54 protein-coding genes, 1 rRNA gene and 1 riboswitch (1 of these 56 cut by a window edge) are annotated in these 56,407 nt (G+C 64.5%); of the genes, 44 read left to right on the top strand and 11 right to left on the bottom strand.

Annotated features, from left to right (window positions below; all coding sequences use genetic code 11):
• The first annotated feature begins 165 nt into the window (after positions 1-165).
• The 13 genes from rrf (at position 166) to moaC (ending at position 15,001) form a co-directional block, all read left to right on the top strand.
• Positions 166-280, top strand: a 5S ribosomal RNA gene (rrf, locus tag NE591_RS09650).
• Positions 281-349: 69 nt separating this feature from the next.
• Positions 350-1,246 (top strand): acetamidase/formamidase family protein, encoded by an 897-nt coding sequence (locus NE591_RS09655; RefSeq protein WP_227070696.1) that lies wholly within the window; start codon positions 350-352, stop codon positions 1,244-1,246.
• 275 nt (positions 1,247-1,521) lie between these two features.
• A complete protein-coding gene (gene modA / locus NE591_RS09660; RefSeq protein WP_227070695.1) occupies positions 1,522-2,445 on the top strand; it encodes a molybdate ABC transporter substrate-binding protein in 924 nt (307 codons plus the stop codon).
• Positions 2,446-2,656: 211 nt separating this feature from the next.
• On the top strand, positions 2,657-4,192 hold the full coding sequence (gene modB, locus NE591_RS09665; protein WP_256156644.1) for a molybdate ABC transporter permease subunit: 1,536 nt from the start codon (positions 2,657-2,659) through the stop codon (positions 4,190-4,192).
• Positions 4,193-5,299, top strand: a complete 1,107-nt coding sequence (locus NE591_RS09670; RefSeq protein WP_157012975.1) for a sulfate/molybdate ABC transporter ATP-binding protein — start codon at positions 4,193-4,195, stop codon at positions 5,297-5,299.
• A 259-nt stretch (positions 5,300-5,558) separates the two neighbouring features.
• The gene (locus tag NE591_RS09675) at positions 5,559-6,329 is read left to right on the top strand and encodes a hypothetical protein (RefSeq protein WP_227070693.1); all 771 of its coding nucleotides are present in this window, start codon (positions 5,559-5,561) and stop codon (positions 6,327-6,329) included.
• Between the two features lie 31 nt (positions 6,330-6,360).
• On the top strand, positions 6,361-9,249 hold the full coding sequence (locus NE591_RS09680) for a molybdopterin-dependent oxidoreductase (RefSeq protein WP_157012974.1): 2,889 nt from the start codon (positions 6,361-6,363) through the stop codon (positions 9,247-9,249).
• Positions 9,249-9,860 carry a 4Fe-4S dicluster domain-containing protein gene (locus NE591_RS09685; protein ID WP_157012973.1) on the top strand — a complete coding sequence of 204 codons (612 nt, stop codon included), beginning with the start codon at positions 9,249-9,251 and terminating at the stop codon, positions 9,858-9,860. Before NE591_RS09680 ends, NE591_RS09685 begins: the two co-directional genes overlap by 1 nt.
• 259 nt (positions 9,861-10,119) lie before the next feature.
• Complete coding sequence (locus NE591_RS09690) at positions 10,120-10,857, top strand: molecular chaperone (RefSeq protein ID WP_256156645.1); 738 nt, start codon at positions 10,120-10,122, stop codon at positions 10,855-10,857.
• Between the two features lies 1 nt (position 10,858).
• Entirely contained in the window at positions 10,859-11,596 is a 738-nt protein-coding gene (locus NE591_RS09695; RefSeq protein ID WP_157012972.1) for a ferric reductase-like transmembrane domain-containing protein, read from the top strand.
• 67 nt (positions 11,597-11,663) lie between these two features.
• Entirely contained in the window at positions 11,664-13,229 is a 1,566-nt protein-coding gene (locus NE591_RS09700) for a LuxR family transcriptional regulator (RefSeq protein WP_256156646.1), read from the top strand.
• An 87-nt stretch (positions 13,230-13,316) separates the two neighbouring features.
• Positions 13,317-14,318: a GTP 3',8-cyclase MoaA gene (moaA, locus tag NE591_RS09705; RefSeq protein WP_157012971.1), complete on the top strand. Its 1,002-nt coding sequence runs from the start codon at positions 13,317-13,319 to the stop codon at positions 14,316-14,318.
• 182 nt (positions 14,319-14,500) lie between these two features.
• A complete protein-coding gene (gene moaC, locus NE591_RS09710; protein ID WP_157012970.1) occupies positions 14,501-15,001 on the top strand; it encodes a cyclic pyranopterin monophosphate synthase MoaC in 501 nt (166 codons plus the stop codon).
• Positions 15,002-15,166: 165 nt separating this feature from the next.
• On the opposite strand, the gene NE591_RS09715 is transcribed toward moaC, so the two are convergent.
• A complete protein-coding gene (locus tag NE591_RS09715) occupies positions 15,167-16,960 on the bottom strand; it encodes an FAD-binding protein (protein WP_231699601.1) in 1,794 nt (597 codons plus the stop codon).
• A 337-nt stretch (positions 16,961-17,297) separates the two neighbouring features.
• Here NE591_RS09715 and NE591_RS09720 point away from each other — a divergent pair, with 337 nt between their 5' ends.
• Complete coding sequence (locus NE591_RS09720) at positions 17,298-18,794, top strand: response regulator transcription factor (protein ID WP_256156647.1); 1,497 nt, start codon at positions 17,298-17,300, stop codon at positions 18,792-18,794.
• An 8-nt stretch (positions 18,795-18,802) separates the two neighbouring features.
• Here NE591_RS09720 and NE591_RS09725 read toward each other — a convergent pair whose 3' ends face one another.
• Genes NE591_RS09725 through ribD form a run of 5 tightly spaced genes read right to left on the bottom strand, consistent with a single transcriptional unit; the run spans position 18,803 to position 23,063 of the window.
• The gene (locus tag NE591_RS09725) at positions 18,803-19,480 is read right to left on the bottom strand and encodes an HAD family hydrolase (protein ID WP_157012968.1); all 678 of its coding nucleotides are present in this window, start codon (positions 19,478-19,480) and stop codon (positions 18,803-18,805) included.
• Positions 19,481-19,486: 6 nt separating this feature from the next.
• Entirely contained in the window at positions 19,487-19,960 is a 474-nt protein-coding gene (gene ribE, locus NE591_RS09730; protein ID WP_371130581.1) for a 6,7-dimethyl-8-ribityllumazine synthase, read from the bottom strand.
• Positions 19,961-20,002: 42 nt separating this feature from the next.
• Positions 20,003-21,238 carry a bifunctional 3,4-dihydroxy-2-butanone-4-phosphate synthase/GTP cyclohydrolase II gene (locus NE591_RS09735; protein WP_114540387.1) on the bottom strand — a complete coding sequence of 412 codons (1,236 nt, stop codon included), beginning with the start codon at positions 21,236-21,238 and terminating at the stop codon, positions 20,003-20,005.
• A 14-nt stretch (positions 21,239-21,252) separates the two neighbouring features.
• Positions 21,253-21,912 (bottom strand): riboflavin synthase, encoded by a 660-nt coding sequence (gene ribE, locus NE591_RS09740; RefSeq protein WP_256156648.1) that lies wholly within the window; start codon positions 21,910-21,912, stop codon positions 21,253-21,255.
• Positions 21,894-23,063 (bottom strand): bifunctional diaminohydroxyphosphoribosylaminopyrimidine deaminase/5-amino-6-(5-phosphoribosylamino)uracil reductase RibD, encoded by a 1,170-nt coding sequence (ribD, locus tag NE591_RS09745; protein ID WP_197745996.1) that lies wholly within the window; start codon positions 23,061-23,063, stop codon positions 21,894-21,896. The genes ribE (NE591_RS09740) and ribD overlap by 19 nt, the downstream gene beginning before the upstream one ends.
• Positions 23,064-23,197: 134 nt before the next feature.
• A riboswitch (FMN riboswitch) is annotated at positions 23,198-23,325 on the bottom strand.
• A 284-nt stretch (positions 23,326-23,609) separates the two neighbouring features.
• On the opposite strand from ribD, the gene NE591_RS09750 reads away from it, so the two are divergent.
• From NE591_RS09750 to NE591_RS09780, 7 genes are all read left to right on the top strand, one after another.
• On the top strand, positions 23,610-24,410 hold the full coding sequence (locus tag NE591_RS09750) for a YebC/PmpR family DNA-binding transcriptional regulator (RefSeq protein ID WP_022740246.1): 801 nt from the start codon (positions 23,610-23,612) through the stop codon (positions 24,408-24,410).
• A gap of 209 nt (positions 24,411-24,619) precedes the next feature.
• Complete coding sequence (locus tag NE591_RS09755; RefSeq protein WP_256156649.1) at positions 24,620-25,420, top strand: SDR family NAD(P)-dependent oxidoreductase; 801 nt, start codon at positions 24,620-24,622, stop codon at positions 25,418-25,420.
• A 70-nt stretch (positions 25,421-25,490) separates the two neighbouring features.
• Positions 25,491-25,988: a crossover junction endodeoxyribonuclease RuvC gene (gene ruvC / locus NE591_RS09760; protein ID WP_114540382.1), complete on the top strand. Its 498-nt coding sequence runs from the start codon at positions 25,491-25,493 to the stop codon at positions 25,986-25,988.
• Complete coding sequence (ruvA, locus tag NE591_RS09765; protein ID WP_114540381.1) at positions 25,985-26,578, top strand: Holliday junction branch migration protein RuvA; 594 nt, start codon at positions 25,985-25,987, stop codon at positions 26,576-26,578. The genes ruvC and ruvA overlap by 4 nt, the downstream gene beginning before the upstream one ends.
• 6 nt (positions 26,579-26,584) lie before the next feature.
• Entirely contained in the window at positions 26,585-27,673 is a 1,089-nt protein-coding gene (ruvB, locus tag NE591_RS09770) for a Holliday junction branch migration DNA helicase RuvB (protein WP_114540380.1), read from the top strand.
• A gap of 9 nt (positions 27,674-27,682) precedes the next feature.
• Positions 27,683-28,096, top strand: a complete 414-nt coding sequence (locus tag NE591_RS09775; RefSeq protein ID WP_157012963.1) for a hypothetical protein — start codon at positions 27,683-27,685, stop codon at positions 28,094-28,096.
• Between the two features lie 124 nt (positions 28,097-28,220).
• On the top strand, positions 28,221-28,424 hold the full coding sequence (locus NE591_RS09780) for a cold-shock protein (RefSeq protein ID WP_016309120.1): 204 nt from the start codon (positions 28,221-28,223) through the stop codon (positions 28,422-28,424).
• Between the two features lie 66 nt (positions 28,425-28,490).
• Here the strand turns inward: NE591_RS09780 and NE591_RS09785 are convergent, their stop codons facing one another.
• Positions 28,491-29,387 (bottom strand): class I SAM-dependent methyltransferase, encoded by an 897-nt coding sequence (locus NE591_RS09785; protein WP_157012978.1) that lies wholly within the window; start codon positions 29,385-29,387, stop codon positions 28,491-28,493.
• 111 nt (positions 29,388-29,498) lie between these two features.
• On the opposite strand from NE591_RS09785, the gene thyX reads away from it, so the two are divergent.
• The 7 genes from thyX (at position 29,499) to NE591_RS09820 (ending at position 36,043) form a co-directional block, all read left to right on the top strand.
• Positions 29,499-30,185: an FAD-dependent thymidylate synthase gene (gene thyX, locus NE591_RS09790; RefSeq protein WP_157012962.1), complete on the top strand. Its 687-nt coding sequence runs from the start codon at positions 29,499-29,501 to the stop codon at positions 30,183-30,185.
• 15 nt (positions 30,186-30,200) lie between these two features.
• Complete coding sequence (locus tag NE591_RS09795; protein ID WP_157012961.1) at positions 30,201-31,295, top strand: DUF1385 domain-containing protein; 1,095 nt, start codon at positions 30,201-30,203, stop codon at positions 31,293-31,295.
• Positions 31,296-31,501: 206 nt separating this feature from the next.
• Positions 31,502-32,233, top strand: a complete 732-nt coding sequence (locus tag NE591_RS09800; protein WP_157012960.1) for an amino acid ABC transporter ATP-binding protein — start codon at positions 31,502-31,504, stop codon at positions 32,231-32,233.
• 11 nt (positions 32,234-32,244) lie between these two features.
• Complete coding sequence (locus tag NE591_RS09805; protein WP_232325791.1) at positions 32,245-33,186, top strand: transporter substrate-binding domain-containing protein; 942 nt, start codon at positions 32,245-32,247, stop codon at positions 33,184-33,186.
• Positions 33,183-34,193 (top strand): amino acid ABC transporter permease, encoded by a 1,011-nt coding sequence (locus tag NE591_RS09810; protein WP_157012959.1) that lies wholly within the window; start codon positions 33,183-33,185, stop codon positions 34,191-34,193. The genes NE591_RS09805 and NE591_RS09810 overlap by 4 nt, the downstream gene beginning before the upstream one ends.
• Complete coding sequence (locus tag NE591_RS09815) at positions 34,190-34,846, top strand: amino acid ABC transporter permease (RefSeq protein ID WP_157012958.1); 657 nt, start codon at positions 34,190-34,192, stop codon at positions 34,844-34,846. Before NE591_RS09810 ends, NE591_RS09815 begins: the two co-directional genes overlap by 4 nt.
• Before the next feature lie 87 nt (positions 34,847-34,933).
• Entirely contained in the window at positions 34,934-36,043 is a 1,110-nt protein-coding gene (locus tag NE591_RS09820; RefSeq protein WP_157012957.1) for a MerR family transcriptional regulator, read from the top strand.
• On the opposite strand, the gene NE591_RS09825 is transcribed toward NE591_RS09820, so the two are convergent.
• Positions 36,040-36,255 (bottom strand): helix-turn-helix domain-containing protein, encoded by a 216-nt coding sequence (locus tag NE591_RS09825; protein WP_022740231.1) that lies wholly within the window; start codon positions 36,253-36,255, stop codon positions 36,040-36,042. The two genes, NE591_RS09820 and NE591_RS09825, sit on opposite strands and share 4 nt — an antisense overlap.
• Before the next feature lie 90 nt (positions 36,256-36,345).
• Here NE591_RS09825 and NE591_RS09830 point away from each other — a divergent pair, with 90 nt between their 5' ends.
• The 6 genes from NE591_RS09830 (at position 36,346) to NE591_RS09855 (ending at position 40,936) form a co-directional block, all read left to right on the top strand.
• Positions 36,346-37,479: an SPFH domain-containing protein gene (locus NE591_RS09830; protein ID WP_114540371.1), complete on the top strand. Its 1,134-nt coding sequence runs from the start codon at positions 36,346-36,348 to the stop codon at positions 37,477-37,479.
• Positions 37,469-37,876 carry a hypothetical protein gene (locus NE591_RS09835; protein ID WP_114540370.1) on the top strand — a complete coding sequence of 136 codons (408 nt, stop codon included), beginning with the start codon at positions 37,469-37,471 and terminating at the stop codon, positions 37,874-37,876. Before NE591_RS09830 ends, NE591_RS09835 begins: the two co-directional genes overlap by 11 nt.
• Before the next feature lie 29 nt (positions 37,877-37,905).
• Positions 37,906-38,469, top strand: coding sequence for a hypothetical protein (locus NE591_RS09840; RefSeq protein WP_114540369.1), 564 nt, complete (start codon positions 37,906-37,908; stop codon positions 38,467-38,469).
• 22 nt (positions 38,470-38,491) lie between these two features.
• Positions 38,492-39,331: a DUF6591 domain-containing protein gene (locus tag NE591_RS09845; RefSeq protein ID WP_114540368.1), complete on the top strand. Its 840-nt coding sequence runs from the start codon at positions 38,492-38,494 to the stop codon at positions 39,329-39,331.
• Between the two features lie 266 nt (positions 39,332-39,597).
• A complete protein-coding gene (locus NE591_RS09850) occupies positions 39,598-40,368 on the top strand; it encodes a DUF4230 domain-containing protein (RefSeq protein WP_256156650.1) in 771 nt (256 codons plus the stop codon).
• On the top strand, positions 40,355-40,936 hold the full coding sequence (locus NE591_RS09855; RefSeq protein ID WP_114540366.1) for a DUF4230 domain-containing protein: 582 nt from the start codon (positions 40,355-40,357) through the stop codon (positions 40,934-40,936). Before NE591_RS09850 ends, NE591_RS09855 begins: the two co-directional genes overlap by 14 nt.
• Before the next feature lie 449 nt (positions 40,937-41,385).
• Here the strand turns inward: NE591_RS09855 and NE591_RS09860 are convergent, their stop codons facing one another.
• Entirely contained in the window at positions 41,386-41,880 is a 495-nt protein-coding gene (locus NE591_RS09860; protein ID WP_256156651.1) for a hypothetical protein, read from the bottom strand.
• A gap of 458 nt (positions 41,881-42,338) precedes the next feature.
• Between NE591_RS09860 and NE591_RS09865 the strand changes: the two genes are divergently transcribed.
• Positions 42,339-44,858, top strand: a complete 2,520-nt coding sequence (locus NE591_RS09865; protein WP_256156652.1) for a DNA topoisomerase I — start codon at positions 42,339-42,341, stop codon at positions 44,856-44,858.
• A gap of 254 nt (positions 44,859-45,112) precedes the next feature.
• Here NE591_RS09865 and NE591_RS09870 read toward each other — a convergent pair whose 3' ends face one another.
• Positions 45,113-45,664, bottom strand: a complete 552-nt coding sequence (locus NE591_RS09870) for a FumA C-terminus/TtdB family hydratase beta subunit (RefSeq protein ID WP_256156653.1) — start codon at positions 45,662-45,664, stop codon at positions 45,113-45,115.
• Between the two features lie 24 nt (positions 45,665-45,688).
• Entirely contained in the window at positions 45,689-46,543 is an 855-nt protein-coding gene (locus NE591_RS09875) for a fumarate hydratase (protein WP_231699604.1), read from the bottom strand.
• A 531-nt stretch (positions 46,544-47,074) separates the two neighbouring features.
• On the opposite strand from NE591_RS09875, the gene NE591_RS09880 reads away from it, so the two are divergent.
• From NE591_RS09880 to NE591_RS09920, 9 genes are all read left to right on the top strand, one after another.
• Positions 47,075-48,244 (top strand): NADP-dependent malic enzyme, encoded by a 1,170-nt coding sequence (locus tag NE591_RS09880; RefSeq protein ID WP_114540597.1) that lies wholly within the window; start codon positions 47,075-47,077, stop codon positions 48,242-48,244.
• Positions 48,245-48,249: 5 nt separating this feature from the next.
• Entirely contained in the window at positions 48,250-48,996 is a 747-nt protein-coding gene (gene tmk / locus NE591_RS09885) for a dTMP kinase (RefSeq protein ID WP_173112542.1), read from the top strand.
• The gene (locus tag NE591_RS09890; RefSeq protein ID WP_173112545.1) at positions 48,989-50,146 is read left to right on the top strand and encodes a DNA polymerase III subunit delta'; all 1,158 of its coding nucleotides are present in this window, start codon (positions 48,989-48,991) and stop codon (positions 50,144-50,146) included. Before tmk ends, NE591_RS09890 begins: the two co-directional genes overlap by 8 nt.
• Positions 50,124-51,698 (top strand): regulatory iron-sulfur-containing complex subunit RicT, encoded by a 1,575-nt coding sequence (locus tag NE591_RS09895; RefSeq protein WP_173112548.1) that lies wholly within the window; start codon positions 50,124-50,126, stop codon positions 51,696-51,698. The genes NE591_RS09890 and NE591_RS09895 overlap by 23 nt, the downstream gene beginning before the upstream one ends.
• A gap of 15 nt (positions 51,699-51,713) precedes the next feature.
• On the top strand, positions 51,714-53,168 hold the full coding sequence (locus NE591_RS09900; RefSeq protein WP_256156654.1) for a nicotinate phosphoribosyltransferase: 1,455 nt from the start codon (positions 51,714-51,716) through the stop codon (positions 53,166-53,168).
• A gap of 12 nt (positions 53,169-53,180) precedes the next feature.
• On the top strand, positions 53,181-54,113 hold the full coding sequence (locus tag NE591_RS09905; RefSeq protein ID WP_256156655.1) for a DegV family protein: 933 nt from the start codon (positions 53,181-53,183) through the stop codon (positions 54,111-54,113).
• Positions 54,113-55,117, top strand: a complete 1,005-nt coding sequence (locus tag NE591_RS09910) for an NAD(P)-binding domain-containing protein (RefSeq protein WP_173112558.1) — start codon at positions 54,113-54,115, stop codon at positions 55,115-55,117. Before NE591_RS09905 ends, NE591_RS09910 begins: the two co-directional genes overlap by 1 nt.
• Positions 55,118-55,259: 142 nt before the next feature.
• On the top strand, positions 55,260-56,192 hold the full coding sequence (locus NE591_RS09915; RefSeq protein WP_227070670.1) for a 4Fe-4S cluster-binding domain-containing protein: 933 nt from the start codon (positions 55,260-55,262) through the stop codon (positions 56,190-56,192).
• Between the two features lie 194 nt (positions 56,193-56,386).
• On the top strand, positions 56,387-56,407 hold the start of the coding sequence (locus tag NE591_RS09920; protein ID WP_114540604.1) for a DegV family protein. 882 nt of this gene lie beyond the right edge of the window; only the first 21 of its 903 coding nucleotides appear in the window; the start codon lies at positions 56,387-56,389; its stop codon lies beyond the right edge, outside the window.

The following is a 56,407-nucleotide window of genomic DNA, read 5'->3' on the forward strand; positions in this document are numbered from 1 at the left end:
ACCTGCTCAGGCGAGCGCTACTAATAGCCCGAGCTCTTCTTCATTGCCAAGACTACGATCGAGATCGAGAGATGGACGTGTCGCGCGCATGCAACCGCCAGGGTGGCGCGGGGGATCCCCGGGCCCCTCGGACGGCAAGACGATTGCCGCGGGAGCGCCTCCCGCGAGCGGAACCATGGAGTGGGGGATCACCCGATCCCATTCCGAACTCGGCAGTTAAGCCCCACCTCGCCGAAAGTACTGCGGCGCCAGGCCGCGGGAGGACAGGTCGTTCCGCTCGCAGGGGGCGCTTTTTCTACTATAATGATTGACACCTGGAAGGGTGTCTTTTTTGTTTTAGGAGGAGTGCATGGTTGAGCTGGGTGACGAGAAGGTTCTGTATGCGTTCGATAAGACGCTGGAGCCGGCGTTAGTGGTGCCTTCGGGGACGACGGTGCGCGTACGCACGAAGGACTGCTTCGGGAATCAGGTGCAGCGGCCCGATGACGAACTCGATGAGATCGATTGGGATCACATCAATCCCGCCACGGGTCCGATCTTTGTGGAGGGCGCGGTGCCCGGCGGGGCGCTGAAAGTCACCATCGAGGCCATCGAGTTCGACGGGCAGACGGCTTCCTGCACCGGCGAGGGCGAGGGGGTGTGCGGCGATCGCTTCGACGCCTGGAGCACGCATCTCTGCAAGATCGACGGAGACGAGCTGGTGTGGGACGAGGGGCTGCGCATTCCGCTGAGGCCCATGATCGGCGTTATCGGCGTGGCGCCGGCTGGCGAGCCTGTTAACTGCGGCACGCCGGGCTCCCATGGCGGCAATATGGACAATACGGCCATCACGGCGGGCGCGACGCTGTACTTCCCCGTATATACCGACGGCGCGCTTTTCGGCTGCGGCGACATGCACGCGGCCATGGGCGATGGCGAGATCAGCGTGTCCGGCGCCGAGGCGGCCGGGTGGGCCACGGTGACCTTGGAAGCCCTGCCGAAGCTGGCGCTGACCGATCCCCTCATCGAGAACGCGACGCATCTCGGCGTCATTGCCTCGGCCGAGTCTTTGGATGCCGCTGCCGACCGCGCGGTTCACGAGATGGTCGATCTCATCTGCGACCGCACGGGAAAGCCGGCCGACGAGATGGTCATGCTGCTGTCCCTTGTGGCCGACGTACAGGTGTGCCAGATGGTGGATCCGGAGAAGACGGTTCGCTTCATGGTGCCCAAATACGTGCTGGATGCCCTTGGGTTCAAGCTGTAGAAGCGAGTTCGTAGAGAAGCCTCGGAAGAGGTCTAGGAAGAATCTCCGTAGGGGGCGACCTCGGTCGCCCCTTTTTTTGTCGTGCGAAGGTATCCCTCTCGCGAGGGCTGACCAAGGTCAGCCCCTGCGGACGTTTCCCATGGAGGAGCGCGAGGGGTTCGGAACCATATTCGGAGATGAGAATGATAGGACTTGCGATTATATGAGAATAAGGATAATATATCCAAAACGCTTTATTCGCGAAGACGTATAACCTATCAGGGAGGAAGACCCCAATGCGCAAAAGTTGGAAACTCGGTGCCGTGTCGGTGGCTCTTATGGCCGCCCTGGGCCTCTTCGGCTGCTCAGGCGGCGACACTACGGAGCAGAAGGCCGATGAGCCCGCTGCCCCCCAGACGGAAACTCAGGCCCCCGAGGCGACCGAGCCTGAGGGCGAGACGGTTGAGCTGCAGATTTTCGCCGCCAATTCCCTGACCAAGGCCATGGCCGAGGCCGAGGAGCTCTACACTCAGCAGAACCCCAACGTCACCTTCGGCGACACTCAGTACGAGGCTTCCGGCACGCTGAACGAGATGCTCGGTGCCGGTCAGTACGCCGACATCCTCATTACGGCCTCGAAGGGCACCATGGACGATGCGGTTGAGGCGGGCTATGTCAAGGAGGACACCCGCCAGACCATGTTCAACAACGACCTGGTCATCGTCACCAAGGAGGGCGGTGACCTGGCAGGTCAGGACATCAGCCTTGAGGACATCGCCGCCGGCAAGTACACGCTGGCCGTGGGTGACGAGAACGTGCCGGCCGGCAACTACGCCTGCCAGTCCCTGACGACGGTCGGCGGCTACATCGAGCCCGACGGGGCCACCGGCGCCGATGCCACGGGCAAGGGCGGCGAGTTCTCCGCGACCTTGCAGCCGAAGGTGACCCTCGGCGGCAAGGTGGGCGACGTGTGCAAGTATGCCGAGTCCGGCGAGGTTGACATCGCCATGGTCTACACCTCGGACGTGTACCGCATGGGCGGTGTCGCCATCTGCTCGGTGGTTCCCAACGACACCCACAAGGCCATTACCTATCCGGGCGCGGTATGCACCGACAGCAAGAGCGCCGAGGCGGCACAGGCCTTCCTCGAGTGGTGCATGACCGACGAGGACGCCAACCAGATTTGGGAGAAGTGGGGCTTCGAGCTCGCCCAGAACTAAAGTGTTCGCGGTAGAATAGTGCGAGTTGCAAAAGGCATCTCGTCAGGCGGGCGGGGCGCATAGCTCCGCCCGCCTGGTGCATCGGCTCTTCGACGCAAAAGCGGTGATGCGTGTGGCCGTGCAGCGGGGTCGCTGGGAGGTTGTCGGAGGAAGGTTCGATGCACGGGGGTCGGCGCGGTCGTGGAAGTGTGAATCGGGAAGAGCGGTGACTATGGAATCAAGGGAAGTGCGCGGAGCGAGACGATCTGCGATTGACCTGAGGGCGTTGACGCTCAGGTTGGCCGCAGCTGTGATCTTGGTCTGGGCCTCGATGGCCGCATGCCCCCCTGCGGCTTGGGCCGACGATGCGGAGCAGGCTGTCCAAGATGCCGAGATAGACATCTCCGCTGACGGCGATGCGGCCCGCATGGAAGGCTGCGACTTCGCTGTGGAGGGTTTCGAATGTTCGCGCACGGGATCCGCGCGCGACATCGACGGCCTCAGCTACGGCTACACCTACCGGCTTTCAGGCACCGACCGCGTGGCTGTCGTCAACACGGCCGACTACGCCGTGCTCTTCATTCCCCGGACGGTGGCCGACGAGTTCGGCATCGAGGACGAGGGCAGCTCTCAGGTGCAGGAAATAAAGACCTACTTGGCGGCCCTGGATGAGAACTTCTCCACGGGGGTGAACCCGCTGGCGAGCCAAGAGGAATGGAAGGTGCTCATTGCCGATGCGGAAGGCACTGAGGGAGCATCGCTCGCCGTGGGCGACGTGGTATTCACCTTCGGACGCGAGATCTCGGAGGGCCGCTTCTACGTGACCATCGAGGGTCCCGACGACACCTTCGACGTGAAGAGCGAGGTGCGACCGTCCCAGATGGACAGCGGGCTCCTCGTGCCGGCGGAGGGCGCCGTCATCGCCCAGAAGGGCGGCCCGCTTGAGCAGGTGGGGGAGTTTCTCTCGTCCATGGACTACTCGCCTTTATGGGTGACGCTCAAGACCTGCGGCGTGGCCATTGTGTTCGTGTTCTTCCTGGGGCTGGCCGCCGCATATTTCACGCTGCGCATCTCGAAGCGCGCCCAGGATATCTTCGATACCATCTTCACCATTCCCATGGTGCTGCCGCCGACGGTCTGCGGCTTCCTTCTGTTGTCGGCGCTCGGGCGCAACACGGCCTTCGGGCGCTTCTTCCAGGAGATCGGATTCCCGCTCGTGTTCAGCTGGCAGGCCACGGTCCTCGCTGCGGTGGTGGTGGCCTTCCCGCTCATGTATCGCAGCGCCCGGGGCGCCTTCGAGAGCTTGGATCCGAACATGCTCGACGCGGCCCGTACCTTGGGCTGGTCCAACGGGCGCATCTTCCTGCGCCTCATGCTGCCCTTGGCCTGGCCGTCCATCGCCTCGGGCACGGTGCTCGCCTTCGCCCGGGCCTTGGGCGAGTTCGGGTGCACGCTGTTTCTGGCGGGCAACCAACTGGGCAGCACCCGCACCATCCCCATTGCCATTTACTTCGAGTGGATGAACGGCAACACCGAGGCCACCTGGTTTTGGACGATCGTGCTTTTGGTGTTCAGCTTCCTCGTGATTTTGTTCATCAACCTATGGAGCCGGCATACCACGCGCTATCGCCAGAAGAGCAGCCACGAGGGGCGCTCGCCCAAGCCGCGGAGAAACGGCACGCGGGGCGGCGGCCGAAGGAGGAGCGCGAAGGGCCTTCGGGAGGACAGTGCCGGAAGTGCCGACGTTCTGGGAGAGGGGGTGGCCTAGATGAGCCTGGACGTGCGCATCAAGAAGAGCTTCGGCGACTACACCCTGGACGTGGCTTTTGCGGGCGGCGATGAGACTTTGGGCTTTCTGGGGGCCTCCGGGTGCGGCAAGAGCCTCACGCTGCGCTGCATCGCGGGCATCGAGACGCCGGATGAGGGCCGGATCGTTGTGAATGGCAAGGTGTTCTTCGATTCCGAGCAGAAGATCAACCTGACGCCGCAGCAACGTAAAACGGCCCTTCTGTTCCAGAACTACATGCTGTTTCCTAACCTGACGGTGGCGGATAACATCGGCGCGGGCATCGGGCGCGAGGTGCCGAGGGCGGAGCGCGAGCGCATCGTATCCGAGGAGCTGGAGCGTTTCGGCCTGCGCGGTTTCGGGCAGCGCTATCCGGCCCAGCTCTCCGGTGGCCAGCAGCAACGCGTGGCTCTGGCCCGTATGCTGGCGGCGCGGCCGGGCATCCTCATGCTGGACGAGCCCTTCAGCGCCCTGGACTCTCACTTGAAAGGGGTTCTCGAGCAGAACCTCGTGAGCCTGTTCGAAGCTTTTGAGGGAACGATCTTATATGTGAGCCACGATATCGACGAGTCGCTGCGGTTCTGCGACCGCATCGCGGTGGTGGATGCCGGGCGCATCGTGGAGATGGATCGGGGGCGGGAGCTGGTGAACCGTCCGCAGTCGGTGGCGGGGCTGAAGCTGTCGGGCTGCAAGAACGCTCCGGCGGCGGAGTACGCCGGGCCGCACGCGGTGCACGTCCCCCCGTGGGGCATTGACGTGCATACGGCCCAGGAAGTGCCGCGAGATGTGAAGTGCCTGGGCCTTCGCGCCTTCTATGTGGAGAGGGCGGAGGGCCCCGGCGAGAACTGCTACCGCGTTCGCGTCGATCGGGTGAGCGATGCCCGCTTCGAGCGCATGGCGCTTCTGGGCTTTCTCGATCGCGACGATGCGGATGGCGCCGCTGTCGCCTTCGAGACGAACGAGATGAGCTACCTGCACCAGCATATGTTCTGGCGCGTGAGCATGCGCGAAGGCGTTGCGTTGCCGGAGGTGGGGGAGAGGCTGTGGGTGCGCATCCCTCCGGACAAGGTGTATCTGGTGAGTCGATAATTCCACTCATCAAAAAGTGCGAGCAAAAGCGCAGGTAAAACGGGTCACTCACCCAGCCTGCGTGAGATTTTTGCGCCCATTTTCTCAATTTCAGGCAGTCTGCGGGTAGTCGTTTTCAATCCCAATCGCCTATAGTTCCGACCCGTGGAACCGCTTCGAAAACCTCCGAGACATAGTTGGTGCGAGGAGGCGAAGCGGCAAGGAGGAGAACCAAATAGGTAAGAGGGGAGGGTCGCATCCGCTGCGATGCGAAGCATGCATGGCTGATTTTGAAACCCGCGAAATGCCGCGAGACGATTCCCAGGAGCGCGAGGAGGCAGCCGCCGAGGCGGCGATGGATGTTGCCGCGCTCGCTGCTGACGATTTGCCCGACGCCGCCGAACTCACCTTCGAGGAGAAGCTCGCGGAGCTGAACCGCACGGTGATGCGTCATCCCTTGAACCGCGAGATCCTGTACAAGACCCTCGCCTTCTGCGCCGAGGAGCGCCCGCTTCGCGAGGCGGAGGACTTCATCGCGGCGCTCCCCCAGTTCGAGCGCGCCACCCAGAACCAGTTCTATATGCTGATGTCCCTTGTTCGCTCCTACGGCCTCGACATGATCGAGCGCGACGAGGACGGCAACCGCGTTTTGCCCGAGCAGAAGGAGGGGCTCTCCGAAGACGAGGTCGACGATCTCGTGGCCGAGATCTCGTTCAAGAGCACGGATGTGGGCGACTGGTTCGTCGATTACAACAAGCCGTCCGCGCGCCTCGTGGATCTGCTTCATCTTGTGCCCGAACGCACCGATACCTACATCGAACTTTTGGAATTCGTCGAGGCGGCCCCGCGCCCCTACGGGCAGATCGAGGAGCTGCTCTTGGGCAGGCCCGCTCTTCAGACGGTGATCGACGGTCGCGTCGAGACCATGCAGCCGTCGGTATTTGTGGACAAGCTCGAGCGCGCTGGCGCTCTGGTTTGGAAAGAAGGTTGGACGTTGACCGAGGAGGGAAGGGAGTTTCTGGAAGATCTGAAGGTGAACGGACAAGCGTAATCACGTGTAAGCAAGAGGAGAGGAAGACAATATGTCAAAAACGAATTTGACACGTCGCAGCTTCGTCAAAGTGTCCGCTCTCGCGGGCGCGGCCGCTGCGGTGGGCGCCTCCATGGCCGGCTGCATGCAGGAAGCTGCGCCGGAAGAGGAGCTCGCCGGTACCGGCGAGGCGGGCGTCTCGAGCACCGAGGGCCTGACGAAGATGCGCACGAGCTGCCATGGCTGCATTCAGATGTGCCCGGCCATCGCCTACCTGAAGGACGGCGTGGTCGTGCGGCTCGAGGGCGATCCGGAGGCCCCGGTGTCCCGCGGCAGCCTCTGCATCAAGGGCCTCAACCAGCTGCACACCATGTACAGCCCGCGCCGCATCCTGCACCCCCTGCGCCGGGCCGGCGAGCGCGGCGAGAACAAGTGGGAGGTCATCTCCTGGGACGAGGCCATCACCGAGGCGGCCACCCATATCAAGGACGCTATCGACCAGTACGGCAACTACGCGTTCTTCGCCAGCGTGGGCGGCGGCGGCTCCTACTCGTTCATGGAGGCCATGACGCTTCCCATGGCCTTCGGTAGCCCGACCGTCTTCGAACCCGGCTGCGCCCAGTGCTACCTGCCCCGTTGGGCCCTCTCGAAGCTCTTCTACGGCGGCGACGACCAGTCCATCGCCGACAACGCCGTCCAGGAGATCTTCAAGGTGAACGACAACAAGACCGAGGTCGTGGTCATCTGGGGCGCCCAGCCCTCCGTGTCCGAGACCGCCGAGTCCGGCCGCGGCATGGCGGAGCTCCGCGCCGCCGGCGTGAAGACCGTGGTCGTCGACCCGAACTTCTCGCCCGACGCCGTGAAGGCCGACGTGTGGCTGCCCGTACGTCCCGGCACCGACACGAAGCTTCTGCTCTCGTGGTTCCGCTACATCTTCGAGAACAAGCTCTACGACGAGGAGTTCACGAAGTACTGGACGAACCTGCCCTTCCTGATTGACCCGGACACGAAGCTGCCCGTGAAGGCGCAGGAACTGTTCCCCGACTTCAAGCAGACGACGCCCGAGAACACCCCGGCCTACGTGTGCTTCGATCTGAAGACGAACGCCGTAGCGCCCTTCGAGTACTCCGCTCCCGCCGATTCGGCCGTGGATCCCGAGATCTTCTGGGCCGGCGAGTTCAACGGCAAGCAGTACAAGACCGCCGGTCAGATCTACAAGGAGGAGGCCGATCCCTGGACGCTCGAGAAGACGGCCGAGGAGTGCTGGCTGCAAGCGGATAAGATCGAAGAGGCCATCAAGCTCTATGTTGAGAACAACGGCGGCATCGCCAACGGCGTGGCCTCCGACATGACTGAGTCCGCCTCCCAGGTGCCGCTCGGCTGCATGGGCCTCGACTCCATCATGGGCCGCATCAACAAGCCCGGCGTCACCATGACCCAGAAGGGCGGCGGCTACTTCGCCACCATGACCGACACCGGTGAGACCAAGCTGGTGCGCCCGGTCACCTACAACAACGGCTTCGGCGGCATGTTCTCCGACATGTACGGCGTCGGCGCGGTCATCGGCATGTCCGATGCCGAGAACGAGGCGCGCATCAAGCAGCTCGGCGAGGCCATGCCCGACTCCCAGCGCATCCTGAACAAGCTTCTGCAGGATCGTCTGGGCATGAAGGATCACAAGGGCCTCTACGCCTGGTGCCACTCCCACATCCCCACGGTGCGCAACGCCATCGCCACCGGCGAGCCCTTCAAGCCGCGCGTGTGGTTCGACATGTCCGGCAACAAGCTGGCCATGCTCGGCAACGCGAAGTCCTGGTACGACGTGTTCCCCGAGGTGGACTACATCATCGGCCAGTACCCGATGCTCACCTCCTTCCACATCGAGGCGTGCGATCTGGTCTTCCCGCTGCGCGAGTGGCTGGAAGAGCCCATGGTGAACATGACCCAGCTGGACACCCAGTGGCTGCAGAACGAGTGCGTGCACATCGGCGAGACCGTGTCGCACTCCATCCCGGCGGCCCAGGTGGTGGCCAAGTGCCGCGAGATGTGGGGCGGCCACATCCCGAACGGCCTGGAATTGGGCGATGGCACGGCTTATCTGGGCAGCGCCACCGAGGCCGAGGTCAAGCAGGGCGTTGCCGACACGCTCGGCGCTCCCGACTGGGAGACCCTGCAGGCGAACACCGACGAGTACGTGCCGTTCGTGACGCCGGACTACTGGAATTACAACCAGCACGAGCAGATCGCCGACGACGGCCTGCCCTCCGGCTTTGCCACCGAGTCCCGCAAGGTGGAGACCTACTGCCAGATGCTCATCCGCATGGCTCGCAACGGGTACCCGTACTGCTATCCGGAGCCCCAGGAGGCCTGCGAGGACTACAGCCCCATCTGCGTGCCCATCGAGCCGGTCGAGTCCCCCTACGAGGGCATGCCGGGCTACGATCCCGAGTACCCGTTCGTGCTCACGAGCGGACGTGTGCCCTACTTCCACCACGGCACCATGCGCCATGCTCCCTTCAGCCGCGAGCTGTTCCCCTGCGCCGAGATCCGCATCAACCCGGCCAGCGCCAAGGAGCTCGGCATCGAGCACATGGACTGGGTCAAGGTCACCAGCCGCCGCGGCGAGGTGCATGCCCGCGCCTACCTGACCGAGGGCGTCCACCCCAAGACCGTGTGGATGGAGCGCTTCTGGAACCCCGAGTGCTTCGACGCCTCCCAGGCCAACCCCACCGGCGGCTGGCGCGAGTGCAACGTCAACGTGCTCACCAAGAACGACGCCCCCTTCAACGAGGTCTACGGCTCCTACACCAACCGCGGCTTCACGGTGAAGATCGAGAAGTCCGAGCGTCCTGCCAACATTTGGGTGGAGGCTGAGGAGTTCGAGCCCTTCATGCCCACTCAGGAAATGCTCGCTGAAGCCCAGACGAAGGATGTGTTCTAATGAAAAATACGCTTGTCATCGACCTGGACCGCTGCTCGGGCTGCGACTCCTGCGTGGCCGCCTGCAAGATGGAGAACCAGATGAACCTGGGCGTGGTGCGCAACCACGTGTCCGCCATCGGCCCCACCGGCACCTTCCCGGACATCGAGATGTACTGGCTGCCCATGCAGTGCCAGCAGTGCGAGAATCCCGGCTGCATCGAAGTGTGCCCCACCGGCGCCTCCTACCGCGACGAGGAGACCGGCATCGTGCTCGTGAACGCCGAGGATTGCATCGGCTGCGAGAGCTGTCTGACGGGCTGCCCCTACGGCGTGCGCCAGCTGAACCCGAAGACCAACACCATCGAGAAGTGCACGCTGTGCTTCCAGCGCAAAAACGACGAGAACTGGGTGCCGGCCTGCGTGCACAACTGCTGCTGCGGCGCTCGCACCTTCGGAGACTTGGACGATCCGAACTCCGAGGCCGCGAAGGTCGTGGCTGCCGCCGGCGAGAACGCGCACTACCTGTTCGATCCGGCCGACCTGCATCCCACGACGGTCTACATCCTCTCGGAGAAGACCGCCAAGTGGCAGGAGGAGCCCGTCGAGGTCACCCGCTACGAGAAGAAGTAGCCATTTTGCGTGAGGGGTGCGCTTGCACCAGCCCGTAGGTGCGCCCCTCGGTTTTCGGTTGCCCCGACCGTCGCTCCCTCCCTTTTGGCGGTCGGGCGCTCTTGCGGGTTCGCAGTTTGAACCCGCAGGACGGGGGCTGCTGCTTTGGTGCGCCGGTGCGCCGCTTTTTCGAGGTCGCAGTTCCTGTCCTGCGGAGCGCTCTGGCGCTACGCGGTTTGTGCCCAACGAGGACGGGCGAGTCTGAGAGGAGAGGGGATACATGGTAGATGAGATGAGCGTCGCTGCGGCCGATGAGGCTGTGGTGACGGAGGACATGATCGCGGCCCTCAAGGGTCGCGCGGCGTTCTACGACCTTTTGGCGGCCATCTACTTCCGGCCGTTGACGGCTGAGCAAATCGATAACATCGCCGAGATGGATTGGTCGAAATATGCCGATGTGAACGAGCTGTTCGCCGACGGGGTGAACGATATCACGCGCTATTTGCGCAAGCGGAACTCCGGCACGCGCCAGGCGCTGGCCGTGGACTTCACTTCCGCCTTCGCCGGAACCTCCTCGTGGAAGGGCCGCTACGCGGTGCCCTACGAGAGCGTGCACACGAGCGAAGAGGGGCTCATGTTCCAGGACGCTTACCACGAGGTTTTCCAGCTGTACAAGGCCAACCACGTGGCCAAGGCCGAGGGCTACGACTTCCCCCACGATCACCTGTCGTTCATGTGCGAGTTCCTCGTGGTGCTCTCAGATCGCATCATTGCCGCCCTTGAGGCCGGCGACGACGCGGAGGCCCTGCGTCAGGTTCGCACGTCCCGCGCGTTCCTCGCCGACCATATCCTCTCGTGGTTCGACACGTTCCAGGATCTGGCGCTTCTGCTTTTGGAGACGCGCTTCTATCGGGGCGTCTTGAAGATTTCCAAGGGTTTCTTCCTCGAGGACGCCGAGCTTTTGGATGCTATCGCCGTCGAGCTCGAGCAGCGCCTCGAGGTGCGAGAGGAGAGGTAACATGGACTTCGCGATCATCCTTGCAGTCACCATCGTCGGCTGCTTCGCCCTGCGCAACCCCTTGAAGGCGCTTCCGGTCGCGTTCTACGCCGCCGCCATCGCCATCGACGTCGTCTACGTGTACGGCGTGTTCTTCGGGCTGCCGCGCGCCATTTGGAGCCCGCTGTTCGTCCTCATCCAGAAGTGCGAGCTGTCGCTGGCCCTGTTCGTGGTCGTCATGTTCATCGGATGCCTGAACCGGGACGGCCGCGCCTATCACTGGCTGAAGCCCGTGCGCAGCGAGCTGTCCATCGTGGCGTGGTTCCTCTCGCTCGGGCACATGGCCGTGTACCTGGAGAGCTACCTGCCGCGCCTTCTCGGCGGCGGCGAGATCGGGGGCAACGTCATGGGCGCCTTCGTTTTGGCGGTCGTGCTGCTCGTGCTGCTCGTCGTGCTCGGCGTGACGTCCTTCGCCTTCGTGAAGCGGCAGATGTCCACGGCCTCGTGGAAGAAGGTGCAGAAGCTGGCCTACCCGTTCTTCGGGCTGGTGTACGTGCACCTGCTGCTGATGCTTTTGCCCTCGGCCCTGCACGGCGGCCTCGCCGCCCAGGCCTCGGTGGTCGTGTACTCGGTGGTGTTCGTCGGCTATGCCCTCTGCCGCGTGGGCCGGGCGTTGGTCGACCGGAGCGCCGAGGATGCCGTGTCCGCGTCCAACGACCCGACTCCCGCCATCTCCGACGAACCGGAAATGGTATCGTAGGCCAATCGGATCACATCGAGGAGCGCTCGGCTGTCGCCGGGCGCTCCTTGCGCTAGGGAGGGCAGTGATGGCCGAGACGAAAAACTTCATGGCGAAGCTCGTGCGCGCGTGGCCGGCATTGCCGTACATGGCCTTGGGGGCCCTGCTAGCTTCGGTCTATATAGCGAGCTCGGGAACGGCGTGGCTGTCTGATAGCGAGATCAACGGCGGAAACCTTTCGGTGCTGACGGTGACCATGAGCCTGTCGGCCGGCGGCCTCATGCTGTTGTCCACGTTCGCAGTGCCCCGGGTGCGCTCGTGGCTCGAGCGCCCGACGGCGTGCCTTTGGGCGGGGGCGGTCTCCTCGCTCGGCGCCCTCATCGTCATACTTATCGGGCCCTATTATTTGACGCCGATGCTGCCTTATCCCGTTATCCGATCGCTTTTCTTCATCGGCGGCATACTATTCGGCGTGGGGCTCGGGGCGATCGCCCTGCGTTGCGGGCAGCTCTACGGCGCGCTGCCGCCGCGCCAGGTCATCCTGTACGTGGCCTACTCCCAGTTCGTCGTGGGAGCCTCCTTCTTCATTGTGCTGGGATCGCCCGCCTGGGCGCCGGTTCCCGGCGGTCCCAGCTTGGCGGGCATGGCTTCGTTCGTGCTGCTGCCTTTGGCGGCCGGCATCTTGGCATCGTTCTCCCGCCATATCGAGCAGCCGACGCCCACTCTTGTGCGCGACCATTCGCGCCGGTCGCTGCCGAAGTCGTTCTGGAAGCTTCTGGCCGTGGTCTTCGTGTTCTCCTGCATCGTGTCCTCGGTGTACGCATCCACGGTGGCGGTCTCCTCCATCGAGACGACGCTGTCCGGGTCGCGTCTCGTCATGCTCGCGCGCATGCTTCTGGCGTTGGTTTTGGCGGTGGTGGCCGTGGGCATCGAGGGGGATCGACTCAACTTCGGGAAGCTGTACTCGGTGGTGATGGTGGCCTCCGTGGCGCTTGTCGCCTGCCTGCCCTTGGTAACGGTGCTGCATACCGTGCTCGCCCAGGTGGTGTCGCTGTCCAGCGTCGTGTTCGAGCTGTTCCTGTGGTGCATTCTCGCCTTCATCGTCTTCCAGCGGCGCACCTCCGCGGTCATCGTGTTCGGCTACGGCTACGGCGCCTACCAGCTTGGCAACGGCATCGGCTGGCTCTTCGGGGCGCAGCTTTTAGGGACGCTGTTCGGTGCCGTCGGCGAGGCCTTCGCCTATATGATCATGGCGCTCATCGTGCTCGCTTGCGCCTTTCTCATCTTCTCCGAGCGCGAGTTCGACCGATTGTTCGCGCCGGGGGAGGAGGGCGCCCCCTCGCTTGACGAGCTGCTGATGAGGGATCTTGCCGCCGAGAGCGAGGGGCCGGCCCGCGAGGACGAGCCGGTGCGCAAGGGACGCTTCGGTCTGGCGATCGAGGCTTTGGCCGCAGACTACCAGCTCTCTCCCCGGGAGACCGACGTGCTGCGCTGTCTGGCCATGGGCTACAACTCGTCCACCACGGCGAGCAAGCTCAGCATCTCCTGGAACACGGTGCGCACCCATACGCGCAACGTCTACGGCAAGCTGGGCGTTCATTCCCAGCAGGAGCTGATTGCCATGGTGGATGACGTCACGGCGGCCGAGGGGTAGGATATCTCGCGGCGCTCCTCGATGCGGATTGCGGTTTATTTCGAGTTCGATATAATAAGCAGTCAAAACACGTTGCGAGGGGTGACTTTGAAAGACTCACACGGTCGTACTATCGATTATCTGCGCATATCGCTGACGGATCGCTGCAATTTCCGCTGCGTCTACTGCATGCCCGAGGAGGGCGTGTGCGCGATGTCCCATGACGAGATCCTGCGCATCGAGGAGATCGAGCGGCTGGTGGCCGTGGCCGCCGGGCTCGGCATCCGCTCGGTTCGCCTCACGGGCGGCGAGCCGTTGGTGCGCAAGGGCGTGGTTGAGCTGGTGGACGCCATCACCGGCATCGAGGGCATCGAGAACGTCTCCATGACCACCAACGGGGTTCTTCTGCCCCGCATGATCGGCGATTTGAAGGCAGCGGGGCTTTCGCGGGTCAACATCTCGCTTGACACCCTGGATCCGGTGCAGTTCCACGAGATCACGCGCACGGGCCGTTTGGAGGACACCCTCGCCGGCATCGACGCGGCGCTCGCCGCAGGGCTCAATCCCGTGAAGGTGAACGCCGTGGCCGTGCGCAGCCTTGACCAGGACTTTTTGGAGTTCGCGAAGCTCTCCATCGATCGGCCGCTGCACGTGCGCTTCATCGAGTACATGCCCGTGGGCGATACAAGCGTCGACGCCGGCACCGGCTGGGGCAAGGAGGATGTCATCCCCTCCGAGGAGTTGTTCGACATCATCAACGAGCGCGCCCGTGCGGCGGGGCTGCCCGAGCTGCGCCCGGCCGGGGCGACGAAGCCTCTGGGCTGGGGTCCGGCGCGCTACTTCGAGTTCCCCGACGCGCTGGGCACCGTGGGCTTCATCAGCCCGCTGTCGCGCCACTTCTGCAGCGAGTGCAACCGCCTGCGCGTGACCGCCGACGGCAAGGTGCGCCCGTGTTTGTTCTCTGATACCGAGTACGATGTGCGCACGGCCCTGCGCGAGGGCGATGACGCCGCAGTGCGCGACGTGCTGCTGACGGCTCTCGGCGCCAAGCCCGACGACCACCATGACAAAGTGGGCACCGACCGCAAGATGAGCCAGATCGGCGGCTAGCTTTCTTCCGGGTTGTCCGGGTTCGCGCTCGGGGCAAGGGCGCCGTGCTCAGACAGTCCTCGCTTGGTGGAACAGCCCACTGGGCTGTTCCAGTCGCTGCGGAACTCCGCGCGGACCCTCGCCCCGAGCGCGAACCCTCCTCTTCCAAGAATGCCTTCCGAACCTGCTAGAAAGGAATTGCAATGACCGAGCAGCTGACCCATATCGACGAGAACGGCGACGTGCGGATGGTGGACGTATCGCAGAAGGCCGACACCGAGCGCGTGGCCGTGGCCGAGGGCTTCATCTCCATGAAGCCGGAGACGTTGGCCCTCATCGTGGAGGGCAAGGCGGCCAAGGGCGATGTGCTCGCCTGCGCCCGGGTGGCCGGAGTGATGGCCGCGAAGAAAACGAGCGAGCTTATCCCCATGTGCCACCCGCTGAACATCACCAAGGCCAAGGTGGAGTGCGCGCCCGTGCGCGAGGGCGAGCGGGAAGACGGGCGCGTGGGTATTCACGTGACTACGATGTGCGGTGTCACGGGCAAGACCGGCATCGAGATGGAGGCGCTCACGGCGGCTTCCGTGACGTGCCTGACCGTGTACGATATGTGCAAGGCCGTGGACCGCGGCATGGAAATTTCCGATGTGCGCCTGCTGAAGAAGGACGGCGGCAAGACGGGCCTCTGGCTGCGGGAGGAGTAGATTTCCGCAGTTTGGAGAGGTTGCGACAGGAAAGCCCCCGGCCGGGGAGGGACGGCCGGGGGCTTTGTCGATGATCTGCGGGAGCCGGGAGGGCGGGCCCCGCAGCGGGAAAGGCATTTCGGGTGAGACGGGCGCGGCCAGCGGCGGCACCCGTCTCTGCCGTTTCTAGCCGAGGAATTTCGCCACGGACTTGCCGCACTCGCGGCCGAGCACCAGGGCGAAGGCCAGCGAGCAGCCGGGGATGGGGGTCACGTACTCGGTGCCGAAACGGCGGCCGCAGTCGTTGCCGGCCATGTACAGGCCGGGAATGGGCTCGTAGTTCGCATCCAAGGCGTTCTGCTCGCCGTCGGTGATGATGCCGCCCATGGTGACCATGGTCTCGCCGAGCACCGGGTCGAAGGTGCAGGCGTAGAAGGGGCCGTCCTTCACCGGGAAGAGCACCTCGGCGGCGCGGCCGAACTCCTCGTCGACGCCGGCCTCGCAGTAGCCGTTCCATCGCTCGATCTGGGCGACGAACTCCGTGGCGGCGTCGCCGGAAAGTCCCATCTGGCCGGCCAGGCCCTCCAGGGTGTCGTCGGCGATCCACTCCACCTGGGTCATGGGGCCGCCACCGCCCGGGCCGCCCTGGCCCTCTTCCTGCTCCGGTTCCTCGTAGGTGCCCTTGAACTTCGCGTAGGCCTTGTCGAGCGAGTCGCGCAGGGAGGCGATGTTCTCCTCATTGGCGGTGAAGCCGGCGTGCTGGGGCAGGGTGTACTGGCGGTACTCGGTGAAGTTGTTGTCCACCACGGCGTACTTCGTCTTGCGGCTCATGAACACGGTCTGGTACCCGCGCTGCTCGGAAGTGGGGTAGTACTCGTTGGCGAAGCGGCGGCCGTTCTCGTCGATCCACACGGCCTGGGGCAGGCAGTTCATCTTGCCGGGAACCGACAGGCCCTTCATGTTCATGCCGGCAACGGGCGTGGTCTCCAGGTGAGCGCCGGCCCAGTAGGCCATCTGCACGCCGCGGCCGTCGTTGGCCGACATGGAGGTCAGCGCGTCCTCGCCGGTGAGGGCCTGGGCCATGTCGGGCATGAAGTAGGCCATCATCTCGGGGTTGCCGCCCATGCCGCCGCAGGCGCAGACGACGGCCTTGCAGTTGATCTTGATGTAGCCGTCCGCGTCAGAGGCCACAAGACCCGCCACGGCACCGTCCTGCATGATGATGTACTCGGCGGTGGTGGCGAAGTGGAACTCGGCGCCGGCCTCCTCGGCCGCGGCCTGGTTGTACATCTGGATCTTCGTCTGGTTGCACTCGCCGTAGAACGAGCACACGCTCGGCCAGAACTTGATGCCCGACAGCTCGCCCATCTGGTGCTCGGTGGGCGGGAAGAACGCCGTGGTCATAGTGGCGAAGTCCTCCTCGGTCAGGCGGTCGAGGTACCAGTTGGAGTTTTCCTCGGAGTTCTGTGCGAACTTCATGACCAGCGAGGGGTTGGGCATGTTGGAGGTGATCTTCATGAAGTTCTGGTAGAACTCCACCGGATCGATGTGCGGCACGCCGCGCTCCTGGAGGATCTTGGCGTTCAGCGAGGCGAACTCGTTGCCCACGGCCTGGTAGGAGTCCTCGGGCTGCTTCTCGATGAGGATGACCTTCTTGCCCTGCTCGGCCAGCTCGCGGCAGGCGGTGATGCCGGCGAAGCCGTGGCCGCAGACCACCGCGTCGCAGTCCCATTCCTGGGCGAAATCGGTCACCTCGGCCGGCGGCGTCATCCAGCTGGTGTCGGTGACGTTGTGGATGTGCACATCGCTGGGCGCGGAGCTGCCCGCGCTCTCGATGTGGCCGCCGTCTTCGGTCTTGGCGGTGCTGTCGCCGCCTGCCGGCGCGCAGCCGGCGAGCCCGGCGGCTCCGGCGGCCATGGCGGCCACGGCGCCCATGCCGATGAACGAGCGGCGGGACATGCCCTTGGTTGTCTTCTCCATAGTTCCCATATCCTCCCTTGGTATCGGGGCGTATCGGTCGGCGTGCACCGAAGCTCGGCGGTGCGGCCGGCGGGGCGCTCGGGGCGACTCCCCGGCCTTCTCGTCGCTCGCCTTGGTGCGGCGCCGGGGCCCATGATGGCACCGCGAGCGGCCCGCGAGGAATCGTCAGCTTGGGGGATTTCCCGGAAAGCGCCCTCGCGGAAATGGGGGAGATGGAAATAAACCGCAGGTCAGCGCCACAGGGCCAGAATGACGGCTCAGTAACGCCGTGGCAACTTCGGAAAGTTTCGCTATACTGGTGCCCGACGAAGCCGCGACAAGCCGGGGAGGGTACAGGTTGCCGCTTTCCAAATACTTCAGGCTCGAGGCGCTCACGCTCATAGCGTTTCTGGCCACCATTCCCATCTACTCGCCGAACCATCTGCTCTTCGAGACCGGCGTCTTCGACGTGCCCACGTTCATGGCGCCCTTCGCGAACACGATGCTTTTCTCCACACTCGTATTGGGCACGCTCGCCGCGCTGGCCTCGGGGCGGCGCTGCCCCGAGAGGCTCTTGGGCCGCGGATGGGTGGTGGCCGGCGTGGCCGCTTATCTTACGGGCTACGGCCTGCTTATAGCCGCGGCGGCGCTGCCGGGCGTGGGCACGGGGGCTGTGGGGGCTCTTTCGGGTTTTCTGTTGGCGGCGGGCACCGTGGAGCTGGCGGTGCTGTGGGGCAGCTACATGGCCGCCTACGACCTGCGCCAGGCGCTTTTGTGGTGCGCCCTTTCCGTGGGCTGCGCGGCGCTCGTGGGGCTTCTGCTGTCCTCCACCACCTTCGGCGTGGGGCTCATCGTGTTCGTGGTGCTGGTGCTGGCGAGCTTCCCCGTGCCCTGCCTGGCGGCGTGGAAGCGCCCGCGGGGCGGCGCGCGCCCGGGAGATCTGGGCGGCGGGGCCAAGGCGGCTGGTGCGGCATCATCCGTGCAGGAGGCGGCGGAATCTCCGGCCCCCACGCGCCGGGCGCGGCTGGCGTCTTTGGCCTCGGTGTCCGGCATGCCGCTGGCGGGCCTCATGGTGTTCGCCTTCATGATGGGGGCGCGGAAGTTCATCCTGTTCGACGTGGTGAACATGGAGCTGCTCGGCTGCGCGCTGGGGGCCGTGGTGGCGCTGCCCATCTGCCTTCTGCGCACGAGCCGGCCGCTCACCACGCTCATCTACCGGATGCTCGTGCCGGCGTTCGCCTTGGTGCTCATCGTGCTGAACAGCTTCCCCGGCACCACGATGCCGATGTTCTTCGCCGCGTGGCTCACCTACGTGTTCTACGGGGCCGTGGCCATCCTCGCCCTGGCGAGCCTGGCGGCCGTGGCCCATGCCCGGGAGTTCTCGGCCGGCTCGGTGTTCGGCACGGCGGTGGCGGCCTTCGCGCTGTTCTCGCTTCTGGGCCTGGGGTGCGCGCCCACCGCCCCCTTCCAGGAAGAGGGCGGCGGCCCGGCGCTCTTGGTGGTGAGCACGTTCTACTTCGTGGGCGTCATCGCGGCGGCGCTCTGGGGCTTTTGGCGCGCGGGCGCGGGGGAGCGCGCGGCCGACGACGGGCTGGGCGCGCGGGATGCCGGCGCGGGGGCCGACGCGCAGGCCCAAAGCGTGCAGGCGCGCTGCGAGGCCTTGGCCGACGAGGCCGGCCTAACGCCGCGGGAGCGCGAGATTTTAGGGTATCTGGGGCGCGGCCACGGCATCGCCTTTGTGGCCGCCACGCTCGTCATCTCCGAGTCCACCGTGCGCACCCACGTGAAGAGCATCTACAAGAAGCTCGGTGTGAACGGCCGCGAGGAGCTGCTCGCGAAGGTGGACGAGGGATAGGGCCAGGGCTAGGGGTGCCCGCGCGGCTTCCCGGTAAGTGCCCGCACGGCCCCTGCGATCTCGGGGGCCGTGCTCACCAGGACGTCCGCCCGGCTGAGCTCGTCTGCCGTTCCGAATCCGTAGGTGCACCCGACAAAGGGAATGTTTCCGTGCACGGCCACCTCCTGATCGTGGTGCCGGTCGCCGACCATGAGGTGGGGCTTCGGGTAACGTGCGCAAATCTGCCGGTAGATCTGCCACTTCTCCAGCCCTTCGAAGTCTTCGGCGCACCAGGCGCCGGTGAACAGGCCGCCGAGGCCGAATGCGGCAAGGTGCTCGTCGCGGTAGGAGCCGCTGCAATTTGAGAGGAACACGAGCGTGCATCCCTCCTCGCGCAGGGATTCCAGCATGGCCTTCGCGCCGGGGTACAGGCGCCCTGCGCCCGCCGCGAGCAAGCGGCGCATCTCCTCTCCGATGGCGGCCGATGCGCGCTGCCAAATCGCTTCGGGCAGCTCGGGCATGAAGGAGGCCCACATGGCGGCAGGGGAGTATCCGAGCCACGAGGCGATCTCCTCATCGGAGAACGTACGCGGGGCGGCCCAGCCATCGGTTACCAAGGCAGCATAGGCGCGGCGAAACGCCGGGCCGTACAGATGCATGGAATCGTGGAGCGTGCCATCGTAGTCGAAAAATACCGTGCCGCCCATGGGCCCCTAGCCTTCGATCTCCCGCAGAAGGTTGACCATCTCGATGGCCGACGTGGCGCAGTCGAATCCTTTGTTGCCCGCCTTGGTGCCCGCACGCTCGATTGCCTGCTCGATCGTGTCGGTGGTCACGATGCCGAACATAACGGGCACCCCGCTTTCCAGCGATACGTGGGCGATGCCCTTGGCGGCCTCGTTGCAGACCAGGTCGTAGTGGCTCGTGGCGCCGCGGATGACGGCGCCCAGGCAGATGACGGCGTCATAGCGGCCCGATTGCGCCATCTTCTGCGCGGCAAGCGGCGCCTCGAAAGCGCCGGGTACCCAGGCGATGTCGACGTCCTGCTCGCGCACGTTGTGGCGCAAAAGGCCGTCCATGGCGCCCCCGATCAGCTTGGATGTGATGAACTCGTTGAAGCGGGAGGCCACGATGCCGACCTTGATGTTCTCCGATACCAGCTTCCCTTCAAATACCGTCATGATGATCCTTTCCCAAACGTTGGTTTCCTTAGTCGAGTTGTACAGGCGCTAGGACGCCTGGCGCTCCTCATCGAAGTACAGCAAATGCCCCATCTTCTCCTGCTTGGTGCGCAGATAGAACTCATCGTGGCTGGTCAAAGGCATTTGGATGGGCACGCGTTCGGTGATCTGCAGCCCGAAATCGCCCAATTGGTACACTTTGTCGGGGTTGTTCGTAAGCAGTCGCATGGTCTTTACGCCCAGCTCGTGCAGAATTTGGGCGCCGATGTAGTATTCTCGCAGGTCGCCCGCGAAGCCCAGGGCCAGGTTGGCCTCCAGGGTATCCATGCCGGCATCTTGCAGCTCGTAGGCGCGCAGCTTGTTCACAAGCCCGATGCCGCGCCCTTCCTGGCGCATGTACAGCACCACCCCGCGCCCCTCGGCTTCCACCTGGGCCATCGCTGCAGCCAGCTGCTGGCCGCAATCGCAGCGCAGGCTGCCGAAGGCATCGCCGGTGAGGCACTCGGAATGAACGCGCACCAGCACATCGACGCCGTCTCCGATGTCGCCTTTCACCAGGGCCACGTGGTGCTCGCCGTTCAACTTGTTCACGAAGGCGTGGGCGCGAAACGCCCCGTAGCGCGTGGGCATTGCCGTATCGGCCACTTCCACCACGTGGCATTCGTGCTTCTTGCGGTAGTCCTGGAGCGCTTTGATGGAGATGAACTTCAAATTGAATTGCCGGGCGAGCTCTATCAGCTCGGGTGTGCGCATCATGGTGCCGTCTTCGCGCATGATCTCGCAGCACAGACCGCACTCCTCAAGACCGGCCAGACGCATCAGATCCACTGTGGCCTCGGTGTGGCCGTTGCGCTCCAGCACGCCGTTGGCCTTTGCCATCAGTGGGAACATATGGCCCGGCCGGCGGAAGTCGGACGGGCGGGCGCCGGGCTGCACCACGGCGCGCGCGGTCAGCCCGCGCTCTTGCGCCGAGATGCCCGTTGTGGTGTCGACGTGGTCGATGGACACGGTGAAGGCGGTTTCGTGGTTGTCGGTGTTCTCGGTGACCATTTGGGGAAACGCCAGCTTTTGGCACAGTTCGGCGGACATGGGCATGCAGATGAGCCCCTTGCCGTGTACTGCCATGAAGTTCACGTTCTCGGTGGTGGCGAACTGCGCTGCGCAGATGAAATCGCCTTCGTTCTCGCGGTCGGGGTCGTCGGTGCACAGAATGATCTTGCCCGCGCGCAAATCATCCAGCGCCTCTTCGATCGTGCTGAACTGGAATGACTTGTTCTCTTCCATGGGGTGCTCCTTCGTTAGAATCCATGCGCTGTCAGAAATGCTTGGGTGATACCGCCGCTCTCGACCGTCGCGGATGGAGGGGGGAGGGGGGCGCCGAGGAACCGTTCGACGTACTTCCCGACCATATCGGTTTCGAGGTTCACCTCATCGCCGACGCGCTTGAGGGAAAGGGTCGTCTCGGCCCGGGTGTGGGGGATGATGGACACGGCGAAGTCGGCGTCGGTCAGGCGCGCCACCGTGAGGCTGATGCCGTCGATGGCGATGGATCCCTTCATGATGATGTGGCGCAGGGTGGTCGCATCGGCTCCGATGGTGTACCACACGGCGTTGTCGTCGCGCTGGATGCGGCGAATCGTGCCCACCGCGTCGATGTGCCCCGACACCAAGTGTCCGCCGAATCGCCCGTCGGCCGCCATGGCCCTCTCCAGGTTCACGGGGCTGCCGGCATGCAGGGCGCCGAGGTTGCTGCGTCGCAACGTCTCGTGCATGACATCGGCGCTGAACTGGGTCGCTCCCAGCGAAGTGACGGTGAGGCAGACGCCGTTCACGGCGATGGAGTCGCCCAGCCGAGTTCGCTCGAGCACGGTGCGCGCGTCAATGGACAGAACGGCCGAATGGGCGCCCCGGCGCAGCGTCCTTACGGTGCCGATTTCCTCTACAATGCCGGTGAACATGGTGTCGCCTCGCTTTCGACTGAAGGGGAAACGGCGCATTCTAAGAGCAGATCGGGCCCAAGGGCGGTGACGGTGGGGGAGGAAAGGCGAAGCGCGTCGGCGGGCAGCGCCACGCCCCGACCTGCCACCGGCCCTGGCGCGCTTGCTCCCCCGAAAAGCTTCGGGGCGATATAGGCTTGCACGCGGTTCGCCAGTCCGCCGTCGATGAAGGCGCCGTGCAGCGCAGGGCCGCCTTCGACGAGGATCGAGTCGATGCCCAAGCTGCCCGCGTGATCGAGAAGGGCCGGCAGGTTCACTGCGCCGTTGCCCCCTTCCGCCGGCGGCGACGCCCAGACGGAACATCCGGCCTCGCGCAGGGCGCCTGTGCGCTCGGCGCTCGCCTGCGGCCCCACCGCCACCAGCGTCGGTATCTCTTGGGCTGTCCGCACGAGCAACGCATCCAGGGGCAAGCGCCCTTGGGAGTCGACCACAATGCGCAGCGGCTGCCGCCAGGGGCCGCCTTCCAAGCGGCAGGTAAGCGCGGGGTCATCGGCTAGGGCGGTGCCGATGCCCACCATGATGGCTGCGAACCGGTGCCGGTCGCGATGCACCCGCTCGCGCGCTTCGGGTCCGGTGATCCACCGGGATGCCCCCGTGCGCGTGGCCGCTTTCCCGTCCAGGGTCATGGCGTATTTCAGCACCACCAAGGGGCGCCCGGTGGTAATGAAGTGGAAGAATACCTCGTTGAGGTGCCGGCACCCCTCTTCCAGGACCCCCGTCTCCACTACCGTGCCCGCCTCGCGCAGCTGCGCGCACCCTTGGCCCGCCACCAAAGGGTTCGGGTCAAGGGCGCCCACGACGACGCGGGCAATGCCCGCTTCCAGGATAGCGTCGGTGCAGGGTGGCGTTTTGCCCCAATGGCAGCACGGCTCCAGTGTGACGTACAGGGTGCTTCCGGCGGGGTCTTCGTCGCATGCGGCCAGCGCCTCCCGCTCCGCGTGGGGCTGGCCGCATGCGGTGTGCCAGCCCTCGCCGATGATGCGGCCGTCTTTCACGATAACGGCACCTACGAGTGGGTTTGGGCTGGTCCAGCCAGTCCCTCTCTCGGCAAGCGCCAGCGCACGGGCCATGAAGGCTTCGTCGCGTGCGAGTTGCTCTAACTTCTGGGACATCGCTCACCTCCAACGCATCGCTGCGACCTTCGGGCGCCACTTCCGAAAAGATGAGCGGACGATTGCGAAAAAAACCCTGAAACCAAAAGGTTCCAGGGCTTCTAACTGTCCGATGCGCTCCGCTGGGGAGCACTTCCTATCTTCTTCCATCCAGACTGTAACTGTCGGCTTCGGAATTTCACCGAATCAGCCGCAAGCGCAAGACTTGCGGGTCGTGGGCTGTACCACCGGTGGGGACTTTCACCCCGCCCTGAAGATCATGTTCAATTGTTGATCGATCATAGTGCTTTATGGAAGCCCGCGCAACCCACGAATTGGGAAATCTGTGGATACCGTTGGCGATTGCTCGGGGAGTTGCTCGGGACGTGGCGCTTCTTTCCAGGGGCGCGCCACAGCCGCGTATCCGACAAACCTGGCGATGCGCTCGTTCTCTGCGCGCGGCCCCTTCCGTAGAAAAACCGTGCAGCGCGGCAGCTGGGTTTTCCCGTTCGCGCCCTTGTGGTACCATAAGCCGCTGTTGTATTCGTGTTTCGAAGGGACTTATTCATGTCAGGGCATTCTAAGTGGGCAACCACCAAACATCGCAAGGCCGCGCAGGACGCTAAGCGCTCGGCTCTGTTCTCCAAGCTGGCTCGTAACATCACCGTGGCCGCCAAGGAGGGTGGCGACCCGAACCCCGACAACAACGCGTCGCTGGCCGCCGCCATCGAGAAGGCCAAGGGCTACTCCATGCCCAAGGACAAGATCAAGACCGCCATCGACAAGGCCTTCGGTTCCGGCAAGGACGCCGCCAACTACGAGACCGTCGTCTACGAGGGCTACGGCCCGGCGGGTGTGGCCGTGCTCTGCGAGGCGCTGACCGACAATCGCAACCGCACTGCCGCCGACGTGCGCGCCGCCTTCTCCCATTCCGGCGGCAACCTGGGCACTTCCGGCTCGGTGGCCTTCCAGTTCGACCGCAAGGGCCAGATCATGGTGTCCAAGGAGGTCGAGACCGGCGACAAGAAGAACCCCATCGGCCCGAACGGCGCCGCTGCCGACGAGGAGGAGTTCATGCTCGCCGTGGCCGAGGCCGGCGGCGACGACTACGAGGACGCCGACGAGGAGTGGATCGTCTACACCGCGCCGGGCGATCTCATGGCCGTGGTGAAGGAGCTTGAGGCCCAGGGCATCCAGGTGAAGGGCGCCGAGATGACCATGATCGCCAACACGCCGTCGGCGGTATCGGTGGCCGACGCCAAGAAGGTCATGCGCCTCATCGACAAGCTGGAGGAGCTGGAGGATCTGCAGGCGGTGTACCACACCATGGACATCACCGACGAGATCGCCGAGGCGCTCGACGAGTAGTTTTCGCGAACGTTAAAGCCAATCGCGCTAGGGAAGGCGCCGGGCCGCAGGGCTCGGCGCCTTTTGCCTTTCGGGGACGTAACAGGGCCGCGCAACATTCTGGAAACATAGTCGCGAGGAAATCTGATAGGGTGAAGCTTAGGTAAGCGCGCGATAGGCTCTTTGTGCAGCAGCGAGGGAGTCCCGCGCAGGACGAAAAGGGAGGCTCCATGGGTTTTCTCGAAGGTAAGACCGCCATCATCACCGGTGCTGGGTTCGCGGCGCTCAAGGATGGATCCGCCGGTTCCATCGGTTACGGCATCGCCACGGCCTACGCCAAGGAGGGCGCGAACCTGGTTATCACCGGCCGCAACGTGAAGAAACTCGAGACGGCCAAGGAGAAGCTGGAGGCCGAATACGGTATCCAGGTGCTTTGCGTGGCCGCCGACGTGAATGCCGGGGCCGACAACCAGGCCGTGGTGCAGAACGTCATCGACCAGGCCATCGAGAAGTTCGGCCGCATCGACGTGCTGGTGAACAACGCCCAGGCCTCCGCCTCCGGCGTGACGCTGGCCGACCACACCACCGACCAGTTCGACCTGGCCATCTACTCGGGTCTGTACGCCACCTTCTACTACATGCAGGCGTGCTATCCCTACCTGAAGGAGACCAAGGGCTCGGTCATCAACTTCGCCTCCGGCGCGGGGCTCTTCGGCAACTTAGGCCAGTGCGCCTACGCCGCAGCCAAGGAGGGCATCCGTGGACTCACGCGCGTGGCCGCCACCGAGTGGGGCCCCGACGGCATCAACGTGAACGTGGTGTGCCCGCTGGCCTGGACGGCCGCTCTGGAAAACTTCCAGGAGGCCTACCCCGACGCCTTTACGGCCAACGTGCACATGCCCCCCATGGGCCACTACGGCAACGTGGAGACCGAAATCGGCCGCGTCGTGGTGCAGCTCGCGAGCCCCGACTTCAAGTTCATGAGCGGCGAGACCTTGACGCTCGAAGGCGGCATGGGCTTACGGCCGTAATTCTGCTTGCTTTTCACAAACATATGTTCTAAAATGGCCCCACTCGAATTTGGAAAGTGGGGCTTATCTTTTGGCTGGCAAGACGCGCATCGTGTTGGGGATCGATCCCGGGCTCGCCCATACGGGCTGGGGGATCGTCGAGCAGTGCGGGCCGCGGCTGTCGTGCGTGGCCTATGGGTGCGTGGCCACGCCGGCATCGCAGCCTCTGGCCGAGCGGCTGATGAAGATCCACCACCAGATCGGCGCAGTGGTCGAGCGGTTTCGCCCCGAATGCGTCGGCATCGAGACGGTTTGGTTCGGCCAGAACGTCACGGCCGCCTTCGCCACGGGCCAGGCCCGCGGGGCGGCGCTTGTGGCCTGTGCCGAGGGCGGCCTTGCCGTGGGCGAGTATACCCCGCGCCAGATAAAGCTCGCCGTGGTGGGGGAGGGCTCGGCCGAGAAGGACCAGGTGCAGTACATGGTGCGCCATCTGCTCTCTCTTGATCGCATTCCCGAGCCGGACCACGCGGCCGACGCGTTGGCGGCGGCCATCTGCTACACGACCCACGAGAATGGAAGGTTCGCATGATTGCGTTTCTGAACGGAACCGTGGCGGCGGTGCTGCCGCCGCAGACGGCCTACATCGATGTCGCCGGCGTGGGCTACGCCGTGGCCATGCCGGGGGGCGACCTGGGCAAGCTGGCCGTGGGCGAGGAAGCCCGCGTGCTCACCTACCTGTCCGTGACGGAGAACGGCATCGCGCTGTTCGGCTTTCTCTCCGAGGAGGAGAGGGCGCTGTTCGAGAAGCTCATCGGTGTGTCGAAGGTAGGGCCGAAGATGGCCCTGGCGGCACTTTCTACGTTCTCTCCGGCCGAGCTCGCCGATGCCATCGCCTCCCAGGACATCGCGCGGGTGTCCCATATCCCCGGGGTGGGGAAGAAGACCGCCGAGCGCATCATCTTGGAGCTGAAGGGCACCTTGGAGGGCGGCATGGCGTCGCTGTTCAGCCAGGGCGAGGTTGAGCCTGCGCGTAATCTGGCGGTGCAGGGGGCCACCGAGGCGCTTCTCTCCATGGGCTTCACCTCCGCCGAGGCCGAGGTGGCCTTGCGGGGCGCTCCCGAGGACGCGGGCGAGGGCGCGCTGCTACAATACGCCTTGAAACGTTTGGGAAGTCGATAGGAAATCATGGCATTCGATCTGGACATAGAGGGCATGGTGTTCGAGGCCGCGCGGGACGGCGCGGAAGCGCAGGGCTCGGCATCGGCGCTCGGGCGCGACCGCGCGGTGGCCCCGACGCTCACCGAGGACGACCTGGAGCTCGATTTCTCCCTGCGTCCCAAGCGGCTCGACGATTACCTGGGCCAGACGAAGGTGAAGGAGTCCCTCGGCATCATGATCGCGGCGGCCCAGGGGCGCGGCGAGCCGGCGGACCATATCCTGTTCTCGGGCCCTCCAGGGCTGGGCAAGACCACGCTCGCCACGGTGGTGGCCAACGAGTTGGGCGCCTCCATTCGCACCACCTCCGGACCGGCCATCGCTCGCACGGGCGACTTGGCGGCCATCCTCACCAACCTCGAAGAAGGCGATGTGCTGTTCATCGACGAGATCCATCGCCTGAACCGCATGGTGGAGGAGGTACTGTACCCGGCGCTGGAGGACTTCGAGCTGGACATCGTTGTGGGCAAGGGCCCGGCGGCCCGATCAATCCGGCTCGACCTGCCGCGCTTCACGCTCATCGGCGCCACCACGCGCACGGGCCTGCTCACCGGCCCTTTGCGCGATCGATTCGGTGTGGCCTTCCGCCTACAGTACTACACGCCCGAGGAGCTTTCGCTCATCGTGTGCCGGTCGGCCTCTATCCTGAACGTGGCCATCGACGAGGAGGGCGCTCTGGAGATCGCCCGACGCTCCCGGGGTACCCCGCGTCTGGCCAACCGCCTGCTGAAGCGCGTGCGCGACTGGGCCCAGGTGCGCGGCGACGGCGCCATCACCGAGGATGTGGCCGCCGAGGCGCTCACGTTCTTCGAGGTGGACCATCTGGGGCTCGACGCAGTGGACAACCGGCTTCTGGAGGTGCTCTGTGTGCAGTTCGGCGGCCGTCCGGTAGGGCTTACCACCTTGGCGTCCGCATTGGCGGAAGACCCCGATACCGTGGAAGACGTGTACGAGCCCTACCTCATGCAGCAGGGCCTCATGATGCGCACTCCCAAGGGTCGCCAGGCCACCGCCGGCGCCTGGGAGCATCTGGGACTCACCCCGCCGGAAGGGTGTTAAGGAGCGAGTATGTTCGAGCAAGATTATTTGATGCGTATCATCGCTCAGCTTCTGGGGGCCATTCGACGCTCTATGGAGCGGGCGGCCGGCGAGGAGGATCCGGACGGGGCCGCGAGCGCCCTCGACATGGCGTTGGGCGACGCCACCGATCTGGACGGCGAGGCGCTGCTCTCCCTGGCGCCCGAGTCGCTGGCCTCGGTGCTGCAGGTGTCGGGGGTCGATCCGCACCTCACGGAGTATATCGCCCGCAGTCTCATGCTCTCCGGTCGCTACCACGGTGAGGCGGGACGGCCGGATGTGGCCGAGCTGCGGCAGGCCCAGGGCCGCGCCGTCGCTGCCGCCTTCGGCCACGAGCTGGGAGCCGACCCCGTAAGCGACGAGGCCTTGGAGGCGCTTCTGACCGCAAGTGATGGAGAAGCGTAAATTCCCCGAGGAAATCGGCTGAAGTTAGCGTATAGTTATAGCGCGCTCCCAAAAGGGAGCTGGGCTTCGCGCCCGTATTGCTATACCCGCTCGTCAGACGAGCGGGAGGAAAGAGGAAAGTATCATGGCGGAAGGCACTGTCAAGTGGTTCAACCCCGAGAAGGGCTACGGCTTCATCTCCCAGAATGACGGCGAGGATCTCTTCGTCCACTTCTCCGAGATCAAGATGTCGGGCTTCAAGACGCTCAACGAGGGCGACGCAGTGACGTTCGAGGTGACCGAGGGTCAGAACGGCAAGCTGCAGGCGAGCAACGTGGAACGTCTCTAACTTCAAGTTTTAGAAATCTACATGACGCCAAAGGGCCCGGGATTGCTCCCGGGCCCTTTTCTGTTGCTAGCGGGCGTTCCAGGCGAGGAAGGCCCAGGTGACGGTGCGGGGCTCGGCGAGGCGCCAGGCGAGCTGGGGAATGCCCTTGCGGTCGGGGGCGCCGGCGCTCTCGTTGGGAACGAGGTTGGCGGTAAGCCATTCCCGTAGGTTGGCGCGTGCCCGCTGCCGTTCGGTGTCCGATGCGCGCACCGCCGAGGAGTCGTCGATCATGGCGGCCAGTTTCTCGTAGGCGTCCTCGGGGCTCGCGAACGTATCGTCGCGGGTGCTGTCGATGTAGCGCACCTCGGCCCTTATGCCTTCGGCGGCCAGGATGTTGAAGGCGTAAAGGTAGTCGCGCCCGAGAACGGCGGGCAGCCCCACAGCGGCCAGGATGCGCTCGTCGACGCGGGGGGAGGATCCGGTCGCCAGGGTGATGCACACCCGCCGGCGCGCCACTTCCGTCAGGCGCAGGAGCGCGTCGCGCAAATCGGCGGTGGCAATGGAGCGCGAGGCGACGGCCACATCGGTCATGCCCTCGCGCACGCCGAAGGCCGGCCAGTCGTCCTCCCAGCTCATGAGCTTGGGAAACACGGTGCGCACGCCGGCCTCGTTAAGGCGCGCCTGCATCTGATCCAGCATGCCCTGGGAGAAATCGGCCGCCACCACCTTGTGCCCCGCCTCGCCGAGCGGCACGGCCAAAGCCCCGGTGCCGCAGCCCATGTCGAACACCGTTTCGCCGGGGCGGATGTCCGCGTATCCCAGGAACTTCTCCACGTAGAGGTTCGGGGCGTCCTTGGTGGTGAAGGTGGCGGAGCGCTTGTCCCAGAACGCCGCGTCATCGGCATGGCGACGCACCTTCTGAAGCTCTTTCCACTCCTCGTTCCAATCCGTTGTGGTGAGCAAGGGTGTAAATTCGTCGTGCATGGGGCCTCCAAGCCGTGTCGTCGGTCGTTCAGCCATTATACTTCTTGGGAAACGATTCATGCGCTTCGCAATGCTTTCGACTGGCGGAGAGCTGCAACAAGAGGAGATGCTATGCAGGTAGAGCTTCTGTACCACACGCCCGACCCCGAGCGCGCCATCGCCACGGCGGCACGGCTGTGCTACGCGCCGGTGGGCGCGAGCGAGCTGATGGAGACCATGCCGCCGGAGCGCGTGAAGAGCGTGCTCTCCACCATCATGGGCTCGGGGCACTTCTCCACCCTCGAGCACGCCAGCTACACCTTCGCCGTCGACGGCGTTTCCCGCGCGCTCACCCACCAGCTGGTGCGCCACCGCATCGCCAGCTTCAACCAGCAATCCCAGCGCTACGTGAAGTTCAAGGGCGACATCCCCATGGTGAAGCCCGCCTCCGTGGCGGCCGACCCCGAGTGCAATCGCCTGTTCGACGAGGCCGCTGCTGCCGTGGCCGAGGCCTACCGGGCGCTCGTCGCGGCCGGCATCCCCGCCGAGGACGCGCGCTACCTTCTGCCCAACGCCTGCGAGACGAAGATCGTCATCACCATGAACGTGCGCGAGCTTCTGCACTTCTTCGAGCTGCGCTGCTGCAACCGCGCCCAGTGGGAAATCCGCGAGATGGCGTGGAAGATGCTGGAGCTTGCTCGTCCGACGGCGCCGTACATCTTCGCCGACGCCGGCGCGCCCTGCATCCACGGCGTCTGCCCCGAGGGTAAGATGACCTGCGGAAACCCCTATCCGCGCGTCGATCGCTCGCAGCTTTAGGCTTAGGACGACGGTATGACCAAGCAGAAGAGCGATCTGTCCCGCGCGTTCTCCGAGGACGGGGCCATAAAAACCCACGTGGGCGGCCAGGCCCTCATCGAGGGCGTCATGATGCGTGGCAAGTACAACTGGGCCGTGGCCGTGCGCGAGCCGGACGGCGCCATCTACGTGGAGGAGCACGACCTCACGAGCGGCAAGGACAAGAACGGCTGGATGTACTGGCCGCTCGTGCGCGGCTGCCGGGCGCTCGTGGAGTCGCTCATGCTGGGGTTCAAGGCCCTGGAGATCGCCGCCTTGCACGCCTTCGGCGACGAGGAGGGCGAGCAGAAGGCCGCCGCCGAGGCGACCGACGAAGCTATCGACTACGAGGTGACGCTGACCGACGGCTCGGAGACCGAGAAGGAGGAGGCCGACTTCGGGCATCGGGAGATGGTCATCTCCATGGTGGTGGGACTCGTGCTGGGCGTGGTGCTGTTCATTGTGGCGCCGGCGGCCATCACGAACCTCATCGTGGGGGAGTACGACGACCACACGCTGGCCTGGAACATCGTGGACGGCCTTCTGCGCGTGGCCGTGTTCGTCTTCTACATCTGGCTCATCGGCCGCATGGAGGACATCAAGCGCATGTTCATGTACCACGGCGCCGAGCACAAGGCCATCCACTGCTTCGAGCACGGCCTTCCCATGACCCCCGACAACGCCCGCCAGTTCCCGCGCCTGCACGTGCGCTGCGGCACCGCCTTCCTCATCATGGTCATGGTCATCGCTATCCTCGTGTACACCATCTTCCCTTTAAACGCCATCATATCCGGCTTCGGGGTGCCCGACGGGATGCCGAAGCTCGTGCTGGTCATCGTGGCCCGCATCGTGCTCATGCCCGTTATCGCCGGCATCTCCTACGAGATCACGGTGAAGTGGGCCGGCAGTCATCCGGACAACCCGCTCGTGAAGGTAATTCTGTGGCCCGGCATGCAGATGCAGTACCTCACCACCCACGAGCCCGACGACGCCCAGATGGAGTGCGCCATCGCCGCCATGCAGGCCGTGCTCGCTCGCGAGGATGCCGAGGAGGCGAAGGCGGCAGCAAAGACAGCGCCCACCGCTTCCTGATCGGCGTCGCTGCGCCGCCGCCGCTTTCCGGTAGACGTTGCCGCCCCGCCACCGCTTCCCGGTCGACGTTGCTGCGCCTCCTTCCACCCACGCCGTCAATAAGCTGTGAAAAACCCGTAGCGCCAGCGAAACCACGACTAATTGACAGAACGTTAGAATTTCCCCGTAACTGTTCGAGATGACGGTCCGGATGGGAGCGTGGGAGCATGGAGCCACTGATATCCGCCAAGGATCTTAAGAAGAACTTCGGGAAAGTGGAGGCGCTCAAGGGCGTCTCGCTGGACGTGGCAGAAGGCGAGAAGGTCGTCGTCATCGGGCCGTCCGGCTCGGGCAAAAGCGTGCTCATCCGTTCCATCAACGGCCTTGAGCGCCCCGATTCCGGCGAGCTTACCGTCAATGGCATCGACATGATGGCCAAGAAGGTGAACACGCGCAAGCTGGCCAGCGAGGTGGCCATGGTGTTTCAGGGCTACAACCTCTATCCCCATAAGACCGTGTTGGAAAACGTCACCTTCGCGCCCACCAAGGTGCTGAAGGTACCGAAGGCCGAGGCCGAAGAGGCGGGGCGCGCCTACTTGGAGCGCGTGGGGCTCACGAGCAAGCTGGACAAGTACCCCGACCAGCTCTCCGGCGGCCAGCAGCAGCGCGTGGCCATCGCCCGCGCGCTGAACATGCACCCGAAGATCATGCTTTTGGACGAGCCCACGAGCGCCCTTGACCCGGAGATGGTCAACGAAGTGCTCGACGTCATCAAGTCGCTGGCCGAGACGAACATGACCATCGTCATGGTCACCCATGAAATGGGGCTCGCACGCGACGCCGCCGACAAAGTGGTGTTCATGGAGAACGGGCTCGTGGTCGACGAGGGCACGCCGGCCTACCTCTTCGGTCCCGATTCCAACGAGCGCGTGCAGGCGTTTCTCTCCAAGATACTGTGAGGGGGTGCGCGATGAACGTGACGGGCAAAACGGTTGGGGTGAACGGGATGACTGGGATGCGCGGGACGTATCTCACGCGGCGCGGCTTTGTGCGGTTGGCCGGCGCTGCCGCGGCGGGCGCGGCTTTGGGTGGCGCGGTGCTGCCGCTTTCCGGCTGCGCGCCTGCGGGCGACGTGCTGCGCGTCGGCACGAAGATCGACGTGCCCGGCTTCGGCTTCCAGAACCCCGAGACGGGAAGCGTGGAGGGACTCGAGGTGGACGTGGCCCGCGAGCTCGCCGCGCGGATCAAGGGCGATCCCAACGCGCTGGAGATTGTGGGCGTGAACGTGACCACCCGCGGGGCGATGCTGGACAACGGCACGCTGGATGCGACGCTCGCCACCTTTACCATCACCGATGCGCGCAAGAAGACTTACGATTTCTCGCGGCCCTACTATATCGACCATATCGGTGTGCTCGTGCTGAAGAAGTCGGGCATCACCGATTTGGCGGGCCTTGATGGCAAGACCGTGGGCGTGGCGCTGTCGGCCACCACCAAGAACAAGCTGGGGGCGGCCGCCGCCGAGGCGGGCATCACGCTGAAGTTCGCCGAGTACGCCACCTATCCCGAGATCAAGATCGCGCTCGTGGCCGGGCGCGTGGACGCCTTTTCCGTGGACAGCTCCATTCTTTTGGGCTACCAGGACGACAGCACCTACTTGCTGCCGACGCAGTTCGCGCCCCAGGAGTACGGCGTGGCCACGAAGAAGGGCGGCGAGTATTCGGAGCCCGTCGACGAGGCCATCGCGGCCATGGAGGCCGACGGAACGCTTAGGGCGCTGAAGGAGCGCTGGGGCCTGTCGCTGGTCACGGAGGCGGACGTGGAAGCCGAGCAGGAAGCCGGCGGCACGGGCCTGGGGGAGGGGGATCCGGCCGACGATGGGGCGGCCGCGGAAGGGGGCGCGTCCCGATGACGGAGATCTTCGCGCCCTACAAGTGGGAGGCGCTCTTTGCGCGCTGGCCCGACATCCTGGCCGCCTTCGGCATGACCGCGGCCATCTCGGCGCTGGCCCTCGTTATCGCGCTCGTTCTGGGCTTCGTCTTCGGTGTGTTCGCCGTGTCGCGCTTCCGCATCCTGCGCGCCCTCACGCGCGTCTACGTGGAGACGGTGCAGAACATTCCGCTGCTTTTGCAGGTGTTCGTGCTCTACGCCGTGTTCCCGCTGCTCGGGCTTACCATCGCCTCGTTCTGGATCGGCGTCATCGCTATCGGCGCCTATCACGGCGGCTACATGTCGGAGGTGGTGCGCAGCGGCATCGGCTCGGTGCACCGCGGTCAGTTCGAGGCGGCTAAAAGCCAGGGGTTCTCTCCCGTGCAGACCATGACGCTCATCATCCTGCCCCAGGCCATGCGCATCATCCTGCCGCCTTTGGCCGTGCAGGCCGCCAACCTTGTGAAGAACACCTCCGTGCTCGCGCTCATCGCCGGCGGCGAGCTCATGTACTTCGCGAACTCCTTCGCCGGCGACACGAGCTACTACGGGCCGGCCTACGTGGCCGCCGCCGTGCTGTACTTCGCCATCTGCTTCCCGCTTTCCCGGGCCGCCGTGTACCTGGAGAGGCGCATGGGCACCCATCGCCATGTGGCCACCGGCGACGCCACCGAGGAGCTTGCGGCCGACGCCCTGGAGGTGACGCCGGGCACCCACGACATCACCGGGCATGCGGCCGCCCAGGCCATGGCCGCAGGCGTGACGACCATGGTGGAAGGCACGAGCACCTTGGTGCCCCCGGTGGCGGACAAGGGCCGCTACCTCACGTATGCGGAACTTTACGGCATCGACGCGCCGGCATGGCCCGACCGCCGCACCGTGGCGCCCCGCACGCCGCGGGATCGGCACGGGCTTGCCCGGGTGCGCGGCGCCATCGGCCGCACCGGCGGCCGTCGCAGGGGCAAGGGCCGGAGAGGAGGCCGGAAATGAGCGACATCGCCGCTTTGCTCACCTGGACGAACATCCGCTTCCTTTTGGAAGGGCTCGGACTCACTCTTATTATCTCGGCGCTGGCCATCGCCTGCTCTATCGTGCTCGGCGCCGTCATCTCCATCATGCGCGGATCCTCTTCCCGCCTGTTGCGCGGCTTCGCCATCGCCTACGTGGAGCTGTTCAAGAACACCCCGCTGCTTTTGTGGATTATGTTCACGTTCTTCGTGGCCCAGCTGCCGCCCCTGCCCGCGGCGGTGCTCGCCTTCACGCTGTTCACCGCGGCCTCGGTGGCCGAGATCGTCCGCGGCGGTTTGGCCAGCGTGCCAGCGGGCCAGTACGAGGCCGCCCGCTCCCAGGGGTTCTCGGCACCACAGATGTACCTGTACATCATCCTGCCCCAGGCCCTGCGCAACATGGTGCCGGCGCTGCTCTCGCAGTTCGTGACCACCATCAAGGACACGTCGTATCTGTGGGGCGCCATGGCTCTGCAGGAGCTCATGGGCCGCGGCATGATTCTCATGAACAGCTACAACTCCACGGTGCAGATCTTCGCCATCTTCGGGCTGATGGCCCTCATCTACTTCGTCGTCTGCTTCACCCTCTCGCAGATCGTCCGCGCCTACCAGCGCCGCCTCAAGGGCGCGCGGTAGGGGGAAAGAAATCTCTTGACCTCAACGTCGGGTTGAGGTTTATGCTGTGCGGCGGAAGTCTGGCGGAAGAGACGAAGGGCGAAGGGCATGCCGCGCAAACCGAAGATGCAGACGAGCAACGATCTGATACGCGAGAACTGCGAGTGGCCCATGACGGCGGGCCAAGTGGCGAAGCTGACGGGCGTGACGACAAGGGCGCTCCAGCATTACGACGAAAAGGGCCTTCTGTGCCCGGAGCGCTCGGGGGAGGGTGTGGCCAACAACCGCAAGCTCTACAGCCCCGAGGACATCGATCGGCTCAAGCAGATCGTAGTGCTGGGCTCCTACGGGTTCGAGCTCAAGGACATGCCCCCGATTCTCGACGGGGAGAGGAGTCTGACGGATGCTCTGGCGGACCGCATCGAGGAATTGCGCGCTCAGGAGCGCTACCTGCAGCACCTCATTTTGTTCGCGCGCTATGCCGAGATCGTCGGTGACGATCTTTTCGAAACCTTGGCCTTCGGTACCTCCGAGGTGGACGCGTTCGCCGAACTTGTGCGGAGTTCACCCGCCTATGCCGATAAAGCTATTCGGTGGGAATCTATGGACGATACGGGCTTGGAGCACTTGTGGGACGAGCTGGGCGCGATCATCGTCGACTTCTTGGGAGGCGAAGACGAGGATCCCTTCGCCCATATAGAGTCTACGGTGCGACGACTGAGGACGTGGTTCTGCACCTATTTCTTCGAGGTTGACGACCTCGACCTGCTGGGTATCTGGACGCTCTTCGAGGACGGCAGCGAGGAGGCCGAGTTTGCCAGCGAGGTGGGCGGAGAGGCGACACCGGGCTTTCTGCAGTCCGCGGTGTTTCTCGTGTGGCTGAAGTCGATGGCCTTGGAGCTTTCGGCGATGATCGAAGGTGGCGTCGGAGGCGATGCGCAACCTTCCATTTCCGAAAACCAGGTGGTGTTCCTCGTCGATTTCGTCTGCCGCTCGTGCGGCTACCCCGTGCCGGAAGCCGCGGAGCTCGATGGCGAGGGGTGGGCTACCATGGTGGAGTTTTTCGAGACGGTGGCGGGGTATCTGCAAAACGCCTTCGAGGACAAGGAGATTGCAACGCTCATCGACCCCGATGGCGAAAGTGTTGTTGATGGAGCGCTTTTCGAGAGGATGGCGCAAGCTGCCCGAGAGGTCGAGCTCTTCCCCGAGCGCGGCTAGAAGGTCAGCAGGTCGCGCACGGGCGAGCCCAAGGCATCGGCGATGCGGCCCAAATCATCGATGCCCACGCCGACCCGTCCGGTCTCGATGCGCCAGATGTGGGACTTGCTGCTGCCGATCATGAGGGCCAGCTGGCTCTGGGAAAGCCCCTGCTCCTCGCGCACGGCACGGATGCGCTTTCCCAGGGCCTGTCTTTTCTGTTCGATGTTCATGGGGAAAGCATATGTGCTACCATTAACGAACCGACTTCAAATATGAAGCCGCAGCTTATGGAGAGACTGACGAGGAAAGAAGGAGGCCGCATGGCCATCGTCTCGGTCGTCAAGTACGACGGCAATCCTGACGTTTTCGCCTGGAAGTACCCCGACAGCGAGCTGGGAACTTGGACCCAGCTCATCGTGAACGAATCGCAGCAAGCCATTCTGTTCAAGGGCGGCCAAGCTCTCGATGTCTTTGAGGCCGGGCGCCACACCCTCAGCACGAACAACATCCCTTTCTTGGAAACGATCATCAATCTGCCCTTTGGCGGTCAGTCGCCATTCAGCGCAGAGGTTTGGTTCGTCAGCAAGCAGTTCAACCTCGATGTCAAATGGGGCACGCCTTCGCCTATCCAGATTCAGGACCCTGTGTTCGGAGTGTTCGTCCCCGTAAGGTCTCACGGCGTTTTCGGTATTCAGATAGATGACGCGAAGCGCTTCTTGGTGAAGCTTGTGGGCACGTTACCCTCGTTCACCAAGAACGATATTATGCGGTACTTTCGCGGCGTGTACGTAGCTCGCGTCAAGGATGCGATTTCTACTTACATCATCGAGCGCAAAATAGGCATCCTCGAGATCAATCGCTACCTTGACGAGTTGTCGGACTACCTTCAGGAACGCATTGAGCCCGTCATGGCTGAATACGGCATCAGTCTCACCAATTTCTTCGTCAACGACATCAGCGTGCCGGAAGACGATCCGGCCGTTGTAACGTTGAAGCAGGCATTGGCTAAAAGAGCCGAGATGGAGCTGCTCGGATACACCTACGTGCAGGAACGCTCGTTCGATACGCTGGAAGGAGCGGCTACCAATCCAGGCTCTACCGCATCAGACCTCATGGGCGCAGGATTGGGCCTTGGGATGGGAATCGGCATGGGCGGCGGGGTCGGCGGCGCTTTCGCAGATGTTGCCCGCAATTTGAATGTCTCTGGTTCTTCGCGGACGTGCCCCTCGTGCGGAAGTGCGGTTCCCTCTGGGCAGAAGTTCTGCGGAAGCTGTGGTTGGGATATGGCGAAGCCCGCTCCGGGGGCTGCCGCCGAAGACGCAGGCTTCTGCACGGAATGCGGCGCGCCTCTTGCAGCATCAATGAAGTTCTGCGGACAATGCGGACATGCTGTCGCTTCTGATGGTGTGCCGGGGACAGAGAACTCCGAGGAGGCTGGCTCCGATGGTCGCTAACAGCGTGATGGCAGCGCTCATGATTGGAATCATTGTCTTCTCCGTGCTCGTAGTGGCGGTGCGTTACGCCCTGAAATTCTTTAGGGTCTCAAATACTTCGCTCAAAGCTACCGTACGATCAATGGATCAGCGGGTTGCGCGCTTGAGAGCGATGAGCGCTTCTTGCAAGAATGGTGAGCTTTCAGACTTTGCCATGAGGGTCGCAGATGGTCTTCGTTTTGGCGATAGCTCGATCGTCTTACCGCTTGATGGCGAAATCGATGATGCCATAGAGAGGGCGCATCAAGCGATACGCATACATGACGTTTCGGCAGCCGAAAGGGAGCTCAATCAGATTGCGTGCCTTACTCAACAACGTCGAGCGGAAGAGGCTTTCAGCAGAAAGGGGTCGTTCTGATTCAGAACGACGGAAGAAAGGAAAGATGCATGGGACAGGAGAGAGTTAAAGGAGAGACGGCAACCAAGGTGGAGATTGTTCTCGGCGTGTTGTTCGTGCTGGGAGCACTTAGTTCTTTGGGCCAAGGCCATTTGTACAGCTCTCAAGCTGTTTTCAGTACGGTAGGAATGTTGTTTCTTGGCGCCTATCTTTTGGTTCGCGGAATTGAATGGGGCCAACTCGTGAAGGCGTACCGAAGCTATTCAACACTTCTGGCTCACAGCCCGTCCGGATCGATTTCCGAGATTGCCTCTGCAGAGGGAACGACGACAGAAGTGGTCAAAAGGAACTTGAAGCTGATGATCAAAAGAGGGATGGCGACGAATACCGCCATTGACGAACAGAATAACCGTGTCGTTTCGGCGATGGCAGGGTCTGTGGCTGCCCCGGCCGGTAATCGTCAGGTTCCGGGGCCTCAAGCAGTGGCTTACCAACAACACGCTACGCCGGAGATGGTTGTTGTCGAGTGCCCGAGCTGTGGTGCAAAGAACAGCATTCCTCGCGGCGCCATTGCCCAGTGCGGTCATTGTGGTGCGCAAATTGACGCACGATGAATAGTCTGGAAAGGATCGAGCTATGAATCTCTCATTGCTTGGAAATTTGAGGAAAGCGCTGCTGGCTCTGACGGTTGCATGTTTTGTTGCAGGCGTGGCCATTGCCCCTGCCTGCGATAGGGCCGCTTTAGAAAATTATCGGCACGATCCAACGGATCGTTTTGCAGAAATGCAATGGCCGGATCGGGGGCTGGGGGCGATGCTGCCGGCTCCCGAATCGAGCTATGGAGTGATATACAACGACAAAGCGCAGTGGTTCAACGGGGATGTTGGTAACTATACGCGTGAGCAGTACGGGGCCTATGTGGCATCTTGCGAAGATGCAGGCTTTACGGTGGAATACACGAAGAACAACGATGCTTTTTGGGCCTGGAACGAAGAAGGGTACTATCTCCATCTGGGATACGACGAGGACAAAAGCTATATGTCGTTTAGCTTGGAAGCACCAAAAGAAGAAGAGTCGGGTGGCTCGGGGGTATCCAATGGCGGAAGCGAAGAGGACGTCGGTGCCGATGATGGCGCGGCGACGGATGCCCCCGACCAAAAGACTAATCAAGACGAAGAGCCTACGGGCGGTGCTTCTGCTTCGGGTGAGGTCACCCCTTCGTTCAAAGAATATATGGACAGCTATGAGGCGTTCTTCGATGAGTACATCGCTTTCATGGACAAATACGAAGAGTCAACCGACTACGCTCCCGAAATGCTGGATGATTTCAATACCTACATGGAGCGGTACACGGACATGACCGCAAAGATGAACGAAGTTGACACGGGTGCGCTCTCTCCAGCAGATTTGGCTTATTACAACGAGGTGAATGCTAGGGTCTATGAAAAACTGTACGACTTGGAGAATGGAGCTTAGTGCCTAGATGCGGCGTATACGATTGTGCCGTTGCGGGTGCGGAAGGCGCGATGGGAGACTCATAGACGAATATCGATGATCCCAAAAGAACTGGCAAGCAGAATGATTGCAACAATTGCTACAATGATTCCAACGATGTACGGCAATACTTTCATGTCGCCTCCAGAGTGGGGTAATCGGATGTGTTCCTACACAAGAGACGATATACGAGATGATCGTCTTGAGCAAGTGGTGTAAGCAATGTAGGTGATTGGAAGGAAACGTCTTTGGAGAACGAATCGCAACGCCCCAAAGAACTCGCCAGCTGGGAGAGCGAGGAGGAGCTTTCTCTCGACGGACGGGAAAACCGTTTGCGCAAAAGTGGACATAGAGAGGATCCTGACGAACTCGTGGGAGGTCGAGGAAGCGCCTGGAGGGCTTTTCTCAGAAAAGTTCCGCTGAAGATCAAGATCCTCGGTCTCGTTGTTGTGGCGATTCTTATAATTTTGATTTTCGGGGTCGCTTTACCGCTAGCGCTCGACAACGATGAAACGCAGTACCTCTCTGACGCGACGCTGAAAAGTGCCGTAGACATCGGAGATTTGGAAGTAGTCGATTATACCTATAAAGGTATTGCGGATAAGACGAGTCAATTTCTTTGGGCGGAGAACGTAGACTATCGAGTTAAGTACGAAGCTCATGTGCGAGCAAGCTACGACATGTCTGCGATTGATTTTCGCGTGAACAATGAGGATAAGTCGGTTACCGTTTTGCTTCCAGATGTGGAGATATCCGATCCAGTTTTGGATGAAACGAAGTTCGGCTACTTGCCAGAAAACGCTACGGCCGATGTTCGAGATGTGATTGCTCTCTGCAAGGAGGACGTCGCGAGTGAGTTCAGCGATGCGGGGCTTCGCACTGAAGCGATGGAAAGCGTGCGTGAAACCGTCGAAGCGCTAATCAGACCTTTACTTGATAGTGCTTGGCAGATCGAATTCGAGGAAGTTTCCGCGAAAGAGGAGTCTGGGCGAGAGGGGATGCAGAATGAGGCAGAGTAAGCAGCTGTTTGTGGCTGTCGTGGCGCTGTTTATCGTGCTGGGTCTTTCCGGGTGCGACAAGCAAGAACAACCCGACTTTTCTGGGTATAAGAAGATCGCTGACCTCGCAACTATAGATTGTACCTTTCATAACGTGGCAGAAATCTACAACGACGGTACTGATATCATTTTTGGCATCAATGTGGGCTACAAGAAGGCATGGTTTGAATACGACGGCAGCGTTGAGCTTGGCGTTGACGTTTCGCAGGTGCGAATTGAGGGGCCTGACGCAAGCAACGTGGTAACCGTTTTCGTTCCCGAAGCGCAGGTTCTCGGAATTCCGCAAATCGATGAGACATCGTTTTCGGATGTTTATGCTGATACAGGGTTGCTGACGAAAATCGAAACAATGGATCAAAGTCTCGCGCTTCAAACGGCTCAGTCGGAAATGGTGTCGGCTGTGGAGAACAGCCCCGAGCTCTTGGAGCGCGCCAGGAAGAGAGCGGAGACACTGCTCGCACAATATGTGACGACGGTGGGGTCAGCTATTGGGCAAGAGTACGAGGTCAGGTTCTCCGGAAGCGAGTAGGTTACTGTCGACGAGAGAGAGGGTCATTCGAATCGATTATGCTTGCGGTGCGATGTTGTGCAATGGTTGCCGAAGAGTCCTCGCCGACAAAAGGCGACTTACGGAGTGGGGATGGCCCGGGAATGGTTGCAAGGGTCGCTCGGGGGTGGCCCTTCTCGTTGCGTGCTGTTTTGGATGGCTCGAAGTGGCGAGTTTTTGGAGGATTCGACGTAAGGGGCCGGGAGGCGAGGATACCCACTGGGGATGAAGTGGTGTTTTCCCAGCTCGAAGTCGCTGCAGAGGAAGATTTTGGCTTGGCATGGGGCAGCTAGGGGGGGACGATGTCGAAAACCTCAAAAAACTTGCCAGATTTCGCGGGCAAGAGAGCGCGGCTGGTTCAAGGCGGCCCGCGTTGGGTGAAATTTGCTTGAATCCGCAGTCTCAGCGGCTGCGTCCGGCACTTTGGTGGCCTACCCCAAATAGCTCAGGAACGGCAAGTAGCTTTGAGCAGAGTCGGGGACGGCGAGGGTGATGTCCTGGCCCATGGCGGTGACGGTGACGACGGAGGGGTCGTCGTAGGTGGTGATGGTGGCGTCGGTGCCGCTGTAGCTGACGTTGGCCGAGCCGGTCTTCTCGGCGCCCTCGGGCAGGCTCGTCACCTCCCAGCTCTGGATGTCCAGCGCGTCGATGGCGGCGTCCACTTGGGAGGAGGACATGCCCGTGGCCTCGGCGATGCGATCGGCGTTGCCGCGCAGGGAACTCTCGGCCTTCGATTTCAGGCCAGAGACGTCCAGGGCCGCATTGGCCGCGGCGTTCTTGCCACCCTCGAACAGGCCGGCCAGGGGGTTCTGGAAGTTCTCGAAGGGACCCTTCATGCCCAGCTGGGGCAGGATGCCGAAAACGGCGATGACGAGGATGAAGGCGGCAATGAGGCCGATGAAGGCTTTGATGATCTTGCTGTCCACGGAATCTCCTCGGGGTGGGTCACGTTGCGCGAAGGCGCCGCCGGGGGTACGTTGATGCTCGGTATTCGCGGGTCGAATGCTGCGATTCGACGGCGTCCGGCATCTATGGTAACCCGCAGGATCCGTCTTCATAAATCGACTACGGGACGCCCATGAAACGGTCATCGACCTTACGGGAACCTTGCGAGGACGGTTTCGTGCGCGAATGCGGTGCAGGCGAAGGATCTCAGGCGCGGGGCGCGCGAGCGCGAAACGGGGCCGCATGCGGGGACGCGCGGATTCAACGACTTTCTCGCACGGCTTCGCGGCAAATCGTGTATCCTAGGCCCCACGCATTCGCGCGGCCCCAAGGCGGCGCGGCTGCCCAGACAAAACCCCGCGCACGTAAAAATCTCAAGGTGGGGTAAATCGTGCGAACGTGAGGGCCGCATCACGCGGCCGAGAAGGAGGATGGTTCCGTGAAACTGGTCGTTACGGAGAAGAACGACGCGGCGGTGAAGATCGCCGATCTTCTGGGCGCTTCCAAGCCCAAAGCCGACAAGGTGTTCAACACGCCGGTCTACCGGTTCGAAGTCGAAGGGGAGGAGTGGGTGACCATCGGCCTGCGCGGCCACATCCTGGAGCCCGATTTCACCCCGAGCCTTACCTACAAGAAACGTGGCGGCTGGGAGGGCGTCACCGCCGAGGGCGAGATGCTGCCCGCTGTCGTGCCGGACAGCCTTGCCAAGCCCCCCTTCAAAAAGAAGAAGCCCTTCACCGCCGACGGCGTGGAGCTCAAGGGGTGGAAGATGGAGGCGCTGCCGTATCTCATCTACGCGCCCATCGAGAAGCTGCCTAAGGAGAAGGACATCATCCGCTCTCTGAAGAACCTGGCGAAGAAGGCCGACTCCATCGTCATCGCCACCGACTTCGATCGCGAGGGCGAGCTCATCGGCTCGGATGCGCTGTCGTGCTGCCGCGAGGTGAACGCCACGGCGCCGGTGTCGCGGGCGCGCTACTCCGCCTTCACGAAGCCGGAGATCACCCATGCCTTCGCCAACCTCGTGCCCATGGACGACGACCTGGCCGCCGCCGGCGGGTCGCGCCGCGACATCGACCTCATTTGGGGCGCGGTGCTCACGCGCTACCTCACGCTGGTGAAGTTCGCCGGCTACGGCAACGTGCGCTCCTCCGGGCGCGTGCAGACGCCGACGCTGGCCATCATCGTCGAGCGCGAGCGCGAGCGCATGGCGTTTGTGCCCGAGGACTACTGGGTCATCCGCGGTGCCTTCGACGGTGTCGCTGCGGCCGGCCCCACCGCCGGCGACGGCCCCGAGGCCTTCGAGGCGCCCCATGCCACGGCCCGCTTCAAGGCCGAGGCCGAGGCTGCGGCCGCCATGGCCCGCGTGGAAGGCGCCGTGAGTGCGCGAGTGGCCTCCGTGGAGAAGAAGCGCCGCAAGGTTCCGGCGCCGGTGCCCTTCAACACCACCTCGCTCATGGCTGCCGCTTCGGCCGAGGGCATCAGTCCCGCCCGCTGCATGCGCATCGCCGAGAGCCTGTACATGGACGGCTACATCTCCTACCCCCGCGTGGACAACACGGTGTACCCGGATTCGTTGGATCTGGCCGAGGTGGTGAACGCCATCGCGGCGAACCCCGCCTATGGCCCCTACTGCAAGCAGCTGCTGTCCGCCGCCCCCCTGAAGGCCACGCGCGGCAAGACCGAGACCACCGACCACCCGCCCATCTACCCCACGGCGGCCGCCACGCCCGACGATTTGTCCGCGGCCGACTACAAACTGTACAACCTCATTGCCCGCCGCTTCTTGGCGACCCTTTCGGGGCCGGCCACCGTGGAGGGCACGAAGGTGACGCTGGATGTGGCCGGCGAGCCCTTCGTGGCCAAGGGCGACGTGCTGGCCGAGCCGGGCTTCCGCGCCATCTACCCCTACGGGCTGAAGAAGGACGAGCAGCTCCCCGCGCTCTCCGAGGGCGCCACCATCGCTTTCAACGGCGCCACCTGCACCAAAAAGCAGACCGAGCCGCCGGCGCGGTATTCCCAGGGCAAGCTCGTCCAGGAGATGGAGAAGCTGGGCCTCGGCACGAAATCGACCCGCGCCTCCATCATCGAGCGCCTCTACCAGGTGAAGTACGTGCAGAACGACCCCATCGAGCCCTCGCAGCTGGGCATCGCCGTCATCGACGCCCTGGACAAGTTCGCGCCGCACATCACCCATGCGGAGATGACCGCCGAGCTGGAGCGCTCCATGGACCGCATCGCCGACGGGGAGCAGACGAAGGCCGAGGTGGTGGAGACCTCCCGCAACCTGCTCGCGCAGGAGCTGGCGAACCTCATGCCCCATTCCGAGGAGGTGGCCGACGCGCTCTCCGACGCCGTGGCCGCCGATGCCTACGTAGGTCCGTGCCCCAAGTGCGGCAAGGATCTGCAACTGAAGGCGAGCCACAAGACCAAGTCGATGTTCATCGGGTGCGCCGGCTGGCCCGACTGCGATGTGACCTACCCGCTTCCCAAGGGCAAGATCGAGGCCGTGCCCGAGAAGTGCCCCACCTGCGGCATGCCCCAGGTGAAGGTGACCGCCTTCCGCAGCAAGCCCCGGGTGCAGTGCATCGACCCTGCCTGCCCCTCCAACCAGGAGCCCGAGGTCGTGGTGGGCAAGTGCCCCGTGTGCGTGGAGCGCGGCCTCGACAAGAACCTCATCGCCCGGCGCAACCCGCGCACGCTGAAGCGCTCCATCACCTGCGAGAACTTCGACGAGTGCCAGACGCGCTACCCGCTGCCCCAGTACGGCGACATCGTTCCCACCGAGGAGGTATGCGAGCACTGCGGCGCGCCTATGGTGGTCATCAAGACGGCTCGCGGGCCGTGGAAGCTGTGCCCGAACTTCGACTGCCCGGGCAAGGAGGAGGAAGAGAAGGCGAAGGCCGAGAAGAAGGGGGCGCGCTCCAGGGGCGGCCGGAAGACGGCTTCCAAAAAGTAGTTCTGCCGGGGAAGCGCTCGGAGGTGCCTGATCGCAGCCCGCTGAGCGCTTTATCCCCTTCCGAACGCGATCAAAGAAATAGCGGAAGGAACGCACATAAGTCGGTCCCATCCCGGCACGCTTGCTGCTGACGTGGGGCTATTTCTTAACTATCGCGTTCTCCAGGGGGCGCTCAGAGGTCTGCGATCAGGCACCTCCGAGCGCTTCTCGCGTGGTTGGCTTGGTTTGGATCGAGTAGTGCTGGATTGTCGAGCTTATTGGGCGGCGGTTTCTATCTTGCGGTAGAGGTCGCCGCCTTTTGTGTCGACGGCGACGTAGGCGGGGAAGTCCTTCAGGGTGAGCTTGCGCAGAGCCTCGGTACCGAGGTCTTCCCAGCCGACAAGTTCGCTTTCGGTGATGGATTTCGCTAGAAGCGCGGCGATGCCGCCGACGGTGCAGAGGTAGACGCTGCCGGTTTCCTGGCAGGAACGCACGACTTCGGGGCTGCGCTTGCCCTTGCCGATGGCGGCGACGATGCCGGCCTCGAAGAGCGCCGGCGTGGCGAAATCCATGCGGCTGGCGGTAGTGGGGCCGACCGAGCCCAAGGGGCGCCCGGCCGCCGCGGGGGTGGGGCCGGCGTAGAAGAGGGTGGCGCCTTCCAGATCGAAGGGGAGGCGGCCGGTGTCTTCCAAGCATTGCAGGGCGCGCTCGTGGCCGGCGTCGCGCATGGCGTAGACGGGGCCCGAGAGCAGCACCTCGTCGCCGGCCTCCAAATCGGCGAGGTCCGCGCGGGTCAGTGGCAGGGTGAGGGAGACGGTTTTCGCCATGGGGGTTCCTTTCGGGGTGGGGCGCTAAATGAATTTGATGGACGCGCTGCGCATGGCGCAGCAGCCCATGTTCACGGCAACGGGCAGGGCCGCGATGTGGCAAGGGGCCGTCTCCAGGTGCACGGCCAGGGCCGTGGGGGCGCCCCCCAGGGCCGCAGGACCGATGCCCAGTGCGTTCACCTCCGCCAGCAGTTCTTCTTCGAAGGCCGCCGCCTCGGCGCTTGCGGCGGGGCTTCCCACCTCGCGCAGAAGGGCGTGCTTGGCGAGCCCCGCCACCTTGTCGAAGGTGGCGCCCACGCCCAGCCCGATGACGAGCGGCGGGCAGGCGTTGGCCGCCTTCTCGCGCACACAGTCGAGTACCACGCTTCGCACGCCGGCGGCGCCCGCGCCGGGGGGCAGCATGACCACGCGGGAGGCGTTGTCGGAGCCTCCGCCCTTCAACAGTACGTGCAGGACGGCGCCGGCACCGGGCACGAGTTTCAGCTCGCAGAAGGCGGGCGTGTTGTCGCCAGTGTTGGCGCGGTCGAACAGGGCGTTGCGCACGAGCGACATGCGCAAACGGCCGTCCGTGTAAGCCCGGGCCACCGCGTCGTTCACGCGGCTGAAGATGTCGCCGGGCACCGCGAGCGCCTCCCCGACTTCCAAACACACCCACACGCTGCCGGTGTCTTGGCAGATAGGTACGTTGTCGGCCACGCCGATGCGGGCGTTCTCCAGGATGCGGTCGAGCACGCCGGCCTCCCGGCTCTCCGGCGCCGCTTCATCGCGTGCCGCTTCCACGGCCTTCTGGAAATCGGGCCGCAACGTCACGGCGCATTGGCGAATGGCGTCGTAAACCGCCTCGCCTACCGTCTCGGCGTCAAGGCGTTCGGTAGCCAATGGCTGTCGGGGGCACCTTTCGTGGGGCACGTTTTCGCCAGTAGGCATTTCGCCTCTGGCCATCGTTTCGGGGGTCTCTTCGTTCACGGACGCCTCCATCCAATAGTCGGGCCTGTTTGGAGCAAGAATTTCGAGTTGTTAGAGTCTCCTTGGGAGATATTCTCAGATTTTCCGGGCAATTAGGTCGTTTTCTGCCCAATATAGCTCAAAGCGGAGGTCGCCAAGGGGGGCGAAAGTCTAACAAGTCGAAATTATTGCCCAAATGCGGCTTCGGGATTGCTTGGAAAGGTTTTGCAGATGCGAGCGGTAAGAGGGTGGTGCTGGGGGGTCAAGGGTGAGGGGGCGCGAAGCGCGCGTGACTGGTGGGGTGCGACGGGGAAGGGCGCGATACGCAAGTCTGGCTTAGGGGTCGAAACTTGTGCGGCGGGTGGAACTTGTGCGCAGGGGAGGGGCGAGCGGGGGCGCGGCGGCGGGAAGGGGGTACAATAGGCGGGTTTACACGGGAGAAATCGTTCTAAGGACTTGGAACCTATGGATATCGCAGCGGAATCGCTCGCCAAGCACGCCGAATGGCGCGGCAAGCTCGCCTTCGATCCGAAGATGGATATCGCCACGCGCCATGATCTGGCCGTGGCCTACACGCCCGGCGTCGCCGAGCCCTGCAAGGTCATCGCCGAGAATCCCGAGGCGGCCTACGACTACACGCTGAAGGCGAACACGGTGGCCGTCGTCTCCGACGGCAGCGCGGTCCTGGGTCTGGGCAATATCGGCCCTGAGGCCGCCATGCCGGTTATGGAGGGCAAGGCCGCCCTGTTCAAGGCCTTCGGCGGCGTGGACGCGTTCCCCATCTGCCTGGACACCCAGGACACCGACGAGATCGTCGAGACGGTCATCCGCATCGCCCCGGCCTTCGGCGGCATCAACCTGGAGGACATCGCCGCCCCCCGCTGCTTCGAGATCGAGGCGCGGCTGAACGACGCGCTGGACATCCCGGTCTTCCACGACGACCAGCACGGCACGGCCATCGTGGTGCTCTCGGGCATCATCAACGCGCTGCGGCTTGTGGGCAAGGACAAGGAATCGGTGCGCGTGGTCGTCAACGGCGCGGGCTCGGCGGGCATCGCCATCGCGAAGCTTTTGCTCTCCTACGGCTTCGCGAACGTGACCATGTGTGACATCCGCGGCATCTTAAGCTCGTCCTACGAGGGCATGAACCCGGCCCAGGAGGCCATGCTCGAGGTGACGAACCTGGAGGACAAGTCCGGTACGCTGGCCGACGCCATGGAAGGCGCCGACATCGTCATCGGCGTTTCGGCCCCCGGGGTCATCACGCCCGACATGGTCGCCTCCATGGCCGACGACGCCATCGTGTTCGCCATGGCCAACCCCACCCCCGAGATCTTCCCCGATGAGGCCCGTGCCGCCGGGGCGCGCGTGGTGGGCACCGGACGGTCGGACTTCCCGAACCAGGTGAACAACGTCATCGCCTTCCCCGGCATCTTCAAGGGGGCGCTGCAGGCCCGGGCCGAGCGCATCACCGAGCCTATGAAGCTGGCTGCCGCCGAGGCTTTGGCCGCGCTCGTCTCCGACGAGGAGCTGACCGAGGAGTTCATCATGCCCGATCCCTTCGATTCGCGCGTGGCCGACGCCGTGGCCGATGCTGTGCGCGCGTGCGCCGCCGCCGAGCGGGAAGGGGCCTAGCAGCTGTGGCAGCGCCCGCGAACACGGGCGTCTTCGTCACCTTCGAGGGGGGCGACGGCGCCGGCAAATCGACGCAGATCCGCTTCCTCGCACGGCTTCTGGAAGACGCCGGCCGCGAGGTGGTGCGCCTGCGCGAGCCCGGGGGCACCGCCGTGGGCGAGGCTTTGCGCGCCGTCGTGCTTGACCCGGCCCACGAGGCCATGAGCGATCGCGCCGAGCTGCTCATCTACGAGGCGGCCCGGGCCCAGATCGTCGACGAGGTCATCCGCCCGGCACTCGGGCGCGGGGCGGTGGTTCTGTGCGATAGGTTCTACGATTCCACGGTGGCCTACCAGGGCTGCGGCCGGGGGCTCGATGGCGCCTTCATCGACGCGGCGAACCGGTTCGCCTGCGACGGGGTGGTGCCCGACGCCACGGTGCTTCTGGTGGCCCCCGCCTCGGCTGTGCGCTCGCGCATGGGGCGCCGCGAGGGAACCGACCGTCTGGAATTGGCCGGCGACGCCTTCCACAGCCGGGTGGCCGTGGGCTTCGAGCAGATCGCCGAGGCCGATCCGGCCCGGGTGAGGACGGTGCTGTCGCGGGTGCACCGCGCCGACACGTTCCGCGCCGTGCTGGAGGCGGTATCGCCCGTGCTGCCGGAGGCCGCCGCGGCGCTGGCCGGCGGGGCTGATCTGGATGCCCTCGTCACACGGGAAATGGCGGCCAAGCGCGCCGAGAAGGAAGCGAAGGCGAAGGAGGGCGCCCGTGGCTGACGCCTTCGAGAACATTCTGGGACAGCCCAAGGTGCGCGAGTTTCTGCGCGCCTCGGTGGTCTCGGAGCGGGTGACCCAGGCCTACCTGTTCGTGGGGCCGGCCGGCTCCAACAAGACCCAGGCCGCCTATGCGCTCGCCCAGGCGCTTCTGTGCCCGAAGGGGCCGCGCGGGCCGCGGGGCGGTTCCTGCGGCGCCTGCGACCGCTGCGGGCGCATTTTGCGGCGCAAGCACCCCGACGTGCGCTATTTCGCCCCGGCCGGCGCGAACGGGTATCTGGTGGAACAGGTGCGCGAGATCGTGGCCGACACGGCGCTCTCTCCCATTCAGGCCGACAAGAAGATCTACATTCTGGATCGTGTGGACCAGCTGGGCGCGAGCGCCGCCAACGCGTTTCTGAAGACACTGGAGGAGCCGGCCGACGACGTGGTGATGATCCTTCTGGGCCGTACCCGCGAGTCGGTGCTGCCCACTATCGTCTCCCGATGCCAGGTGGTGCCCTTCCGCCACATTCCCGCCTCGGAGGCCGCGGGCATCGTGGCCCAGAACACCGGCGCCGACCCGGCCCAAGCGCGCCAGGCCATCGAGGCCTGCGGCGGCTCCATCACCTCGGCCGTGGCGTTTCTGCGGGCGCCGGGAAGCGAGCGCCTCGCCTTCCGGACGCGGCTCTTCTCCGACCTGGCACGCCTGGGCGCCGCCGACGACTGGGATGTGGTGGAGATGGCCCGCGCGCTCGTGGAGGCGTCGAAGGCGCCGCTCGACGAGGTGCGCGCCTCCCAGGAGGCGGAGCTTGCCGAGAACGCCGACTTCCTCGCGAAGTCGGCCATCCGCCAGATAGAGGCGCGCAACAAGCGCCAGCTGTCGGCGAAGACCTCCGAGTGTCTGCGCCAGACGACGGCCATGGTTCGCTCGTGGCTGCGCGATGGGCTCATGGTAGCCTGCGGGACGCCGGAGCTGGTCATCAACACCGATGTGCGCGACACGCTCGTCGCGCTGTTCTCCGGCGCCGATGCGGCGGCCATCGCCGCAGCTTGCTCCCAGGTGGACGCCTGCGAGCGGGCGCTGGCCTATAATGTATCCCCAGAAACGTGCTTGGACACGTTGCTGTTCGACGTAAGAGAGGTTGTTCATGGTTCGGGTCGCACCGATTAACTTGACCTTCAACCCCCGGACGCTGTGGTTCGATCCGGGCGATTTGGATATAGAGAAAGACATGCCCGTGGTGGTGCGTACCGCCCGGGGCACCGAGTTCGGCATCGCCGCGAGCGAGGTTATCGAGGTGTCCGAGGAGCAGGTGCGCGCGCTGAAGAGCGCCTTGCGCCCCGTGGAGCGCATCGCGACCGAGGAGGACATCGAGCAGGCGGCCGAGATGGAGCGCGCTTCCGCCGAGGCCCTGCCGGTGTTCAAGGAGATGGCCCGGGAGTACCACGAGGACATGCACCCGGTGTCCGTGGAGTTTCTGCTCGACGGCGACAAGGCTGTCTTCTACTTCGAGGCCGAGGAGCGCATCGACTTCCGCGAGCTGGTGCGCAAGCTGGCGGCCCGCTTCCACGTGCGCATCGACATGCGTCAGATCGGCGTGCGCGACGAGGCCCGCATGGTGGGCGGCATCGGGCACTGCGGCCAGGAGCTGTGCTGCAAGCGACTCGGCGGCGAGTTCTGCCCCGTGTCCATCCGCATGGCCAAGGAGCAGGGGCTCTCGCTGAACCCCCAGAAGATCTCGGGGCTGTGCGGGCGCCTCATGTGCTGTCTGCGCTACGAGTTCGATGCCTACAAGGACTTCAAGAGCCGCGCTCCCAAGTTGAACGCCACGGTGCAGACGCCGGCCGGGCCTGCCAAGGTGGTCGATCACGACGTGCCGCGGGAGATCGTGTCGCTGAAGGTGGAGGGGGAAAAGCCCGTGAAGGTGCCCCTGTCCGACTTCGATTCGGCGCCCGAGGGTGCTACGCGGCCCAATGCCGTGGGGGAGGAGGCCTGGGAAGAGGCGACGAGCGATCGCGGGCTCATCGGCGGCGAGGCGCTCATCTTCTCGACGAGCCAGTTCACCGGGGCCGATAAGCTGGCCGAGGGCGCCAAGGTGCGCCATACCGGCGGATCGCGCAAGGGATCGGGCGAGGCGGGGCGCTCGCGCCGCGGCGGCTCCGAGGGCCGCGGGCGCGGCGGCTCGCGCTCGGCGGGGACGCAGGCGGCGTCTCCGGCACCGGCCGCCCCGCCCCGCAAGCGCCGCCGCTCCACGAAGCTGTCGGCGGCCGACGACGGGCGCGGTTTGGAGCGCGTGTCCACCTCCCGCGAGGAGGGCGCGCGCGGCGAGGGGGCCGCATCGCCGAAGCCGCGCCGTCAGCGCTCCGGGACGGCCTCGCGGCCCAAGGACGGCGCGCGCCCCAAGGACGGCGGCCGCAACCAGAGCGGCCAGGGCAATCAGGGCGGCCAGGGGAAAGCGCAAAGGGCCAAGGGCTCCCAGGGCCGCTCTCGCTCCGGCCAGGGCGACGGCAAGCCCAAGGGCGCCTCGCCGCGGCCGGGCCAGAAGTCCTCGGGGCTGCGGGCCGAGCAGGGCGGCGCGTCCCGCAGCGACGGGGCTAAGGCGGACACGGGCGCTTCCAAGCCTCGGCGCCGGCGCCGCTCCCGCAAGCCCAAGGCCGACGGCGGCTCGGGTGCGGGCTCGGGCCCGCAGAGCGGCAACGGTGGCAACGGCACCGGAAACTAGGGAGGCACCTCACTCATGAACGTGGACTACGCGCTGCTCACCGATCTGTACCAGATCACCATGGCCCAGGGCTACTGGGACGCCGAGAAAGCGGGCGAGGAGGCCTGCTTCACCATGTACTTCCGCGACTATCCCTTCAAGGGAGGCTACGCGGTGGCCTGCGGCATGGCCCAGCTGGCCGACCTGGTGGAGACGTTCCGCTTCAGCGAGGAGGATATCGCCTATTTGGCCTCGCTGGACGCTCCGGCCGGCGGCCCCTTGTTCGATCCGGCCTTCCTGGAGTATCTGCGCGATCTGCGCCTGTCGGTGGATATCGACGCGGTGCCCGAGGGTACGATCGTGTTCCCCCACGAGCCGCTCGTGCGGGTCACCGGCCCCATCATGCAGTGCCAGCTTATCGAGACGGCGCTGTTGAACATGGTGAACTTCCAGACGCTCATCGCCACCAAGGCCGCCCGTGTGTGCCGCGCCGCCAAGGGGCGCCCCGTGGCGGAGTTCGGCCTGCGCCGGGCCCAGGGCCTAGGCGGCGTGTGGGCATCGCGCGCGGCGGTGGTGGGCGGCTGCGCCTCCACCTCGAACGTGCTGGCCGGCAAGCTCTTCGACATCCCGGTCTCGGGCACCCACGCCCATTCCTGGGTCATGTCCTTCGACGACGAGCTCACCGCCTTCCGCGAGTACGCCCGCATCTTCCCGAACAACTGCATCCTTCTGGTGGATACCTACGATGTGGAGCAGGGCATCAGAAACGCCATCACCGTGGGCCTGGAAATGCGCGAGCGCGGCGAGCGTCTGGCCGGCATCCGCATCGACTCGGGCGACCTGTCGTGGCTCTCGAAGATGGCCCGGCGCATGCTGGATGAGGCGGGGCTTACCGATTGCGGCATCGTGCTCTCGAACGATCTGGACGAGTACACCATCCAGTCGATGCTGGAGGAAGGCGCCGACGTCATGTCCTTCGGCGTGGGCACGAAGCTCGCGAGCGCCTACGACCAGCCCACCTTGGGCGGCGTCTACAAGCTGGCCGCCGTCCGCGCGGGCGAGGGCGCTCCCTGGACGGCGCGGCTGAAGATCTCCGAATCGGCCGCCAAGCTCACCACCCCGGGCGTGCTCGACGTGCGGCGGTACTACCAGTCCGACGGCCGCATCGCCGGCGATATGGTCTTCGACGTGAACGAGACGCCGGATGCGCGGGAGGTCATCGTGGACCCCATGGACGATTTGCGCCAGAAGAACCTCTCGGGCCTGCGCTTCGAGACGCTGCTGCGCCCGCTGGCCCGCGTCGGCAAGGTGGTGCTCGCGCCGGAGGACCGCAGCGCCATGGCCGCCCGCGCCCGCGCTTGTGTTGGTTTGGAAACCCTTGATGAAACTCAGTTGCGCATGCTGAACCCCCACACCTATCCTGTTGGTCTGGAGCTGGGCCTCAACGAGCGCCGCCGGGTGCTGGTGGCCGAGCTGCGACATATTCTATAGAGAGGACGCTCTATGGCGAAATGCCACCTGATCATCGATTCCTGCTGCGATCTGCCCGCCTCGGTGGTGCGGCGCCCAGGCGTCACGCTCATGAAGTTCCCCTACACCGTCGACGGGGGGGGGGGCACCTTCGAGGACGACCTGTTCGAGTCCGTGTCGGCCGAGGCCTTCTACGGGGCCATGCGCAAGGGCGCCGAGCCCTCGACGGCCCAGGTGACGCTGCAGACGCTCACCGACACGTTCACGGCGGCGGCCGAGGAGGGGACGCCGGCGGTGTACCTGGCGTTCTCCAGCGGTCTGTCCGCCTCTTTCGACGCCGCCTGCGTCGTGCGCGATCAAGTCCTTGCCGAGCACCCGGACTTCGAGCTGCATATCGTGGACACCCATTTGGCCAGCGTGGCCGAGGGTCTGCTCGTCTACGAGGCGCTGGTGCAGCACGAGAAGGGCATGTCGGCCGCCGAGCTGGCCGCTTGGGCCGAGGAGGCCCGCTGCTTCGTGAACGAGGAGTTCATGGTGGACGATCTGGAGGCCCTGCGCCGCGGCGGCCGCATTCCCGCCTCGGTTGCCGTGGCCGGTGCCGCCCTGGATGTGAAGCCGCTGCTCGTCATCGCCGAGGACGGGACGCTGTCGCTGGTCGGCGTGGCCCGGGGGCGCAAGAAGGGCATCAAGCAGCTGGCGGAATACTACAAGAAGAACGTCGACGACGCCGGTCAGGCCCATGTCGCCATTGTGGGCCACGCCGACTGCCCCAAAGATGCCGCGCGTCTGAAGGAGGCCTTGGAAAAGGAGGCGCCCGGGCTTTTGTGCCTGGTGTGCAACATCGGTCCGGTCATCGGGTCTCATGTGGGCGCCGATATGCTGGCCGTGGTGTTCTGGGGCCACGACAAGCGCGAGAACCTGTCCGTGGCCGATCGCATCGCCCGCAAGGTGAAGGGAGACAAGTAATGGCGAAGTCGTACGCCTACGTGGGAGCCCCGTCGTTCATCGGGGCCGTGGAGGGACGCCTGGCTGACGCCGGCTTCTCCCGAGCCTCCGATGTCGCCTCGGCGGACATCGTGGTGACGTTTACCACCTCCGGCTCGGCGCTGGAGGACTTGTACTTCGGCGACGAGGGGCTCGTCACGACGGCGGCCCCGGGCTCCACGCTGGTCGATCTGTCGGCCGCCACGCCGAACTTCGCCCGCGAGATCAACGCCGTGGCGACGGTGAACGACCTGATCATGGTGGAGGCACCGGCGACGGTACGCTCGCTTGTGGCCGCCGATGCATTCGCCCGCGAGAACCTTCTGGGGCCGGTGGCCACCGAAGCCGAGCTGACCGACGATGTCCGCCGGCTTCTGGACGCCATCTTCGGAGAAGTGGTGGAAGTGGGGGCACCGGGCCGCGCGCAGCTTCTGCGCAATACCCACACGCTGCCCTTGGCCGCCGATCTGGTGAGCGCCATCGAGGCCGTGGCCTTGGACGATGCCTCGGCCCGTTCGGTGGGAGCGCTGGACGCCGACCAGATTCCGCTGTTCAGCCCCGTCTCCGCCGATCCTGTGGTACAGGCCGTGCGCCAGCAGCGCTACACCGGCGACTACACGGCCGAGATGCTCCTGGCCGAGCTGTCCGCGGCGCTCATGGCCGCCGACGACGCCGAGGTGATTTTGCCCGGAGTGGAGGCGACCATGCACTTGCTGGAGCTTCTGGTGGTCATCGGAGGCGCCGATATGGCGCCGGCGGCGCTGTCTCTGGTGTATCAGGACGAGGCGGCCGGAGCCCGGGCCGGGCTCGACTGGACGCGCGCCGAGCAGGCCTATGGGCACCCTGCCTCCGAGGAGGACGAGGACTGGAGCGCCTACGACGACGAGGACGGTTGCGGCCACGACCACTTCCGCGAGGATCACGACTACGACGACTATGACGACTTCGCTCCCTATAACGACGACTTCGACTACTCGAACAACTAGTTGTGACTCGCCGGAATCAGAGCTGCGCGATACCTTGATTCGCTCAGACAGTCCTCGCTCGGCGGAAATGCCCACAGGGCATTTCCGTTCGCTACGGAACTCGCTCGGTCAAGGCATCCCGCATCCCCTCTACGCGTTGCCGTTGTCGTGCGAGCTGTGCCCCCGGAGGTGTGGCGTTGATCGGGCGGCGGGGGAGCGCGGGGTTTGCGGAGCTGCGGGCGAGGTGCTCGTGGCCCGGGCGGCGCTGCACTTCTGGGAGGAGCCGCCGATCTCCGGCGAGGACGGCAGCGGCACCATCTTCTTCTCCGGCTGCCCTCTGCGTTGTGTTTATTGCCAGAACGCCTCTATCGCTCTGGGCGAGGCGGCCCGGGCAATCACTGTCGAGCGCTTGGCCGCCATCATGGGCGAGCTTGAGGCGGCCGGGGCGCTGAACATCAACTGCGTGACGCCGACGCACTTCGCGCCGCAGATCCGCGCGGCGGTTGCCTTGGCGCGCGAGCAGGGCATGGCGCTGCCGGTGTTGTGGAACACGGGCGGCTACGAGACCGTGGAGGCGGTGCGCGGCAACGTCGGCTTCGTGGACGCCTACCTCACCGACTTCAAGTACGCCGATGCGGCGCTGGCGGCTCGCTACTCCCATGCTGCCGACTACCCCGAGGTGGCCCTCGCGGCGCTTCAGACCATGGTAGAGGTCGTTGGCGCCCCGTGCTATGACGAGTTCCGCGGCCAGGAGCGCCTCGTCTCCGGCGTGGTGGTGCGCCATCTCATGCTGCCCGGGGCCCTGGATAACTCCAAGGCCGTGGTGCGGCTTCTGCACGAGCGCTTCGGGAGCGATGTCCGGCTCTCGCTCATGAACCAGTACACGCCGGTGATCGCTCAGGCCGCTGCAGCCGGCGACAGGCGGGCGGCCGCGGCCCTGGCGGCGAGTCCCGAGCTTGCGACCACGGTACCCGATTCCGAGTACGAGCAGCTGCTCGATTTCGCCGATGCGCTGGGAGTGGAGGACTACTTCTGGCAAGAAGGGGGAGCCGCTGAGGAGAGCTTCATCCCGGCCTTCGACTTCACGGGCGTGTAGCGCCTAGCTGCCAGCGGTATGCGAGAGTATTAGCCGACTTTTGGCTCAACGGTCGCATGAACTTCTCCTCTGCGCGCGTTTTCGAGCGTGCACATGGTGTACGATAGCAAAAATGCCCATCGCGGCCGCAGCGTCGCGATACGCCGTCGCGTGCGGCGCGGATGCCTTCGGGTGCCTCGCTGAAAGGAGAAGTCGTGGTCAAGATCGTCACCGAT

The sequence above is a fragment of the Adlercreutzia sp. DFI.6.23 genome, assembly GCF_024462535.1.
GTDB classification, from domain to species: domain Bacteria; phylum Actinomycetota; class Coriobacteriia; order Coriobacteriales; family Eggerthellaceae; genus Adlercreutzia; species Adlercreutzia rubneri.

Bases quoted from the DNA above. Each gene is read 5' to 3' on its own strand.
- NE591_RS09830 (WP_114540371.1), top strand. From the start codon at position 36,346: ATGGCCATCGTCTCGGTCGTCAAGTACGACGGCAATCCTGACGTTTTC.
- NE591_RS09690 (WP_256156645.1), top strand. From the start codon at position 10,120: ATGGTAGATGAGATGAGCGTCGCTGCGGCCGATGAGGCTGTGGTGACG.
- NE591_RS09785 (WP_157012978.1), bottom strand. From the start codon at position 29,387: ATGCACGACGAATTTACACCCTTGCTCACCACAACGGATTGGAACGAG.
- ribD (WP_197745996.1), bottom strand. From the start codon at position 23,063: ATGTCCCAGAAGTTAGAGCAACTCGCACGCGACGAAGCCTTCATGGCC.
- NE591_RS09815 (WP_157012958.1), top strand. From the start codon at position 34,190: ATGAGCGACATCGCCGCTTTGCTCACCTGGACGAACATCCGCTTCCTT.
- NE591_RS09675 (WP_227070693.1), top strand. From the start codon at position 5,559: ATGGCTGATTTTGAAACCCGCGAAATGCCGCGAGACGATTCCCAGGAG.
- NE591_RS09780 (WP_016309120.1), top strand. From the start codon at position 28,221: ATGGCGGAAGGCACTGTCAAGTGGTTCAACCCCGAGAAGGGCTACGGC.
- NE591_RS09715 (WP_231699601.1), bottom strand. From the start codon at position 16,960: ATGGAGAAGACAACCAAGGGCATGTCCCGCCGCTCGTTCATCGGCATG.
- modA (WP_227070695.1), top strand. From the start codon at position 1,522: ATGCGCAAAAGTTGGAAACTCGGTGCCGTGTCGGTGGCTCTTATGGCC.
- NE591_RS09775 (WP_157012963.1), top strand. From the start codon at position 27,683: ATGTTCGAGCAAGATTATTTGATGCGTATCATCGCTCAGCTTCTGGGG.
- NE591_RS09845 (WP_114540368.1), top strand. From the start codon at position 38,492: ATGAATCTCTCATTGCTTGGAAATTTGAGGAAAGCGCTGCTGGCTCTG.
- NE591_RS09870 (WP_256156653.1), bottom strand. From the start codon at position 45,664: ATGGCGAAAACCGTCTCCCTCACCCTGCCACTGACCCGCGCGGACCTC.
- thyX (WP_157012962.1), top strand. From the start codon at position 29,499: ATGCAGGTAGAGCTTCTGTACCACACGCCCGACCCCGAGCGCGCCATC.
- NE591_RS09725 (WP_157012968.1), bottom strand. From the start codon at position 19,480: ATGGGCGGCACGGTATTTTTCGACTACGATGGCACGCTCCACGATTCC.
- NE591_RS09805 (WP_232325791.1), top strand. From the start codon at position 32,245: ATGAACGTGACGGGCAAAACGGTTGGGGTGAACGGGATGACTGGGATG.
- modB (WP_256156644.1), top strand. From the start codon at position 2,657: ATGGAATCAAGGGAAGTGCGCGGAGCGAGACGATCTGCGATTGACCTG.
- NE591_RS09695 (WP_157012972.1), top strand. From the start codon at position 10,859: ATGGACTTCGCGATCATCCTTGCAGTCACCATCGTCGGCTGCTTCGCC.
- NE591_RS09840 (WP_114540369.1), top strand. From the start codon at position 37,906: ATGGGACAGGAGAGAGTTAAAGGAGAGACGGCAACCAAGGTGGAGATT.
- NE591_RS09810 (WP_157012959.1), top strand. From the start codon at position 33,183: ATGACGGAGATCTTCGCGCCCTACAAGTGGGAGGCGCTCTTTGCGCGC.
- NE591_RS09905 (WP_256156655.1), top strand. From the start codon at position 53,181: ATGGCGAAATGCCACCTGATCATCGATTCCTGCTGCGATCTGCCCGCC.
- NE591_RS09820 (WP_157012957.1), top strand. From the start codon at position 34,934: ATGCCGCGCAAACCGAAGATGCAGACGAGCAACGATCTGATACGCGAG.
- NE591_RS09795 (WP_157012961.1), top strand. From the start codon at position 30,201: ATGACCAAGCAGAAGAGCGATCTGTCCCGCGCGTTCTCCGAGGACGGG.
- NE591_RS09700 (WP_256156646.1), top strand. From the start codon at position 11,664: ATGGCCGAGACGAAAAACTTCATGGCGAAGCTCGTGCGCGCGTGGCCG.
- NE591_RS09900 (WP_256156654.1), top strand. From the start codon at position 51,714: ATGAACGTGGACTACGCGCTGCTCACCGATCTGTACCAGATCACCATG.
- NE591_RS09670 (WP_157012975.1), top strand. From the start codon at position 4,193: ATGAGCCTGGACGTGCGCATCAAGAAGAGCTTCGGCGACTACACCCTG.
- NE591_RS09880 (WP_114540597.1), top strand. From the start codon at position 47,075: ATGGATATCGCAGCGGAATCGCTCGCCAAGCACGCCGAATGGCGCGGC.
- ruvB (WP_114540380.1), top strand. From the start codon at position 26,585: ATGGCATTCGATCTGGACATAGAGGGCATGGTGTTCGAGGCCGCGCGG.
- NE591_RS09655 (WP_227070696.1), top strand. From the start codon at position 350: ATGGTTGAGCTGGGTGACGAGAAGGTTCTGTATGCGTTCGATAAGACG.
- NE591_RS09750 (WP_022740246.1), top strand. From the start codon at position 23,610: ATGTCAGGGCATTCTAAGTGGGCAACCACCAAACATCGCAAGGCCGCG.
- NE591_RS09855 (WP_114540366.1), top strand. From the start codon at position 40,355: ATGAGGCAGAGTAAGCAGCTGTTTGTGGCTGTCGTGGCGCTGTTTATC.
- NE591_RS09685 (WP_157012973.1), top strand. From the start codon at position 9,249: ATGAAAAATACGCTTGTCATCGACCTGGACCGCTGCTCGGGCTGCGAC.
- NE591_RS09800 (WP_157012960.1), top strand. From the start codon at position 31,502: ATGGAGCCACTGATATCCGCCAAGGATCTTAAGAAGAACTTCGGGAAA.
- ribE (WP_256156648.1), bottom strand. From the start codon at position 21,912: ATGTTCACCGGCATTGTAGAGGAAATCGGCACCGTAAGGACGCTGCGC.
- NE591_RS09835 (WP_114540370.1), top strand. From the start codon at position 37,469: ATGGTCGCTAACAGCGTGATGGCAGCGCTCATGATTGGAATCATTGTC.
- NE591_RS09680 (WP_157012974.1), top strand. From the start codon at position 6,361: ATGTCAAAAACGAATTTGACACGTCGCAGCTTCGTCAAAGTGTCCGCT.
- NE591_RS09895 (WP_173112548.1), top strand. From the start codon at position 50,124: ATGGTTCGGGTCGCACCGATTAACTTGACCTTCAACCCCCGGACGCTG.
- ruvA (WP_114540381.1), top strand. From the start codon at position 25,985: ATGATTGCGTTTCTGAACGGAACCGTGGCGGCGGTGCTGCCGCCGCAG.
- NE591_RS09755 (WP_256156649.1), top strand. From the start codon at position 24,620: ATGGGTTTTCTCGAAGGTAAGACCGCCATCATCACCGGTGCTGGGTTC.
- moaC (WP_157012970.1), top strand. From the start codon at position 14,501: ATGACCGAGCAGCTGACCCATATCGACGAGAACGGCGACGTGCGGATG.
- NE591_RS09910 (WP_173112558.1), top strand. From the start codon at position 54,113: ATGGCGAAGTCGTACGCCTACGTGGGAGCCCCGTCGTTCATCGGGGCC.
- NE591_RS09735 (WP_114540387.1), bottom strand. From the start codon at position 21,238: ATGGAAGAGAACAAGTCATTCCAGTTCAGCACGATCGAAGAGGCGCTG.
- NE591_RS09825 (WP_022740231.1), bottom strand. From the start codon at position 36,255: ATGAACATCGAACAGAAAAGACAGGCCCTGGGAAAGCGCATCCGTGCC.